The sequence below is a fragment of the Streptomyces sp. NPDC046870 genome, assembly GCF_040704595.1.
Lineage (GTDB): Bacteria > Actinomycetota > Actinomycetes > Streptomycetales > Streptomycetaceae > Streptomyces > Streptomyces argyrophylli.
The window spans coordinates 168,563-226,233 of record NZ_JBEYXM010000011.1 but is presented as its reverse complement, the minus strand read 5'-3'; the positions used below and the strand labels follow the sequence as shown (position 1 = coordinate 226,233).

Genomic DNA, 57,671 nt, shown 5'->3' with positions numbered 1-57,671 from the left:
GCCGATCAGGATCACGTTGCGCACCTCGTCCGGGACCTCGTTGAGCACGGCGATCAGCTCGCCGGGCGAGGCTTCGTAGACCCGCTCCTCGTAGACGGTCTTCGGCCGGTGCGACAGCTCGTGCACGGCGAGCTTCCAGGTCTCGCGGGTGCGGGTCGCCGTGGAGCACAGGGCCAGGTCGAAGGTGATGCCGGTGTCGGCCAGCTTGCGTCCGGCGACGGCGGCGTCCGTGCGGCCGCGCTCGGCGAGCGGGCGCTCGTGGTCGGGGACCTGGGGCCAGTCGGCCTTCGCGTGCCGGAAGAGGACGATCCTGCGGGGTTCTGCGACGCTCATGGGTCCCAGCTTCGCATGAAACAGGGCACCCGGCTCAGGGAGTTGACATGCGGATTCACCGCGCGAGGGAGCTTGCCGTCAGCGCGCGAGGAGCTGCTGGGCGTGCTCCAGGAGCCGCGTGATCGCCGGGTCGCCGGCCGCCGCCTGGGCGTCCGACGGGTTCAGTATCAGCGCGAGCAGTACGAGGAACGCCAGGGCGGGCAGGGCGAGCGCCCACCAGGGCAGCCTGATGTCGACGCCGCCCGTGGTCGCCGGGTGGGGCCGGGTGTGGGTGCGGGCCGCCATGGTCGCCTCCGTGAGTCCTCGAGCTGGTCCGTGACCGCCGCGTGCGGCCACTCCTCGAAGGTACGGAAGCGGGGGCGGCCAACCCATCCGGAGTTCCACCCAGTTGACCCTGACCCTTGCCCCCTAGGGGATGGGGGGGCCAGCCCCACCATCCGCGCGGCGGCCCTGGAGCACCGCGAGGGCCCCGAAAACAGGGAAGACCGGGCGTATCGGGCCGGTCGGGCGGACCGGTGGGGCAGGCCGCGGCTCGGACGAAGCCGGCAGTCCCTCAGGCACCGCCGTCACGGGGACGCGAGCGTCGCCACGATGGCGATGATCACGAAGATGGCGAAGAACGAGCCGAAGACGAGCAGCATCTTCTTCTGGCCGTTCTTCGGGTTCGGGTCGAGCACAGGCTGCATGCGCCCAGTCTCGCACCTCGCCCGCCGCGGCACGGCGCCGGGGGCACCCGGCCGGGTCAGCGCGCCGTCTCGTCCTCCACCGTCCGGTCGCGGCCCGCCAGGAAGCCCACCACCATCTGCGGCACCATGAGGGCCGCCATGAGGGCGAGCGGCAGTCCCCAGCCGCCGCTGTGCTGGTAGAGCACGCCGACCAGCAGGGGGCCGGGGATGGAGATCAGGTAGCCGGTGCTCTGGGCGAACGCGGACAGCTGGGCCACGCCCGGACCGCTGTGGGCCCGCATGCCGACCATGGTCAGCGCGAGCGGGAAGGCGCAGTTGGAGACGCCGAGCAGCAGCGCCCAGGCCCAGGCGCCGGCGGCCGGGGCGAGGTACAGCCCGGCGTATCCGGCGAGGCCGCAGGCGCCCAGGACCAGCACGATCGGGCCCTGGTGGGGCAGCCGGGTGGCGACCCTCGGAATGACGAAGGCCAGCGGTACGCCCATCACCATGGTGACGGCGAGCAGCACCCCCGCGGTGCCCGCGGGCACCCCGGCGTCCCGGAAGATCTGCGGCATCCAGCCCATGGTGATGTAGGCGGCGGTGGCCTGGAGGCCGAAGAAGACGGCGAGCGCCCAGGCGGTGCGGCTGCGGGTGATACGCAGGGGAGCGTGCTGCCGGTCCGCCCCGCGCGGGGACTCCTGCCGGGCTGCGGCGGTGCCCCGGTCGCGGACGAGCGGCAGCCAGGGCAGGACGGCGGCGGCGGCGAGGGCCGCCCAGACGGCGAGGCCGGACCGCCAGCCGCCGCCGAGGGCGTCGGTCAGCGGGACGGTCACCGCGGCGGCGGCGGAGGTGCCGAGCGCGAGGGCCATCGAGTACAGGCCGGTCATGGAACCGACCCGGTCGGGGAACCAGCGCTTGACGATGACCGGCATCAGGACGTTGCTGACGGCGATGCCCATGAGGGCGAGCGCGCTTGCGGCCAGGAATCCCGCGGTGCCGCCCACGTACGGCCGTATGAGCAGGCCGGCGGTGATGGCGGCCATGCCGGCGCACACCACGGCGGCCGGTCCGAAGCGGCGGGCCAGGCGGGGCGCGGCGACACCGAACACGGCGAAGCACAGCGGGGGCACGGAGGTGAGCAGTCCGGCCACGCCGCCGCTCATGCCGAGCCCGTCGCGGACCTCCTCCAGGAGGGCGCCGAGGCTGGTGATGGCCGGACGGAGGTTCAGCGCGGAGAGCACGATCCCGAGGACGACGAGCCGGACCGCCCACGCGCGCGTGCCGCCCGCGCCGGGCGTCGTCTCCTGGATGCGCGTCGCGGCCGTACCGCGTTCGGTCGATGACATCGCCGTACGGGTCTCCGCTGTCCGGGTTTCCTCACTCACCATGAGGCTCATCATAGAATCATGGGATGATTGGTTGTCCAACCCCGCGGTACCCGTGGCCCGTGCGCCCCGGCCCGTCGTGCGAAGGTGTGCCATGCCTTTGAGCCACCCGCGCCGTTCGGCGCTGTCCGAACAGGTGATCGCCGAACTGCGCAACCAGATCACGTCCGGTGAGTGGCCGGTCGGGTCGCGCATCCCGACGGAGCCGGAACTGGTCGAGCAGCTCGGTGTCGCCCGCAACACGGTCCGCGAGGCCGTCCGCGCGCTCGCCCACAACGGCCTGCTGGACATCCGCCAGGGCTCGGGCACGTACGTCGTGGCCACGAGCGAGCTGGCCGGGGTGATGCACCGCCGTTTCGCCGGCGCCGACCCGCGGCACATCGCCGAGCTGCGGTCCACGCTGGAGTCGGCGGCGGCGAGACTGGCCGCCGAGCGGCGCACCGAGAAGGACCTCCGGCAGCTGGAGACGCTGCTGGCCCGGCGCGAGGAGGTCTGGGAGGGCGGCGACACGGAGGCCTTCGTGACCGCCGACGCCACCTTCCACCTGGCCGTGGTGGCCGCGTCCCACAACGACGTGATGACCGCGATGTACGCCGACCTGGGCGAGGTGCTGCGGGACTGGCTGCGCGCGGACGTCGGGGCGGGACTGACACCGGAGACGTACATGGACCACACGCGCCTGGTGGACGCGATCCGCGCCGGGGACACGGAGGCCGCGGCGAAGGAGGCCGCGAGCTACCCGTTCCTGTGCAACCCGGGGCGGTTCACCGCACCTTCTGGTGACTGATCCACACCGAGCGCACCTCCTTCCAGCACCGGCCGGACAGCCGTACGGTCATCGCCGGCCCCGCGTCCACCGGGGCGCTGTCGGTGTCGATGTCCCACCAGCGGTCGCACTCGATGTGCAGCCGCACACGATCGGTGTCGACATAGGGGTTGTGGCAGTACGTCACCACGTGGGAGCCCCGCACCGCCGTGCGGCACGAGGCGCCGAACCGGCTCGGCGCGGGCGGCTTGCCGTCGCTCACGCGCGCGTGCGGCAGCGCGTCGTACGGCAGGGACAGGACGAGGGCGAGGGCCACGGTCACCGGGGCCAGGCTGCGGGACAGGCGCACAAGGGGACCTCCTCGGCCGGGCGGCGCGGGGGCGAGCGAGGGAAGGCGTAATCCAGGGTGCGCCGTCCGCGCGGCGGCGGCCCGGCCGGAGAGCCGAACGGGTGACGGCCCCGAACGGGCGACGCCCCGTTCCCCGCCGGCGGCGGGGAACGGGGCGTCGGTGCGGCCTCGCGGCGGTCAGGCGCCGATGGCGTGCAGACCGCCGTCGACGTGGATGATCTCGCCGGTGGTCTTCGGGAACCAGTCGCTCAGCAGGGCGACGACGCCGCGGCCGGCCGGCTCCGGGTCCTTCAGGTCCCACTCCAGCGGGGAGCGGCTGTCCCACACGGAGGCCAGCTCGCCGAAGCCCGGGATGGACTTGGCGGCCATGGAGCCGAGCGGGCCCGCCGAGATGAGGTTGCAGCGGATGTTCTGCTTGCCCAGGTCGCGGGCGATGTAGCGGCTGGTCGCCTCCAGGGCGGCCTTGGCCGGGCCCATCCAGTCGTACTGCGGCCAGGCGAACTGCGCGTCGAAGGTCAGGCCGACGACCGAGCCGCCGTTCTGCATCAGCGGCAGGCAGGCCATGGTGAGCGCCTTCAGGGAGTACGCCGAGACGTGCATGGCGGTGGCGACCGACTCGAACGGCGTGTTCAGGAAGTTGCCGCCGAGCGCGTCCTGCGGGGCGAAACCGATGGAGTGGACGACGCCGTCGAGGCCGCCCAACTCCTCGCCGACCACGTCGGCCAGGCGGGCGAGGTGCTCGTCGTTGGTGACGTCCAGCTCGATGACCTTGGTGGGCTTCGGCAGCTTCTTGGCGATGCGCTCGGTCAGGGTGGGCCGCGGGAACGCGGTCAGGATGATCTCGGCGCCCTGCTCCTGGGCCAGCTTGGCAGCGTGGAAGGCGATGGAGGCCTCCGTCAGCACACCCGTGATCAGGATGCGCTTGCCTTCGAGGATTCCGCTCATGGTGATCAGTGACCCATTCCCAGTCCGCCGTCAACCGGGATGACGGCTCCAGTGATGTACGAGGCGTCGTCCGAGGCGAGGAACCGCACGGCCGCGGCGATCTCCTCGGGCTGCGCGTAACGGCCGAGCGGCACCTGCGAGACGATGCTCTGGCGCTGCTCGTCGGTGAGCACCTTGGTCATGTCGGTGTCGACGAAGCCGGGCGCGACGACGTTGAAGGTGATGTTGCGCGAGCCCAGCTCCCGGGCGAGGGAACGCGCGAAGCCGACCAGGGCCGCCTTGGACGCGGCGTAGTTCGACTGGCCCGCGGAGCCGAGCAGACCGACCACGGACGAGATCAGGACGACGCGGCCCTTCTTGGCGCGCAGCATGGCGCGGTTGGCGCGCTTCACGACACGGAAGGTGCCGGTGAGGTTGGTGTCGATGACCGAGACGAAGTCCTCCTCGGACATGCGCATCAGGAGCTGGTCCTTGGTGATGCCGGCGTTGGCGATCAGGACCTCGACCGGACCGTGCTGGTCCTCGATCTCCTTGTAGGCCTGCTCCACCTGCTCGGGGTCGGTGATGTCGCACTTGACGGCCAGGCAGCCCAGTTCCGTCAGGGCGGCCGGCGGCTCACCCGAGCGGTACGTGATCGCGACCTTGTCGCCGGCGTCGGCGAACGCGCGGGCGATGGCGAGGCCGATGCCCCGGTTGCCTCCGGTGACGAGAACCGAGCGGCTCAACGGATCACCCTTTCGATAGCGGTTGCACACATCCGCCCGAACACCTGGATGACAGGCGGCTTCATCGAAAACCTATCGGTACCGGAACGCGCACGGGCAAGCGGGCACCGACAGTGGCTCGGGGGAGACCCTGTGGGGTTCCTACAGTCCGCCGCCCCGACGGTGCCTTACCGGCCCGCGGATCAGGTGTCGCGTCCCCAGCGCAGATCGGCGGTGGTCAGCTTCTCACAGAGGTCGTCGAGACGGTCGTCCGGCAGCACCTTGCGGTGGGCCAGCGTGTTGCGTGCCCTGACCACAGTCGCCAACAGGAGCCGCTCGTCCGCCGGGAGCGAGACGTGGCCCCTGAGACAGGCCCGTTCCAGTTCGGACGCCTCCGCGCACAGGAAGGTCCGCTCCGGGCGGGTGGCGTGGTCCTTGAGGCGGTTGCGCACGTGGAGTTCCACCAGTTCCCGGACCGGCCGGTTCGCGTACGACAGCGCCAGCTCCGCGAGCCGTCGGCGCGCGTCCTCGATCCAGGGCATGAGGACACGGGCCTGTGCCTGGCTGACCAGGACACTGAGCTGGTCCGGGCGTCCCTCCCCGCCGTCGGCGTGCCACAGGGCGGGGTGCAGCCTGGGTCTGCCCTCCCAGGCCTGCACGACGCCTCGCGCCCATGCCTCCCGGAGTGCCGACGGCGGCTTGTGGAGCAGGGCCGACCCGCCGCTCACCGGCGGGCAGCCGATGCCCTGGCCGGTGGTCCGGGCCGCCAGGCACACGCGCAGGCACTCGTCGAGGGACCGGTCGCTGCCGTCCCAGCGGTCGAACAGGTCCACCGCGAGGGCGAGGTCCGCGCCGCACAGCTCACCAACCACCTCGCTCCGCAACGCCCGCAGGACTCGGGTCCGCAGGAGCGTGCCGCCCATGGCCGCCCGGTGGCGGTCGGCGCCCCGGAGCCCGTCGAGGAGCGTCGCGCTGTCCAGCCGGCCCACGGTGCCCCACCACCAGTGGACCGAGGTCGTGGCCAGTTCCAGCTCCAGCTCGTCGGGGAGCTGCGGGGGCAGGTCCCGCAGCCGGCCGGTGACCAGCACCCGGGGCCGCTGTTCCGGGAGCAGACCGGCATCCTTGACGGCGGCGTCCAGGGCGCGCACCAGGCGGGCCACGTCGTGCCCGCGCTCACCCGCGGTTCCGTGCCGGGTGTCCGGCTCCAGCCACGCCCGTATGCCGATGACGGGCCGCCAGTGGGCGCCCGGGGCGGTCAGCTCGTCGACGGCGCGGCCGGGGTCGACGGAGAGCTCCTTGGCCAGCCGGGTCATCAGCTCCGACGGTCCGCCGGCGTGGGGCGCTGGCGGCGATTCCCGGCGGGGCCCGGGCAGGTCCCAGCCGATGTCGAAGCCGTCGTCGAACCCGTCGAGCAGCGGGACGTCCGCCGTGAGGTGGGCGTAAGGCACGGGCTCCACGGGCACCGGCTCGGCCCGCACGGCACCGGGCTCGGCCACCTGGAGGTGCTCCGGTGAGCCGGCCAGCACCGTGCGGTGCAGTTCCTCGGCGTACCCCGCCACGACCATGTCGTCCGGCAACAGCCACAGGCAGTTGCGGCCGGCGGCCAGATCGGCGGTGACGCGGTCGAGCTGGCCGCGTACGCCGGGGAGCGCGGCCAGCTCCTCGCCCGTGAGACCACGGACCTCACTCCCCCGCACGCGCCCGTACCGCCCGGAACGTCACGGGGTCGACCGTGATGCCGTCGGGTACGGCGTCGATGAGGCCGAGCCGGTCCAGCCGGGCGAGCCAGGTCTCGGTCTCCGGCTCGGACAGTTCCACGGCCTCGGCGACCTGGTCGACGGGAACGCCCTGGCCCTCGCTGACGTAGCCGTTCCACAGGGCGAGCAGATCGAGGTCGCGGTTCTCCAGGCCGGCGGCTTCGCAGTGCCGGTCGAGGTTGTCCGGCCGGCGGATGGCCCGCCCGATCTTGTCCAGGGCGCTGTCGAGCGTCGCGCCGTTGACGGTGACCTCGGCGATGGCGGGCTCCACCCAGGTGGCCCAGCCGCCGGTGGTCTGGATCAGCCGGGTGCGGTCGGCCTTGGACACGAAGGGGCATTCGGGCCAGGCCCGCAGGCTCTCCACGGACCAGCGTTCCGGCCGCAGGAAACGGACGGGCAGCGGCTCCGCCCCGCGCGCTTCCCGCAGCGCGCCGACGGTCAGCGCGTCGGCCACGACGAACACCGAGCGGTGGTTGGCGCGCTTGCGTCCCTCGGCCTGGTGCACGAGGGCGTCCGCGGCCGGTCCCGCGTGGTCCACGCACAGGCGGACGGCGGAAAGCAGCGCGTCGGCGTCGATGCCGCGCAGGTCGAGTGCGAGGACGTAGTTCCTGCGCAGCCGCGAGGCGTCGGTGAGGGCGGCGCGCAGGTCGTCCTGGGCGCCCGCCCCGCGCACCTCCACACCCCGCGCCTCGGCGAAGCGCTCGGTGGCCGTGATCATCAGCTCGGGGCGGTGCAGCCTGGTCGTGCCGATCACCGTGACGCCCGGCTGCGCCGCCTCGTGCAGCTGGCCCTCGGTGAGGGGGCTGTACCGGGTCACGTAGCGGTGCGGGTCGCTGCCCATGTAGCGGCCGAGGAGGCGGCGCGCCGCGCGAGGGTCGTACTCGTAGGGCTGGCTGAACTCGGTTTCCCGCAGCTCCAGGAGGAGGTCGTCGCGCGTGCCCAGCATGTTCACGACGTTGGGGCTGCGGACGGCGAACCGGGACCGGTCGCCGAGCTGCACCAGCAGGCCGAGGCCGACCATCTCCCTGAGGTAGATCTGCACTTGTTTGACGCCGAGCTCCTGGAAGCCCTCCTCCCACGCCTCCCGCGCCCACTGCAGCAGGTCCTCGGCGGAGTAGTCGCCGCGGTAGCCGTCCTGGAGGCTGCGCAGGGCGATGACGAGCGTCAGGACGCGGTAGCGGTCCTCCAGGTTGATGGTGAAGCGCAGCCGTTCGGCCAGCCTCGTCCGTACGGTCTCCGAGGCCGCGACCTCCTGGACGTCCGCCTCGGTGATCGGCGTCGGCCGGGCGTGGCCCCGCGGGGAGCGGCCCTGGAGGGTGCGCACGAGTTCGCTGCAGAAGATCTGCACCAGGTTGGCCTGGTAGTTGGTGATGGCGAGGATCCGCCAGACGAGTTCCGGCCGCTCGAAGACGAAGCCCAGGGCCGCCATGGGCTCGGTGACCAGCCGAACGGCGGCGGTCGGGTTCAGCGGGCCCACCAGGACGTCGGGGCCGCCGTGCGCGGTCGAGACGTTGGACAGCTCACCGAAGCGCTGCACCTGGTGCAGGCCGGCGAAAACCACCTTCAGTCGCCGGTCCGTCTGCTCCATCAGCTGCTGGAACCGCTTGACGTTCTGGAACGTCGACTCCCCTCCGGAACGGAACACCCGGCGGGAGTCGGCGGTGAGGAACGCGTCCGCCTCGTCGGCGAGGATCAGCATCCGGCGGGAGTCGTCGGCGTCCAGCCAGCCGCGGATGGCGTTGGCGACGTGCTCGGGCTGTGCCTGGTCGGACACCTTCTTCGGGTCGATGACCCGCTGCCGTTTCAGGTCGTCGGCGAGCAGTTTCCAGATGCGCTCGGGTGACTCCGCCTGCCCGATCTCGGCCTTGACCAGGTCCAGGTAGACGGCGACGTTGGCCTCGGAGCGGCGCGGGAACAGTTCCGCGACCCTGCGCAGCAGCGCGGACTTGCCGAGCTGCCGCCCGCCGTAGAGGAAGAGACCGCCGTCGGGGTTCATCACCTCCCGGAGCTCCTGGTCGCGGCCGTAGAAGACCTCCGGCGGCACGGCTCCGGCGACGAACGGCGTGTAGGGGTCGTACGACGTCCAGGGCAGCGTCACCCGCTGCAGCGCGCGGAACGCGCCGGGCGCCCGGGCGGCCATCCAGCCGGCGACGGCCGGGTCGACGACGAGCGCCTGCTGGGCCTTGCGGCGCGAGGCCTCGGCGAGGGCCCGCCGTCCCTCCAGGCCCAGCGGGTGCAGGTAGAGGACGATGTTGGCGTCGACGTCGGAGTCCTCGAGGTGCGCGAGGGGGCCGTCGGCGCGCTGTTCCTCCCAGATGAGCAGAACGGTGTACGAGGTGGCGCGCGATCCCAGTGCGGCCACGTACCCGGGCGCCTCGATGACGCTCGCGCGGCCCTTGAACCGGCGCACGCCCTGTCCCATGGGCTCGGCCTGGAAGTGCCCCAGCGGCTTCAGGCCGAGCAGCCGCAGCACGCGCGGCACATGCTGGCTCCAATCGCTGTTGCGGCCCCTCTTGGTGCACAGCGCCTTCCACGAGGCGACGCCCTGCTCCGCGTTGGCGGTGATCTTCGTGTCCGAGCCGTAGTGGTCGACCCACCACCCGGCCGAGACGCCGTCCCCGCCGGGCGAGGGGACCCCGGGGCCGGTCAGCCCGGCCAGGAACCCGCGGAGTTCGGCGCCCTCGTCGTCAGGGCGGTCCGGCAGGCGCGCGCCGCTCTCCACGAGCGCCAGGAACTCCTGCGCGGTGACCGTGTCGCCCTCGTCGATCAGCCGCAGGATGCGGTCGTGGTCGGGTTCGGCGAGCGGGCGCTCCGGGTCGAGCCTGAGGGAGTCGAGCCGCTGCCGCAGCCGCTCGGTGGACTCCGCGACCTTGTCCGTCAGCTCGGCGACCAGGTCCCGCAGCGCCTGAAGCGCGTACCGGTAACGGCCGGCCTCGTCACCGTCCGCGAACTCCTGCAGGCGGCCGGTGAACTCCCGTTCCATGTCGGAGGGCATCAGGTTGAGCGTCCTGATCTGGGCCAGGTGGGAGGCGGCCAGGTCGTGGTGTTCGACGATCCTGCGACGCCAGTCCTTCTCCGCCTCCCGGCAACGCCGTACCGCGTCCTCCAGCCAGTCGGCCTGCGCCGCCGGGTCCGCGGCGGGGCCGTCACCGACCACGCGCACCAGGGCACGGGCCAGGTGGAGGTCACCGCGGGCCACGTACCGCTCCAGCACGGACTCGGCGGACGCCGGGGACAGCAGACCGGCCAGGGCGGGAGCCGCGCGGGGGTCGTCGAAGTCGGGACGGCCGTCGGCGTTCCGGGGCAGGTCCGGCAGGAACAGCAGGCAGTCGTCCGAGGGGACGAGCTTGTCGTCCGCGTCGACCATCGTCGCCGAGTGGCCGACGGGCTCGGCGGACAGCCATCGGCGCAGCAGACCGAGCGCGGCGCCGCCGACGCCCGGCGGCTCCTCGCCGGGCGCGAGTTCCGCGAGCGCGGTCTCCCACTGGGGCGTCTTCGAGCCGGAGACGGCGTCCCTCGCCTGCGCGGCGGCGGCCACCGCGGCGGCCTTCGCCACCAGCTCCCCCACCGACCGGATCGTCGCGTGCAGCTGGCGCAGCGCGCCCGAGTGGATCGGTTCCCGCGCCTGTTTGGGGGTGCGGAAGCTGCTGTCGGCCTCCTCGATGAGCCGGTCGACGTACTCACCGCGCCCGAGGTTCTCGCTGAAGGTCCTGAGGGCGGAGGCGTCGCCGGTGCCGGAGGCCCAGTCGAGCACCGCGCGCAGTGCCTGGTGCAGTTGCCCGGAGGGGCCGGTCAGATACCGCAGGACACGGGACGCGCGCTGGTACTTGATCTTCCGGCGGGGGAGGTCCTCCAGCAGGACGCGGGCGGACCGCTCGAGGTCGCCGACCGTGAGGCGGTGTTCCTGCTCGGTGGAGTCCTCGACCGCGCCCGGCACGAAGACGTGGCACTCCCGTACCGCCTCCTTCAGCGCCATCAGCAGGTGCTGCCACGGCTGGGAAAGACCCGAGGGCATGGTGAAGTCGCTCAGGACGGCGTGCGGCCAGCCGGCCGTGAGGCCGGAGCGCATCGCGGCGGCCAGCGCCACGAGGTGGGCGTCCCGGTCCTCGACGAGGTCCAGGGAGGTGATGTCGTGCGCCATCTGCACCTGGGTGGCCCCGTCCGCGTCGGCGCAGGCGAAGGCGGTCGCGAGGAAGGAAAGGGCCTTGGCGCGGTGCGGGTGGTCGTCCGACACCGCGGACATCCAGTAGGCCTGCGGGAGGTCTCCCCGGGTGACCAGCCGTGCCACGGGGGACGGGCCGTCCGGGGCCGTCCAGGCGGAGGGGGTGGCGGCCGGGCTCGGGGGCGGGCCGGCGTGAGTGGCGGAGGAGGGGGCCGTGCCGGCCGGTGCGCTGTGCCGCTGGGGCGGCAGTACGGGGCTGTCTGCGGGGGATGCGGTGGACGCCCCGGCGGCCGGCTCCGGGTCGGGCACCGGGTCCGCCGGCGGTACGGGCTCCGGTTCGGGACCCGGTCGCGCCGGCGCCGCGGACTCCCCGACCGGCCGGGACACCGGTACGGCCTGCGGTATCGGCTCCCGCTGCGGGCCGGGCACCGGATCCGCCGGCGGTACGGGCTCCGGTTCGGGGCCCGATCGCGCCGGCGCCGCGGACTCCCCGACCGGCCGGGACACCGGTACGGCCTGCACCACCGGCTCCCGCTGCGGGCCGGGCACCGGGTCCGCCGCCTGCGGTACGGGGCCCGGTCGCGCCGGCGCCGCGGACTCCCGGACCGGCCGGGGCACCGGTACGGCCTGCGGTATCGGCTCCCGCTCCGACCGAGGCACTGGATCCGGTCGCGGCACGGGCTCCCGCTCCGGCTGAGGCACCCGTTCCGTCTGCGCCACCGGCGCCCGCTCCGGCTGAGGCACCGCCGGCGCGTGCGCCGCTCCAGGCGCCGGTGCCTGCCGGGCCACCGGGGTCCGGTCCCCCTCCCGCGGAGCCATGGCCGTCGGCTCGTGTTCTTCCTGGGGGTCGCGTGGGACGTCCTCGGGCCGTGAGGGGGGTTCCGCCGCCTGCCGCGGGGCCGGCGGCACGGCCGGTTTCACCGCCCGGCCGGTGGTCTCCCGTTCCGCCGCGGCGGCGCCGGTGCTGCCGGCCGCCGACGTCCTCACGCCGGACTCGCCGGGGCCGTCGGCATCCCCGCGCGCGCCCTCCCCCGGGTCCGTGTCCGTCGGCCCCGCGTCCTCCGCCGCGCCGGCCTGACCGACCAGGGCCGCCTGGTCACCGCCCAGCACGGACGCCAGCGCCGTCATCCGGTCACGGATGCCGTCCAGGGCCATCCGCAGACCTTCCGCCTCCGCATCCGCCTCCGCGTCCGCGATCAGCTGCTCGTACTGGGCGGCGCGGTGGCGCAGTTTCCGCAACTGCGCCCGGACCTCCCCGAGCCGGTCGAGCCGGTCGAGCTCCGCTTCGAGTCCGGCGTACCCGGTGTCGGGGGGCCACTCCCCCTCCCGCGCGGACAGCGTCCCCGCCAGCCGCGCGCGCTGGTGGATCCACGCGGTGAGGAGGACCTCGATCTGCTCGCGGGCCGCGGGCACCCTGCCGTCCCGCACCACGGCGGCGGCCTCGTCGAGGACGCCGGCCACTTCCGCGCCGGCCGCGCGCAGGTCCTCCACGGCCCGGCGGACGGCGTCGGCCCCCTGCTCCGGGCAGGAGCCTTCCGTACGCGCTGCGGCCCGTGCCCCCGCAGGGTCCTCGCCGCTCCGGCCACCGCTCACGTCCGCCCCCTCGCCACCGTCGTACCGCACCTGTGTCTCCCGCCCCTCCGCGGACTCCCGCCACTGCTCCGTCGTCCCTGGCGCGCGCGCCGGCGCCGGTCCTGTCCGCCGGGCGTCCGGCGGTGGTTCGCGATCGGCCGCGGCCAGGCAGCGTTCCAGGTGCGCCGCGGCCACCTCCGCCGCGGCCAGGCGCCCTCGTGCCTCCGGGGCCAGCAGCCCGTACAGCGCGCAGCGGGCCAGCGCCGGGTCCAGGACCTCCAGCATGGTGAGCAGGTCCGGTGCGGAGGGTCGCGCCACCACGTCCCGACGGAAGCCGTGGGTGCCGACGAGCGCGTGGCAGGCCCAGGCGACACCGCACGCGGCGACCGAGTGCAGCGTCGGTTCGGTCGCCGTGGTCAGCCAGACGCGGACGGACTGGGCCTCGCGGCGAGAGGCCGCCGGCGCGTCCCTCCCGACCTCCCTGGCGCGCCGATGGTGTCCGCACTGTCTACGGCGCAGGCACTGATGCTGTGTCAACAACCCCCGCATGCCGCGCTCGTCGAGCGACAGCAGCCATGCACGGAAGTCCCGCCCCCAACCTTGCATGGGGAGATACTGGCACCGCCGCCGACAGCCACACCGCGATACCGGGAAACTCCGCGGACGACGATCGGACCGTGCGGTGTTCGCCCCCGGTCCACCGCGGCGGGGGCATGATTCACTGCCTGGAAAGGTCTTCACAGGCGACAGCCCGAAGGGATGCCCACCCGTGCCCCATGACATCGATCAGTCGTTCCTGGCGCTGCCCCTGAGGGCCCTCGCCGACGCCGCGCTCGCGCGCGCGCGTGCGCTGGGGGCCGAGCACGCGGACTTCCGGTTCGAGCGGGTGCGCAGCGCGTCCTGGCGGCTGCGGGACGCCAAGCCCGCCGGGTCGTCGGACACCACCGACCTCGGGTACGCGGTCCGGGTGGTGCACGGCGGCACGTGGGGCTTCGCCTCCGGGGTGGACATGACCATGGACGCCGCCGCCCGGATCGCCTCGCAGGCGGTGGCCATGGCCAAGCTGTCCGCGCAGGTGATCAGGGCCGCCGGTTCCGACGAGAGGGTGGAGCTGGCCGACGAACCGGTGCACGCCGACAAGACGTGGGTCTCGGCGTACGAGATCGACCCCTTCTCGGTGCCGGACGAGGAGAAGTCGGCGCTGCTCGCGGAGTGGAGCAACCGGCTGCTGGCCGCGCCGGGCGTCGACCACGTGGACGCCTCGCTGCTCACCGTGCACGAGAACAAGTTCTACGCCGACACCGCGGGCACCGTGACCACCCAGCAGCGGGTGCGGCTGAACCCGCAGCTGACGGCCGTGTCGGTGGACGAGTCGAGCGGGGAGTTCGACTCCATGCGCACCATCGCGCCGCCGGTGGGTCGCGGCTGGGAGTACCTGACCGGCACCGGCTGGGACTGGGACGGCGAGCTGGAGCGGATCCCGGAGCTGCTCGCCGAGAAGATGCGGGCACCGAGCGTGGAGCCGGGCCCGTACGACCTGGTGGTCGACCCGTCCAACCTCTGGCTGACCATCCACGAGTCCATCGGCCACGCCACGGAGCTGGACCGCGCCCTCGGCTACGAGGCCGCCTACGCCGGCACCTCCTTCGCCACCTTCGACCAGCTGGGCAAGCTGAAGTACGGCTCCGAGCTGATGAACGTCACCGGCGACCGCACCGCCGAGCACGGCCTGGCGACCGTCGGCTACGACGACGAGGGCGTGGCGGCGCAGTCCTGGGACCTGGTGAAGGACGGCACGCTGGTCGGCTACCAGCTGGACCGGCGGATCGCGCGGCTGACCGGGTTCGAGCGGTCCAACGGGTGCGCGTTCGCCGACTCGCCGGCGCACGTGCCGGTGCAGCGCATGGCCAACGTGTCCCTGCGGCCGGACCCGGCCGGACTGTCCACCGAGGACCTGATCGGCGGTGTCGACCGGGGCATCTACGTCGTCGGCGACCGGTCCTGGTCGATCGACATGCAGCGCTACAACTTCCAGTTCACCGGCCAGCGCTTCTTCAAGATCGAGAACGGGCGGATCACGGGGCAGCTGAAGGACGTCGCCTACCAGGCCACGACCACGGAGTTCTGGGGCTCGATGGCCGCCGTGGGCGGGCCGCAGACGTACGTCCTCGGTGGTGCCTTCAACTGCGGCAAGGCCCAGCCGGGCCAGGTGGCGGCCGTGTCCCACGGGTGCCCGTCCGCCCTCTTCAAGGGCGTCAACATTCTGAACACCACGCAGGAGGCCGGTCGATGAGCGCCCCTACCCACAAGCCGCACGAGGTCGTCGAGCAGGCGCTGGCACTGTCCCGGGCCGACGGCTGTGTCGTCATCGCCGACGAGCACTCCACCGCCAACCTGCGCTGGGCGGGCAACGCGCTCACCACCAACGGCGTGACCCGGGGCCGTACGCTCACCGTGATCGCGACCGTGGACGGCGCGCAGGGCACCGCCTCCGGTGTGGTGTCCCGGTCCGCGGTCACCGCCGAGGAGCTGGAGCCGCTGGTGCGGGCCGCGGAGGCCGCCGCGCGCGGCGCCGGGCCCGCCGAGGACGCGCAGCCGCTGGTCGGCGGGGTGCCGCAGTCCCCGGACTTCACGGACGCGCCCGCCGAGACCTCCTCCGCCGTGTTCGCCGACTTCGCCCCGGCGCTCGGCGAGGCCTTCGCACGCGCGCGTGCCGGCGGCCGGGAGCTGTACGGCTTCGCCAACCACGAGCTGGTCTCGACGTACCTGGGGACGTCCACCGGGCTGCGCCTCAGGCACGACCAGCCCACCGGCACGCTGGAGCTGAACGCCAAGTCCCCGGACCGTGCGCGCTCGGCGTGGGCCGGCCAGTCCACGCGGGACTTCAAGGACGTCGACCCGGGGGCCATGGACGCCGAGCTGGCCGTACGGCTCGGCTGGGCGGAGCGGCGGGTGGAGCTGCCCGCCGGCCGCTACGAGACGCTGCTGCCGCCGACCGCCGTGGCGGACCTGCTGATCTACCAGCTGTGGTCGGCGTCGGGCCGGGACGCGGCCGAGGGCCGGACGGTGTTCTCCAAGCCCGGTGGGGGCACGCGGGTCGGTGAGAAGCTGAGCGGGCTGCCGCTGACCCTGCGCAGCGACCCGGACGAGCCGGGCCTTCAGTGCCCGCCCTTCGTGATCGCGCACTCCTCCGGCGGCGACCAGTCGGTGTTCGACAACGGGCTGCCCGCCCGTGCCACCGACTGGATCTCCGGGGGCGTGCTGAAGCACCTGACCACCACCCGGCACAGCGCGGGCCTGACCGGCCTGCCGGTCGCCCCGGTGCTCGGCAACCTGATCCTGGACGGCGGTGAGGACCGTTCCCTGGCGGAGATGGTCGCGGACACCGAGCGCGGGCTGCTGCTGACCTGCCTGTGGTACATCCGCGAGGTCGACCCGGCCACGCTGCTGCTGACGGGCCTGACCCGGGACGGGGTGTACCTCGTGGAGAACGGCGAGGTGACCGGGCAGGTGAACAATTTCCGGTTCAACGAGTCCCCGGTGAGCCTGCTGGGCCGGGCCACGGAGGCGGGGCGGACGGAGAAGACGCTGCCGCGCGAGTGGAGCGACTGGTTCACCCGGGCCGCGATGCCCGCGCTGCGCATCCCCGATTTCAACATGAGCTCTGTCAGTCAGGGCGTATAACCTCGTAGGCGTTCGTGGTCGGGTCCGCACCCGGCCGCCAGAAGATCATCAAGGAGACACGAGAACCGTGACGGACATCGTCGACGAGCTGAAGTGGCGGGGGCTCATCGCCCTCTCCACGGACGAGGACGCATTGCGCAAGGCGTTCGCGGACGGCCCCGTCACGTTCTATTGCGGCTTCGACCCGACCGCGCCCAGCCTGCACCTCGGCAACCTCGTGCAGATCCTGACGATGCGCCGCATCCAGGAGGCGGGCAACCGTCCGCTGGCGCTGGTCGGCGGTGCCACGGGGCTCATCGGCGACCCGAAGCCCACGGCCGAGCGCACGCTGAACGCGCCGGAGGTCGTGGCCGGCTGGGTGGAGCGGCTGCGCGCGCAGATCGAGCCGCTGCTGCACTTCGACGGGCCGAACGCCGCGGTGATGGTCAACAACCTGGACTGGACCCAGGGCCTGTCGGCCATCGAGTTCCTGCGGGACATCGGCAAGTACTTCCGGGTCAACAAGATGATCGCCAAGGAGGCCGTCTCCCGCCGGCTGAACTCCGACGCGGGCATCAGCTACACCGAGTTCAGCTACCAGATCCTGCAGGGCATGGACTTCCTGGAGCTGTACCGGCGGCACGGCTGCACGCTCCAGACCGGCGGCAGCGACCAGTGGGGCAACCTCACCTCGGGCACCGACCTGATCCACCGGGTCGAGCCGGAGGCCGTGGTGCACGCGCTGGGCACCCCGCTGATCACCAAGGCGGACGGCACCAAGTTCGGCAAGACCGAGTCCGGCACGGTGTGGCTCGACCCGGAGATGACCACGCCGTACGCGTTCTACCAGTTCTGGGTCAACGCCGACGACCGGGACGTCTCCAAGTTCCTGCGCATCTTCAGCTTCAGGTCGCGTGAGGAGATCGAGGAGCTGGAGCGGCAGACCGAGGAGCGGCCGCAGGCCCGGGCGGCGCAGCGGGCGCTCGCCGAGGAGCTGACGACGCTGGTGCACGGCGCCGACCAGACGGCCGCGGTGATCGCCGCGTCCCGCGCCCTGTTCGGGCAGGGCGAGCTGGCGGAGCTGGACGAGCGGACGCTGGCGGCGGCGCTGTCCGAGGTGCCGAACGCCCGGGTCACCGAGCTGGCTCCGGTGACCGACCTGTTCGCGGAGGTCGGCCTGGTCGCCAGCAAGTCCGCCGCGCGGCGGACCGTGAAGGAGGGCGGGGCCTACGTCAACAACGTCAAGGTCACGGCCGAGGACGCGGTGCCGTCCGCCGGGGATCTGATCCACGGACGGTGGCTGGTGCTGCGGCGCGGGAAGAGGAATCTGGCGGCCGTGGAGGTCACGGGCGCCTGAGCGTCAGGGGGGCGCGGGGCCCCCGCACGACTGCGGCCACGTAATGGCCGGTCGTGCGGGGCCCCGCGCCCCTTCCAGGTCACGCCCGCTGCTGCTTCCGTTTGCCCAGCGTCGCCATGTAGAGGGCGTCCACCGCGGCGACGATGATGATCGCGGCCACGAGCTGGAAGATGTGGCGGCTCCAGTCGATGCCGCGGGTCTCCGCCACGCCGACCGCGCGGGCCACCGCGTTGCCCACGATGGCGCCGAGCATGCCGCAGATGGTGGTCAGCCACAGGGGGCTGTGCTGCTTGCCCGGGATGATCGCCTTGGCGATGAGACCCAGTACGAATCCCACGATGATCGCCCACAACCAGCCCATGGCTGCCTCCTCGTACGGCTCGACGTGAGCATTACGGTCAGTGTGGTTCGGTCCGCCGTACGGCGCATGTCGGGTTCCCCCGTACGCGGCGGGCTCCCGGGCGTCGTCGCAGGCCGGGGGTGACCCGGTCTCGAAGGCGGCGCGGGCGCGGCGTACCGTGGGAGGTGTCCTGTCCGGTTCCCCGCCGGAGGTGGACGAGGGGTGCGGGCCGGGGAGAGTCCGATGCGGGCGGATGGTGGAATGTGATGCGGAAACAGCACGGCGGCAGCGTCCAGGTGTTCCGGATCACCGGTGCCCGGACCGGACTCGCCGAGGATGTCCGGGGCCGGCAGCGGCGGTACGTGATCTCGATGGCGATCCGTACCGTGTCGGTGATTCTGGCGGTCTCGTTGTGGAACGTCGAGCGGTACGTCGCGATCGTCGCGCTCGTGCTCGGTGCGGTCCTGCCCTACATCGCGGTGGTGATCGCCAACGCGGGACGGGAGAAGCCGCCGTCCCTGCCGTCCACGTTCGTCACCGCGCCGCTGCGGCCGATGATCGCGGCGTCGGGGACCGAGGACGGGCGGGCGGAATCCGGTTGGCGGTCCGTGCGGGAACCGGCGACGGAGGACGTGCCGACGAATCCGGCGCCCGGAACGGGCGGTGAGCGGGCCGATCCCGTCTGAGCACGCCGGACGCATGAGAAGCGGAATGCGACCGTGCGCCAAGCTCAAGAAAAGCTCAGATCAATCCTGTTGTTCCGGTGCCGGGCGGCGGGGTACCCGTGACATACTGCGTACGCGCTCCGCATCCCCCGTCGGAGCGATGGACCGACGCCGGGCAGCTCCCCCCGTGGCTGCCCGGCGTCGCCTTGTCTGAGCCCATGAGACGAACCACGAACCCGAGACGAACCGTGAGTGACGAGACCCCGATCTGCTCCGCCAAGGGCTGCCGCGCCGCCGCCGTGTGGGTGCTGGCGTGGAACAACCCGAAGGTGCACACGCCGGAGCGGCGCAAGACATGGCTGGCCTGCGAGGAGCACCGCGAGCATCTGTCGCAGTTCCTCGGGGTGCGGGGTTTCCTGAAGGACGTCGTGGCGTTCGACGAGTGGCGGGCGGCCGAGGGGGCCTAGGCCCTGACCGCCGATCGCTAGCCGCCGATCGCGGACATCGGGCGGTCCGGCTGGACGAACGACGGGTCGTCCAGGCCCGCTCCCGCCTTCTTGCCCCACATGGCGAGCTTCCAGATGCGGGCGATCTCCTCGTCCGGGGCACCCGAGCGCAGGGCGGCGCGCAGGTCGGTCTCCTCGGTGGCGAACAGGCAGGTGCGTATCTGGCCGTCGGCGGTGAGGCGGGTGCGGTCGCAGGCAGCGCAGAACGGCCGGGTGACCGAGGCGATCACGCCGACGCGGTGCGGGCCGCCGTCGACCAGCCAGCGCTCGGCCGGGGCCGAGCCGCGCTCGTCCGCACCCTCGGGGCTGAGGTCGAAGCGGGTGCGCAGGGAGGCCAGGATGTCCCCGGCGGTGACCATGCCCTCGCGCTTCCAGCCGTGCTGGGCGTCCAGGGGCATCTGCTCGATGAAGCGCAGTTCGTAGTCGTGCTCCACCGCCCAGGCGAGCAGGTCCGGGGCCTCGTCGTCGTTCAGCCCCGGCATCAGGACCGAGTTGACCTTGACGGGGTTCAGCCCGGCTTCGCGGGCGGCCTCCAGGCCCTCCAGCACGTCCTTGTGGCGGTCGCGGCGGGTGAGCGTCTTGAAGACGTCCGGGCGCAGGGTGTCCAGGGAGACGTTGACCCGGTCCAGGCCGGCCGCCTTCAGCGCGGTCGCGGTGCGCCTGAGACCGATGCCGTTGGTGGTGAGGGACATCTGGGGACGCGGCTCCAGCGCGGCGACGCGCTCGACGATGCCGACCAGGCCCGGGCGCAGCAGCGGTTCGCCGCCGGTGAAGCGGACCTCCTCGATGCCGAGCGTGCGGACGGCGATGTCGATGAGGCGGACGATCTCGTCGTCCGTGAGCAGGTCGGGCTTGGCCAGCCACTGCAGGCCCTCCTCGGGCATGCAGTAGGTGCAGCGCAGGTTGCACCGGTCGGTCAGCGAGACCCTCAGATCGGTGGCCACCCGGCCGTAGGTGTCGATGAGCACGTGGGGCCCCTCCCTCTCCCGGTCACTCATTCTCGGTCGCGCGTGCGTCGTCCGTCACCTGCGAGCCTACGTGACGCCGCTGACATCGACAGCGGCACGATCCCACGAGTACGGCGCGACCGCGTCGTAGGACCGTACAGTCCGTGACGACGCGGTCGCCGGTGCGTACTCTGCGTGGCTCGCGTCAGTGCGCTCCGGTGCCGGTCAGGGACCGCACCTCCAGTTCCGCGTACTTGTCCTGGTCCGGCGTCTCCTTCGACAGCAGGGTGCCCACGACACCGAGCAGGAAGCCGACCGGGATGGAGATGATCCCGGGGTTCTCCAGCGGGAACCAGTGGAAGTCGACGTCGGGGAACATCGAGGTCGGCTTGCCGGAGACCACCGGGGAGAACAGCACCAGGCCGACCGCGGTGACCAGGCCGCCGTAGATGGACCACAGGGCGCCCGTGGTCGTGAACCGCTTCCAGAACAGGCTGTAGAGGATGGTCGGCAGGTTGGCGGAGGCGGCGACCGCGAAGGCGAGGGCGACCAGGCCGGCGACGTTCAGGTCGCGGGCCAGGGCGCCGAGCACGATGGACACCGCGCCGATGCCGACGGTCGCCCAGCGGGCCGCGCCGATCTCCTGCTTCTCGGTGGCCTGGCCCTTCTTGATGACGTTCGCGTAGATGTCGTGCGCGAACGAGGACGACGAGGCCAGGGTCAGACCGGCGACGACCGCGAGGATCGTGGCGAAGGCGACGGCGGAGATGGTGGCGAGCAGGATGGCTCCCCAGTCGGAGTCGACGCCGCCCAGGTGCAGGGCCAGGAGCGGTGCCGCCGTGTTGCCCGCCTTGTTGGAGGCGATGATCTCGTCCGGTTTGATCAGCGCGGCGGCGCCGAAGCCGAGGGCGAGGGTCATCAGGTAGAAGGCGCCGATCAGGCCGATCGCCCAGATCACGGACTTGCGGGCGGCCTTGGCGGTGGGGACGGTGTAGAAGCGGATCAGGATGTGCGGGAGGCCGGCGGTGCCGAGGACCAGGGCGATGCCGAGCGAGAGGAAGTCCAGCTTGGTGGTGCCGGTGGCGCCGTACTTCAGGCCGGGCTCCAGGAAGGCGCTGCCCTTGCCGCTGTTGTCGGCGGCCTTGCCGAGCAGGTCGGAGACGTTGAAGTCGAACTTCAGCAGGACCAGGAAGGTCAGCAGCAGGGCGCCGATGATCAGCAGGACCGCCTTGACCATCTGCACCCAGGTGGTGCCCTTCATGCCGCCGATGGTCACGTACACGATCATCAGCACGCCGACCAGGGCGACGATGCCGATCTTGCCGCCGTCGCTGGTGATGCCGAGCAGGAGCGAGACGAGGACGCCGGCGCCGGCCATCTGGGCGAGCAGGTAGAAGATCGACACGACGATCGTGGAGGCGCCGGCGGCCGTGCGCACGGGGCGCTGGCGCATCCGGTAGGCCAGCACGTCGCCCATGGTGTAGCGGCCGGAGTTGCGCAGTGGCTCGGCGACCAGGAGCAGAGCGACGAGCCAGGCGACGAGGAAGCCGATGGAGTACAGGAAGCCGTCGTAGCCGAACAGGGCGATGGCGCCGGCGATGCCGAGGAAGGACGCGGCGGACATGTAGTCCCCGGAGACGGCCAGGCCGTTCTGGAAGCCGGTGAACTGCCGGCCGCCGGCGTAGAAGTCGGCGGCGTCCTTGGTCTGCCGGCCGGCCCAGACGGTGATCACGAGGGTCGCGGCGACGAACACCGCGAACAGGGTGATGATCAGCGTCCGGTGCTCGCTGGCCTCGCCGGCGGCGAGCAGGGTGTGCGAGGCGCGGCCGGTGGCCGTCAGAGTGTGCTGCGCGGGGCTCATGCGCCGCCCTCCATCCGGGACTTGATGGCCTCGGCCTTCGGGTCGAGCCTGGCCGCGGCGTGCCGGGCGTACCACCAGGCGATGAGGAACGTGGTGAGGAACTGGGCGAGGCCCAGGACGAGGGCCACGTTGACGTTGCCGGCGACCTTGGTGCCCATGAAGTCGCCCGCGTAGTTGGACAGCAGGACGTACAGCAGGTACCAGGCGATGAAGGCGATGGTCAGCGGGAAGGCGAAGGAGCGGTGGGCGCGGCGCAGTTCACCGAACTCCGCGCTCTGCTGCACCTCGGTGAACTCCTCGGTGGAGGGAAGGGAAGCTGGGTGTTTCGCGGGTGGCGGTGTCTCGGTGGCCACGGGCTCTCCTCGCGTGACGGACGTGCGCTGTCTGGCTTCACAGAACCGGGATTACGTTACCGGTAGTCGCCGTACGACTCCGCTTGGTGATCCCGGTGTGGGAGGCGCCGGTTTCGACGGGCCTCCCGATCACGGTCACGGCGCCCCGCCCGGGCCGGTTCACGTCCGCCGGCCTCTTTCGGAGATCGGGCACGGAAGATAGCTTCGGCCTGCACCACCCGTCATGCACCTGCCCGAACACGACCGTGTCCGGGCGGTTTCGTATCCGGATGATGTGGAGATCCCATGGCTCATCTGCGCTCCAGACGCCGGCTCGCGCTCGCCGTGCCCGTCGTGCTGTCGCTGACCGCCTCGCTCGGCTTCCTGCCGTCGGCGGCCTCGGCGGCGCCTGCCGCGGGCACGGTGGCGCGGGCGGCGGACGGCCCGAATCTCGCCTACGTGGTCAACACCCGTACGGACGACCGCACGATCGCGTCCGTACGGCGGGAGATCGCACGCAACGGCGGCACGGTGGTGGCCGGTTACGACCGGATCGGCGTCATCGTCGTCCATTCCGCGAACCCGGACTTCGCGGCGCGGATGCGGGCGGTGCGCGGGGTCGACTCCGCGGGCGCCACCCGGACCGCGCCGCTGAGCGCGGCCGGGACGACGGACGAGGGCGCGGTGCAAGTCCTGTCCCGGGCGGAGCAGGCACGGCTCGCGGCGAGCGCGACGGCGGGCGAGGAGCCGCTGGAGGCGGACCAGTGGGACCTGCGGGCGATCGGCGCCGACCGTGCCGCGAAGGTGGATCCGGGCAGCCGGAACGTCACGGTCGGGGTCATCGACACGGGCGTGGACGACACCCACCCGGACATAGCCCCGAACTTCTCCGCGTCCCAGTCGGCGAGCTGTGTGAGCGGCAAGGCGGACACGGCGTACGGCGCGTGGCGGCCGGCGGACGCGGATCACTACCACGGCACCCATGTGGCCGGTGAGATAGCCGCCGCCCGCAACGGCATAGGCGTGGCCGGTGTGGCGCCGGGCGTGAAGGTCGCGAGCATCACGGTGGCGCAGCCGGACGAGACGTCGCTGTTCTACCCGGAGAGCGTGGTCTGCGCGTTCGTGTTCGCCGCGGACCACGGCATCGAGATCACCAACAACAGCTACTACGTTGATCCGTGGCTGTACAACTGCATGGACGACCCCGATCAACGTGCCATCGTTGACGCGGTCAACAGGGCTCAGCTGTACGCCCAGCGCAAGGGCACGCTCAACGTCGCCTCGGCGGGCAACTCCAACGACGACCTGGACTCCGACGCCGTCGTGGACGACTCCAGCCCCGACGACTCCACGGCCCAGACCCGCACGATCGACCCGCACGCGTGCTTCGACGTGCCGACCCAGCTGCCCGGTGTGGTCACCGTGAGCGCGGTGGGCGTGAAGGGCACCAAGTCGTACTACTCCAGCTACGGCCGGGGCGTGGTCGACGTGGCGGGGCCGGGCGGGGACAAGTACCAGATCCCGGACACGCCGTCGAAGAACGGCCGCATCCTGTCCACCCTGCCGAACGGCCAGTACGGCTTCCTCCAGGGGACCTCGATGGCCTCCCCGCACGTGGCCGCGGTGGCGGCACTGCTCAAGTCGGCCCACCCGCACGCCAGTCCCGCCCAGCTGCGGGCGCTGCTGAAGGCCCAGGCGGACAACCCCGGCTGCCCGGCCGGGCCGTACGACGGTGACGGCGACGGGGTCGTGGACGCGACCTGCGCCGGCGGCGAGCGGGTCAACGGCTTCTACGGCTTCGGCGTCGTCAACGCGCTGCGCGCGGTCGAGTAGCCGGCCGGCGGCCCGTACACCGCCGTCGTCGTCCGACGGCGTCCCACCAGATTTCCCGCACGACGCGCTCGTACCGCGAACGAACTGGAGAGAACAGCCATGACAGCGCCCAAGCCGCGCTACCGCCGCGCCCTCGCCCTCCCCGCCGGGATGGCCCTGGCCACGGCCCTCGCGTTCCTGCCCGGCGTCAACGCGTCCGCCGCCACCGGCACCCCGGCGGCCTCCGCCGACGCGCCGACGCTCAGCTACGTCGTCAACGTCCGCCCCGGACACGCCGTTTCGGCGAGCGTCCAGAAGGCGATCGCCGAGGCCGGGGGCTCGGTGGTCGTCGCGTACGACCGGATCGGCGTGATCGTCGCCCACTCGGCGAACCCCGGCTTCGCCGAGCGGATCCGCTCCGTACGCGGAGTCGACTCGGCCGGGGCCACGCGCAACGCGCCGCTGCCCGCGCAGTCCACCACCGACATGGGCACGCCGAGGGCACTGAGCGCCGAGGAGGCCGCCCGGGTGACGGCGGCCGACGGACAGGACCCGCTGGAGCCGCTCCAGTGGGACCTGCCCGCCATCAAGGCCGACAAGGCGCACGAGAAGACGCTGGGCAGCCGGGACGTCACGGTCGCGGTCATCGACACGGGGGTCGACGACACCCACCCGGACATCGCGCCCAACTTCGACCGCGCCGCGTCCGCCAACTGCGTGTCAGGCAAGCCGGACACGGCGGACGGCGCCTGGCGGCCGAGCGCGTCGGAGAGCCCGCACGGCACGCACGTGGCGGGCGAGATCGCCGCCGCGAAGAACGGCGTGGGCGTCACCGGTGTGGCACCGGGCGTCAAGGTCGCCGGCATCAAGGTCGCCAACCCGGACGGCTACTTCTACACGGAGGCCGTGGTCTGCGGTTTCGTGTGGGCGGCCGAGCACCACGTCGACGTGACCAACAACAGCTACTACACCGACCCGTGGTACTTCAACTGCACCACCGACCCGGACCAGAAGGCGCTCGTGGACGCCATCACCCGGGCCTCGCGGTACGCGGAGCGCAAGGGCGCGGTCAACGTCGCGGCGGCGGGCAACGAGAGCTACGACCTCGCCTCCGACTCGATCACCGACCCGGTGTCCCCGAACGACGGCACGCCCTCGGACCGGGTGATCGACCCGCACGAGTGCTACGACATACCGACCCAGCTGCCGGGTGTCGTGACGGTGGCGGCCACGGGCGCCAAGGGCCTCAAGTCGTCCTTCTCCAACTACGGCCTCGGCGTCATCGACATCGCGGCGCCCGGCGGCGACTCGACCGCGTACCAGACGCCGAAGCCGCCGGCGACCAGCGGCCTCATCCTGGGGCCGCTGCCGGGCGGCAAGTGGGGCTACATGGCCGGTACGTCCATGGCGACCCCCCATGTCGCCGGTGTTGCCGCATTGATCAAGTCAACCCATCCGCACGCCTCCGCGGCCCTGGTCAAGGCGCTGCTGTACGCCGAGGCCAACGCCACCCCGTGCACGGACCCGTACGACATCAACGGTGACGGCAAGGTGGACGCGGTGTGCGAGGGGTCGAGGAACTACAACGGCTTCTACGGCCGGGGCACGGCGGACGCGCTGGCCGCGGTGACCCGGTAGCCCTCTCCCCGGAGGACCACGCGTCGGCGCCCTGCGTATATTGATTGAGTCAATACTGCATAGTGCAGTCATGACGACTATCACGTACGCGTGGGCCGCCCTGGGCGGCGATCCCGCCCGTCTCGCGCGGCTCACCACCGTCGCGCGGGAAGGCGCGCTCCCGGCGCGTCTTCCCGTACGGCGGCTCGCCCGGGCGTGCGTCGGCGCGTGCGCGCTGGCCGCGGCGGAACTGGCGGCCCGCCGGGCCGGACGCGCCGAGGTGCCCGGCGTCCTGGTCGACGACGGCGCGGTCGCCACCGCCTTCCACAGCGAGCGGGTCCTCCGGGTGGACGGCCGTGCGCCGACGGTCTTCGCACCGCTGTCGCGGTTCTGGCGCACGGCCGACGGCTGGGTGCGCACCCATGCCAACTACCCCCACCACCGGGCCCGGCTGCTCGGCGCGCTGGGCCTGCCCGCGGACGCCTCGGCCGAGGACGTCGCCGGACGGCTCGCCGAGCGGTCCGCCCGGGAGGCCGAGGAGGCCGTCCACGGCGCCGGCGGCCTCGCCGTGGCCCTGCGCACCCCGCGAGAGTGGCGGGCGCACCCGCAGGCCGCCGAGGTGGCCGCACGGCCCCTGGTCGAGCGCGCCCGGCTGGACTCGGCACCCGCGCGCGTGCTGCCGCCGCCGGACCCGGCCGCCGCCGTCCTGCTGCCCGCCGCCGGGCTGCGCGTCCTGGACCTGACCCGGGTGCTGGCGGGCCCGGTCGCCACCCGCACCCTGGCCCTGCTCGGCGCGGACGTGCTGCGCCTGGACGCCCCCTGGCTGCCGGAACTGCCGGACCAGCACGCCGACACGGGCTTCGGCAAGCGGTCCGCCACGCTCGACCTGACCGCCGGCCGGGACACCTTCGAGGAGCTGCTGCGCACCGCCGACGTCGTGGTGACCGGGTACCGGCCGGGCGCGCTCGACCGGTTCGGGCTCGCTCCGCGGGCGCTGGCCGAGCGGCACCCCGGCCTGGTCGTGGCCCAGGTGTCGGCGTGGGGCGCGTACGGGCCGTGGGGCGGCCGGCGGGGCTTCGACAGCCTGGTGCAGGTCGCGACCGGCATCGCGGTCACCGAGGGCTCGGCGGACCGGCCCGGCGCGCTGCCCGCGCAGGCGCTGGACCACGCCACCGGCTATCTGCTGGCGGCGGCCGTGCTGCGGGCGCTGACCGAGCAGTCGTACGACGGCGGGAGCCGGCTGGTCCGGCTGGCACTGGCCCGGACCGCCCACTGGCTCACCACCCCCTCCACGGCGGCCGAGGGGGCGCCGTGCGCGGCGTCCGAGGGGGCGCCGTACGCGGGCCCCGACGCCTGGCTGGCCGAGACGGACAGTCCCCTGGGCCGCCTCCGGCACGCCCGCCCGGCCGTGTCCTTCACCGGCGGCCCCACCGGCTGGGCGCGGCCCGCGGTGCCGTGGGGGTCGGACCCGGCCACGTGGGGCTGACGGGTCGGTTCAGCCGTTGGTCACCAGCACCTTGAGTGCGGTGCGTTCGTCCATGGCCTTGTAGCCGGCGGGCACGTCCTCGATACCGACGGTCATGTCGAACACCGGTGAGGGGTCGATCGTGCCGTCGAGCACGTCCGGCAGCAGGTCGGGGATGTAGGCGCGGACCGGCGCGACACCGCCGCGCAGGGCGAGGTTGCGGTCGAACATCACCCCGAGGTCCAGGCCGGTGCCGCTGCCGTGGGGCACGCCGACGAAGCCGATGGCGCCGCCGTCGCGGGTGATGTTGACGGCCGTCCGCATGGACTGCTCGGTGCCGACCGCCTCCACGACGGCGTGGGCGCCCTGCCCGCGGGTCAGCTCGCGGACGGCCTCGACGGCCGCGTCCCCGCGTTCGGCGACGACGTCGGTGGCACCGAACCGGCGCGCGATGTCGGTGCGCACCTCGTGCCGGCCGAGCGCGATGATCCGCTCGGCGCCGAGCCGCCTGGCGGCCAGGACGGCGCACAGGCCGACCGCGCCGTCACCGACGACGGCGACCGTGGCACCGGGCCGGGCACCCGCGCCGAGGGCCGCGTGGTGACCGGTGCCGAGGACGTCGGAGAGGGTCAGCAGGGCCGACAGCAGGTGGTCGTCGGAGGCTGCGTCCTTGGGGAGCCGGACGAGGGTGCCGTCCGCGAACGGCACACGGACGGCCTCGCCCTGGCCGCCGTCGTAGCCGACGGAACCCCAGAAGCCGCCGTGCTCGCAGGACGTCGTCAGGCCCTCGCGGCAGTAGTCGCAGACGCCGTCGGACCACATGAAGGGCGCGACCACCAGGTCACCGCGCCGGACGGTGCCCACCTCGGAGCCGGTCTCCTCCACGACGCCGAGGAACTCGTGCCCGATGCGCTGCCCCGGCTGCCGGGCCGCCTCGCCCCGGTAGGCCCACAGGTCGCTGCCGCAGATGCAGGCCCGCAGCACCCGCACCACGGCGTCGGTGGGCAACTGCACCACGGGCTCGGGCACGTCCTCCACGCGCAGTTCGAACGGGGCGTGGATGGTGGTGGCGCGCATGGCGGGGATCCTTCTCGTGCGGGTCGTACCGGGGCGTGCGGGGTCGCACGGGGTCGTACGGTCGTCGGGCCCGGGGTGCCGGGCCCACTTCACCGTACGCCGGGGCCACCGCCGGCCGCGCGGCCAGGGGTGACCCGCCCGGTCACGCCCCCACCGCCCCCACCGCCCCCAGCAGGCTTCCCGCCACGTACGTCACCGCCATCGCCAGGGCGCCGCCCGCCGCGTTCCGCAGGACCGCGCGTCGCGGGGCCGCCGCGCCGAGGCGGGCACTGCTCCAGCCGGTGAGGGTCAGGGCGGCCAGGACCGAGACGACGGTGACGGCGAGCCGCCAGCCGGCCGGGGGCAGGACGATGGCCAGCAGGGGCAGCAGCGCGCCCACGGTGAACGACAGGAAGCTCGCCCAGGCCGCGTGCCAGGGGTTGGTCAGCGCGTCCGGGTCGATGCCCAGCTCCACGCGCGCGTGGGCCCGCAACGCGTCCCGCGCGGTGAGCTGTTCGGCGGCCTCGCGGGCCACCTCGCGGGACAGGCCGCGCTGCTCCAGCAGCTCGGTCAGCTCCCGCAGTTCGGCCTCCGGCTGCTCGCGCAGCTCCCGTTTCTCCACGGCCAGCGCCGCCATCTCGGAGTCGCGCTGGGTGGAGACGGAGACGTACTCGCCCGCCGCCATGGACATCGAGCCGGCGAGCAGGCCGGCCAGCCCGGCGGTGAGCAGGGCGCTGCGGCTGCCGGTCGCGCCGGCCACCCCGACGACCAGTCCTGCGGTAGACACGATGCCGTCGTTCGCGCCGAGCACGGCGGCCCGGAGCCAGTTCAGCCGGACACCGAGCGTGCCGCCGTGGGGCTCGTCATGGGTGGGTTCCGTCACAGCAGGGAGGATCGCATCCCGGGGTCACGCCCGCCGCGCCGACGCCCCGCGCGCGGGCCGCGGGCCGCTCGCGCCGGCCGCCGGTGTCCGCCGGTGCCGCCCGGAAATTCGCTGGCGCCCGAACTGCCGTACGCCTACTGTTCCTCAGCGCGGGGGCGGCTCCGCCGGCGTGCTTCCTTCTCTTCCCACCCTTGGAATCCACAGCGCGCCCACTCTCCGCCCCCGCCCGCCTTCTTTTCCGCACCGGGGGTTTCCGCTTGTCCGAACTGGCGTCCGTGCTGCTCCGCCGTCTCCGTACCGTCTACGTCGACCAGGCCGGGCCACGCCCGGGCGACCCGTCCACGACGGAGGGGCTCACCGCCCTGGAGGGCGAGCTGCTCGACCGGGGCTTCGCGCCGACGGCACAGCTGCGCGCGGCCCTCGCCTGGCTCGGCCCCGCCGGGCTCGCGGACGCCGGCCGGCAGCTGATCCGGCACCTGGACGCCGAACTGGGCGCGGACCGCACCCACATGCCGCTGTTCCGCTCCTTCCCCGCCTCCGTGCCGGACGACACGTCCGGGCTCTACGTCGACCGGGTCTTCGCCCTGCTGCTCCAGTGGCCCGCCCAGCCGTGCGTGCTGTGCGGCACGGTGGGCGCCGTGCACCCGGTGGCGCCGTGCGCCCATCTGGTGTGCCGCGCGTGCTGGGACGGCGCGGACTACACCGGCTGCCCGCTGTGCCACCGCCGGATCGACCCCAGCGACCCGTTCCTGGTGCCGGGCGAGCCGCGCCGCCCCCGAAAGGTGCCGGCCGGCCCGCTGAAGCTGCTCGCGCTCGGCACGGACGTCCGCGCGGACACGGTCCACGCGCTGCGCACGCTGCTGGCCCGGCGCACTCCCCTGCCCGCGCAGGACCGCGCCGACCTGACGGTGCTGCTGGCGCACGCGCCGGCGGACCTCGGCTGGTTCCCGGCGGACATCCCGGTCCGGGAGACGAAGGCGCTCGTGCTCGGCACCCTGCTGCGCGACCGGCACACGCGCGTGGCGGCCACCGGACTGCTCGGCACGCACCTGACGACCGCGACGGACGTGCTGCGGCTGCTGTGCGTGTGGTCCGGCGGCGCCGCGGACCTCCTGGCGCCGCCCAGGCTGCGCTCGCTGCCCCGCGCGCTGCGCCGCCGGCTGCTCGGCCTGCTCGACTCGTTCGCCGTGCCCTCGCTGGTGGAGGACGTCCTGCGGCACCCGGCCGCGTGGAAGCGGGCCGCCGAGACCCTGCACCCCTTCGAGCACCACGCCCGGCATCCCGGGGCCGCCCTCGTCTTCGCCGTGCTGCGCGGCACGGCCGTCGTGCCCGGCAGCGCCCTGGGCGAGGCCCTGCTGCGCACGGCAGCAGCGCACCCGGAGGCCGTCCGGGTCGCGGACGGCCGGATCCGGGCGGCCACCTGGCGCGCGCGTACGGAACAGGCACTGGCCGGGCGGGACACTGGCGCCGCGCTCGCCCTCCTGGGACAGCGGCCGGGCGAACTGCTGCGCCGCCTGGACCACCTGCTGCGCCTGCGCGAACTCGACGTACTGCCGGAGGAGTTCGACGAGGTGCTGCGACGGGCACTGCCCGGGGCCGGTCCCGGTCCGCTGCTGGCCGCGCTGGGCCGGCTGCGCGTCCGTCATCTGCCCGGCGACCGGCGGGTGTTCCTGCCGCGTGGTCAGGTCACGCACGCGTACACGGCCGACGACACGCGCCCGCCGTTCGCCGAGGCGGTCACCACGCGCGTGTGCGCGCTGCTGGAGGCGGAGGCGCTGCGCCGTCTGGCCTCCGGGCCCCGGTTCGACCTGGCGGTGCTGGACTCGGCTCTCGCGGGGCTCGCGGTGCCGTCCGCCGAGCGTGCCGCCGCCAAGGCCCTGGTGTCGGTGCCGCGCGGCAGCACCCAGCCGCTGCCCGCCGGTGAGGTGCTGCGCCTGTTCCTGCACTGGACGGAACCGGAGAGGACCCGGGTGGACCTGGACCTGTCGGTGGCGCTGTACGACGAGGACTGGGAGTTCGCCGGCCTGTGCGACTACACGAACCTCGTGTACGGCGACCGGTGGGCCGTCCACTCCGGCGACCTGACGTCGGCTCCGGCTCCGGACGGCGCCACCGAGTACGTCGACCTGGACCTCGGCGCGCTCGGCGGGCGGGGCGTGCGGTACGCGGTGCCGGTCGTCTTCAGCTTCAACGACATCCCGTTCGAGGAACTGCTCGACGCCTTCGCCGGTTTCATGGCGCTGCCGTCGGCGGCGGAGGAGGCGCGCGGCGCCGGGTACCATCCGCGCGCGGTACGGCAGCGCTACGACCTGGAGGGCGACTCGCGCATCCACGTCCCGATGCTGGTCGACCTGCGCCGGCGCACGTTCCTGTGGACGGACCTGCATCTGCCGTCGGCCGCGGGCTACCACGACGTGACCCGGCACCGGGAGGACCTGGGCCGGATCGCCCGGGACCTGTTCCGGTACTTCGCGCACGGCCGTACGACGCTGTGGGACCTCGCGGTGTGGCACGCGGCGGCGCGGGGCGACGAGGTGCTGGTCGTGCGGCGCGCGCCCGTCGCGGGCACCGTGGACGAGCTGTGGCACCACCGGCGCCGGGACGGGGAGGCGGACACCGCGTTCGCCGCGCGGATACGGGCGCTCGAGGCGCCGGAGCGGCGGGAGCCGGCGGGCAGCGCCGCGGACGCCGACGCACGTGCGGGTGAAGCGGCTGCGAGGAAGCGCGTGTTGCTGGCCCTGGTGCACGGCGGGGTGGCACCGCGGGGCGCGACCGGGGAGGTGTACCGGCTCCTGCCCGGCCCGGCCGACGGCTGCGGGCTCGCGCCGCTGACCGCGGGGGACCTGGTCGCGGCGCTGGGCTGAGCGCCGGGGCGGCGGCGAACTCGCCGCCGCCCGGGCACGGGTGTGCGGGGGCCGAGCGGGAGGGCGAGCCCGGGGTGTGCGGGCGGGACCTGAGGGACCGTGCTGTCAGTCGTGGCCCGTATCCTCAATGACCATGCTCGAAGACCGTGCGACCGCAGTGTCCTCCGCCACCCAGTGGCCGGCCGCGTATCCGCTGGGATACGCGGTCGTTGACGTGGAGACCACCGGCCTGGCCCGGGACGACCGGATCATCTCCGCGGCCGTCTACCGGCTGGACGCGCGCGGTGAGGTCGAGGACCACTGGTACACGCTGGTCAACCCGGAGCGGGACCCGGGCCCCGTGTGGATACACGGTCTGACGAGCGAGACGCTGGCCGGCGCGCCGCTGTTCGCGGACATCGCCGAGGAGTTCGCCGCCCGGCTGGAGGGCCGGGTGCTCGTCGCGCACAACGCCGTCTTCGACTGGCAGATGATCGCGCGGGAGTACGCGCGCGTGCGGCGCGAGGCGCCGGTGCGGCAGCGGCTGTGCACCATCGCCCTGTCGAAGGAGCTGGGGCTGCCGCTGCCCAACCACAAGCTGGAGTCCCTGGCGGCGCACTTCGGGGTGGTGCAGCAGCGGGCGCACCACGCGCTGGACGACGCGCGCGTGCTGGCGGAGGCGTTCCGGCCCAGCCTGCGGGCCGCGGCGGCGGGCGGCGTACGGCTGCCGCTGCTGGAGTGCCGGCCGCTGACGGAGTGGTCGGACCGGCCCGTGCCCCGGCAGGCGTCGGGCGGCTACGGCGGCTACCGGACCGGTGGTTGGCGCCCCTCGCGCAAAAGGCCCGCATGCCCCCATCCCAACCCGGGTCGCTATGAAGACGGCAAACGCCTCAAACAGGGCATGCGGGTGGCGTTCTCCGGTGACACCTCGACCGAGCGCGAGCTGCTGGAGGACCGGGCCGTGGAGGCCGGACTGCACGTCGCCACCAGCATCTCCCGGCTGACCAGCCTGCTGGTGACCAACGACCCCGACTCGGGCACGTCGAAGACGGTGAAGGCCCGGCAGTACGGCACGCCGATCGTGGACGAGGCCGCGTTCGGGCAGTTGCTGGGGGATGTGGAGCCCGCCGACGGGTGAACGCGCCGCGTGTCGGGTCGTCGTACGATCGGGTGATTGCCGAACGACTCACCCGGCGCCCGCTCGCCGGGCGATCGGCGACGGATCACCCTGTGGCGCATGGCGACATGTGAAGTGTGCGGCAACGACTACGGCATGACCTTCGAGGTGCACGCGCAGGGCGCGGTGCACGTCTTCGACTGCTTCTCCTGTGCGATCCACCGCATGGCCCCGATCTGCGAGCACTGCCGGGTGCAGATCATCGGCCAGGGCGTGGAGGTGGAGGGCCACTGGTACTGCGGCGCGCACTGCGCCCGCCAGGAGGGGAGGACCGGGATCGTCGACCGGGTCTGACCCGGTACCCGACTGAATGCGCCCCACGGCTCGGAGGTACCGTCGTGGGGTGCACCGCTACCGCTTCCTGTTGTCCCGCCAGTGGGTGATCCTCACCCTCGTCGCGATCGCGCTGATCCCGACGATGATAAGGCTGGGCTTCTGGCAGCAGCACCGCTACGAGGAGCGCACCGCCCGCAACGACCTGGTCTCCGCCGCGCTGCACGCCGAGCCGGTCCCGGTCGAGCGGCTGACCTCCCCCGGCCACGCCGTGACCCGCGCCGACAAGTACCGCACGGTCACCGCGACCGGCACCTTCGAGACCGCGAAGGAGGTCGTGGTCCGGCGCCGGACGAACGCCGACGGCGAGGTGGGCTTCCACGTCCTCACCCCGTTCGTCCTCGACGACGGCAAGGTGCTGCTCGTCAACCGCGGCTGGATCCCGGCGAACGGCGCGCAGACCGCGTTCCCGAAGATCCCCGCCCCGCCGGCCGGCCGGACCACCGTCTCCGGGCGGCTGATGGCCGACGAGACGACCTCGGCGAGCGGCATCAAGAACGTCGAGGGCCTTCCCGACCGGCAGATCATGCTGATCAACAGCGCGGAGGAGGCCCGGCGGCTCGGCGCGCGGGTGCTCGGCGGCTACATCCAGCAGACGGCGCCCGAGCCCAAGGGCGGCTCCCCGGAGCAGATCTCCGACCCGGGCAGCGAGGACGCGCCGCTGAACTACGCGTACATGATCCAGTGGTGGCTGTTCGCGGCGGCCGTGCCGGTCGGCTGGTGGTTCCTGGTCCGACGGGAGATCCGCGACCAGGAGGAGGCCGCGGCCCAGCGGCAGCCGGAGGAGCCCGAACCGGCCACGGTGTGAACGGGGGCCTCCCGGCGATCGGCCGGGGTCCCGAGCGGCCGGCGCCTCCCGGCCGACCGGCCAGGGTGTGAGCGGGGTGCCTCCCGGCAACCCCGCCCCAGCCCCGCGGTGGCGTTCGGTCACGTCGGCCTGGTGAACACCGCGCTGATCCTCTACGGGGACGCTCGGGCAGGATAGGACCATGGATCTTGGACTGAAGGACCGGGTGTACGTCGTCACCGGAGCGACGCGCGGGCTGGGCAACGCCACCGCGCGGGAACTCGTCGCCGACGGGGCGAAGGTGGTCGTCACCGGCCGGGACGAGCAGCGGGTGGCCGAGGCGGCCGCCGAACTGGGCCCGAACGCGGTGGGCGTTGCCGTGGACAACGCCGACCCTGAGGCTCCCGAGCGGCTGATCGCCGCCGCCCGGGAGAACTTCGGCGGCTTCCACGGCGTGCTGGTGAGCGTGGGCGGGCCGCCGCCGGGGTTCGTCGCCGACAACACCGACGAGCAGTGGCGCGCCGCGTTCGAGTCGGTGTTCCTCGGCGCGGTACGGGTCGCCCGCGCGGCGGCGGCCGAACTGGAGGAGGGCGGTGTCATCGGGTTCGTGCTGTCGGGCTCGGTGTACGAGCCGATCCCGGGGCTGACCGTGTCCAACGGGCTGCGGCCCGGACTCGCCGGGTTCGCCAAGTCGATCGCCGACGAGCTGGGGCCGCGCGGGATCCGGGTGGTGGGCCTGCTGCCGGGACGCATCGCCACCGATCGCATGCGGGAGCTGGACGGGCTGTCCGCGGACCCGGAGGCCACCCGGGCCGCGAACGAGTCCCGCATCCCGTTGCGCAGGTACGGGACGCCCGAGGAGTTCGGACGGACGGCGGCGTTCCTGCTGTCCCCGGCGGCCTCCTACGTGACGGGCGTCATGGTGCCGGTGGACGGCGGGACGCGGCACGGGTTCTAGGACCGCGGCCGTCACGTCACCCTCTCCGCGCGGTGTCCGACCTCGCCCAGCCGGACCTCCGCCGGAAGTGCCGCCAGACCCGCCGACTCGCGCGCGTGGGCCAGCGTCCCGGTGGTGAACGTGGTCAGGGCCACGGCCGGGGCCGCGTCCGCTTCCAGCCGGAGCCAGGCCCGCACCAGCGGAGCCGTGCGACGGCCCCCCAGGAGGACGCGCGCCCGGGCCACGCCCGGCTGGGCCGCCGCTTCGGCTGTCATGGCGCTCTGCAGCGCCGTGCCCCGCAGGTACGCGTCCCCGCCGTCGCCGGTGTCGACCAGCAGCCCGGCCGGCCGGCGGCGGCGCAGCGCCGCCGTGAGCCACGCCAGGGCGAGCAGGACGAGGACGCTCAGGGCGGCGATGACCGCCGGCCACCACCAGGGCGCGTCCCGGTAGTGGGTGCGTTCGGCCCTGCTGAGCAGGACGTCGTGCGGGCCGGTGTGCGGCCACCAGGAGGGAGGCCGCACACCCAGCCCGACGGCGAGGACCGCCCCGCCGAGCGCGAGCAGCAGCAGACCGGCGAGGGCCAGCAGGACGCGGTGGAGGCCGCCGCGCACCGCGCTCACCCCTTCCGTCCGGGCCGGGCCACCCGCACGGCCGCTCTGGGCGGGCGGGCCAGGGCGAGGTCCCGGATCGCCTCGGCGAGCACGGTGTCCAGGTCGGCGCGTACGTCGTCCAGGTCCCGGAAGTGCGAGACCACCCGGACGTCGGCCCTCCGGCGGCCCATCCGCACGCGTACCGCGCGCACGCCGGACACCTGCATGACCCGGTCGCGCAGGAACAGTGCCGCCGCACCGCGCCGGATCGCGGCCCGGACACCGGGGTGCGGGCGCCGCATCGGCAGCAGGTCGCGCAGGCCGGGGGTGACCGCGAGGACGATGAGCCACAGGCCGAGCGCGGCGGCGACACCCGCGCCGACGCGTACCCAGACGTCGTCCAGGGGGCGTTCGGCGAGCTGCCGGGCGAGGGCGCGGCGCCAGTGCATCGCGGGGCGGTGGGCGCGTACGGCGGCGATGTCGTACAGCAGGAGTCCGGCACTGGCCGCCAGCAGGGCGGCGACGAGTGCGGCGGGGGCGCGGCGCGGCGACCAGAACCGGCCGCTGCCCTTCCCGGCGGGCGGTGCGGCACCGGGCGGCTCGGCGACGGCCGGGATGCCCGGTGTCCCGCTCACCGGTCCGTCGCCTGACGCGTCGTGCTCCGCGGCCGGTCCCTGTCCCGTCGTGCTCATCGGCCGGCCCCCTGACCCGTCGTCGGATGCAGTCGTTCCACCTCTACGGCCACCTCCGGCACCTTCAGGTCCGTCAGGGCGCCGACACGCGAGGTGACATGACTGCGTACGGCGGCGCACCGGGCGCCGATGTCACCGGGGTAGCCGAGTTCCACACGCACGCGGACCCGGGCCGTCTGCCGGGCCACGACGACCGTGGCGTGCGGCGCGGCGGCGGCACCGGGCAGCGGTGCGAGGGCCTCGCGTGCGGCCTGCGCGGCGATCTTGGCCACGACCCGGTCGGCGATGCGGGTGGCGCCGCGCTCGGCCGGCGGCACGGAGGGCGGCGAGGCGTGCGGTGTGCCGGTGCCGGGTGTGCCGGTGCCGGCGCTCACCGGGGTCACCGCCGCCGGTCCCGCCGCTCGTCGCGGGTGCGGAAGACGTCACCGAGTTCCAGGTCGCCGTCGGCGAGCCGGCCGGCGAGGAAGCCGACGGCGCCCAGCGCGGCGACCAGGAGGAAGGCGCCGAAGCCGCCGAAGTAACCGGCGAACCCCAGCGCCATTCCGGCGATCATGCCGGCCACGGCCATGCTCATGCGGCGCTCCTCAGCTGGTCGGGCGTACGGTCTCGGGTGCCGGGTGTCACTGGATCCGGAGCTCCTCTTCCTCTTCCTCCTCCTCGGGCAGCTTGACGTCGCTGACCGCGATGTTGACCTCGACCACTTCCAGTCCGGTCATGCGTTCCACGGCGGCGACCACGTTCTCCCGCACCGCGCGGGCGACGTCGGCGATCGCGACGCCGTAGTCCACGACGATCTCCAGGTCGAGCGCGGTCTGCACCTCGCCGACCTCGGCCTTGACGCCCCGGGTCACCGACTTGCCGCCACCGGGCACCCGGTCCCGTACGGCGCCGAAGGTGCGGGCGAGGCCGCTGCCCATGGCGTGGACGCCGACCACGTCCCGGGCGGCGAGGCCGGCGATCTTCTCCACGACGCCGTCGGCGATGGTGGTGCGGCCCCGGGTCGCCGGGTCGCCGCCGCCGCGCCGGGTGGCCTTGCGGGCCGGCGCCTGCGGTTCGTGGCCGCCTTCAGGGGTCATCGTCGTGTCGGTCATGGCCGTACGTCCCTTTCGGTCATCGCCCGCTCGGTCGTCTCCCTCCGACCACGGTATGCAAGGTTGCGCCGTCGCGCGCCGTGGATGCGGCAGGCTGGTGGAATGACGGTGGACCGGTGGGCACAGGTGGTGCGGCATCAGGTGGGGCTGGGCAGGCTGTTGCCGCTCGGCGGCCCGCGCGACGGCGCGTGGATCACGGAGGAGGCGGCCCGGGCGGTGCTGTGGCGCGCGGCGGCGGACGGGGCGCCGGGGGTACGCCTGGGCGCGCTGCGGATCGCGCTCGCCGATCCGCGGGACCTGCCGGAGCCCGTCGTGCCGGCGCCGCCGAGCGCGCTGCCGCCGGGCCCGCTGCGGGTGACGGCGGACTTCGCCGCGACGGCCGCCGAGCCGTTGCCGACGGCGGCGTCCCGGCTGCGGCTCGTCCTGGCGGGGGCCGCGACGGAACGGCTCGGCCTCGCGGTGACGGAGATCGACCTGCGGGCGACGGAGCTGCTGGAGCCGGACGCACCGCCCGCCCCGGCGGCCGGCGTCCCGCAACCGCCGCCGGCCCAGGAGCCGGTGGGCACCGACGCGACCACGGTGGCGGAGGCGGCCCTGGCCGTTCCCGGGGTGCTCCGGCTGACGGGGTCCCTCGGCGGCCCGGGCCGGGCGGTGCGCATCGAGGAGCACGCCGACGAAACGGCCCTGCCGCGCCGCCACGTCCGCGTGGAACTGGCCACCGGCGCGAACCACCGAGCCGTGGACGTGGCCCGTCAGGTCCGCGCGGCCGTACGGGAGGCCCTGCCGGACCGCCCGACGGTGGCCGTGCTGGTCACCGCGGTGGGCTGACCGGCTCCGGGCGCCCGGAGCCGGTGCCGGCTCATTCGCCGAGGCCGGCCAGGTCCCGCAGCCGTCGTGCCTGGGCGGCCCGCTCGGCCGCGCGCTGCTCCTCGTACGTCCGGTCGAGGGCACCGCGGAGCAGCGCCTTGGTCTCCACCACCGCGTCCCGGGGCGCGGCCATGATCGCCGCCGCAAGGTCCCGCACGGCCCCGTCCAGTTCCCCGGCGGGCACGGCGAGACTCGCCAGCCCGCTCGACACCGCTTCCTCGGCGCCGACGAACCGCCCGGTCACGCAGATCTCCAGCGCGCGGGCGTATCCGACGAGGCCGACCAGCGGGTGGGTGCCGGTCAGATCGGGGACGAGGCCGAGGCTGGTCTCGCGCATGGCGAACTGCACGTCGTCGGCGACGACGCGGAGGTCGCAGCCGAGCGCGAGCTGGAAGCCGGCCCCGATGGCATGCCCCTGGACGGCGGCGATGGACACGATGTCGGTCCGCCGCCACCAGGTGAACGCCTCCTGGTACTCGGCGATGATCGCGTCGATCCCGGCGTCGTCACGGCGCGCGAGGTCGATGAAGGTCGGCTCGCCCGGGATCCCCTCCGGGGTGAACATCTGACGGTCCAGCCCGGCGGAGAAGGACTTGCCCTCGCCACGCAGCACGACGACCCGGACGGAGCCCGGCAGCAGCCGCCCGGCCTCGGCGAGCGCCCGCCACAGGGCGGGGCTCTGCGCGTTGCGCTTGGCCGGGTTGGTCAGCGTCACCGTGGCGAGCGCGTCGTCGACGGTGAGCCGTACGCCGTCCTTGTCGAGTGCGGGAGCGAGGTCCTGCTCGGGCGAAGCCATGGGGCGCCTCCGATGGGTGCGGTCAGCAGAGCGAAGCTAAGTGACTGCACAGTAACCACCCGGCCGGTCGGTCTGCCGACCGGGTGGCCACCATCGAAGCCGATGGGCCGCCCGGAGTCAGGACGAAGCGGCCTTCTTGCCCCGGGTCGCTCCGCCACGCCCACGGAGCGTGACGCCCGACTCGCTGAGCATCCGGTGCACGAAGCCATACGAGCGGCCGGTCTCCTCGGCCAGCGCCCGGATGCTCGCACCGGAGTCGTACTTCTTCTTCAGGTCTGCCGCGAGCTTGTCGCGCGCGGCGCCGGTCACCCGGCTGCCCTTCTTCAGAGTCTCGGCCACCCGTGCCTCCTCATGGGAAGTGCGCTCTGGTCTCCTCATGATCACCCCTCTTGGGCGTGATGGCCACCCATTCGGCAAGGTCCGTGAGACATCGTTGTGACGACAGGAGCCGGTCCCCACAAGCGGAATAGGGGATTCCATGGGGTGCGGCCCATAGGGCCGTCCGGGTGGATTCATGAAGTGCCAGGTCAGGAACGCGCGGCGGCCGATCCCCCGACAGCCGGGGGATCGGCCGGAAAATGCGTGTACGACACACCGCGGTACGAGGAGATCTCACACAGATGGTGGATCACCGATGGGCCGAATGATCCAGAGCCGGTGGATCAGTCCTTCGATCAGGCCAGGGCGACGAGATCCGCGTAGTCGGAGCCCCACAGGTCCTCGACGCCGTCGGGCAGCAGGATGATCCGCTCCGGCTGGAGCGCCTCGACGGCGCCCTCGTCGTGGGTGACGAGGACGACCGCGCCCTTGTAGGTGCGCAGGGCGCCGAGGATCTCCTCGCGGCTGGCCGGGTCCAGGTTGTTGGTCGGCTCGTCCAGGAGCAGCACGTTCGCCGAGGAGACGACGAGCGTGGCGAGGGCGAGCCGGGTCTTCTCGCCGCCGGAGAGGACACCGGCCGGCTTGTCGACGTCGTCGCCGGAGAACAGGAAGGAGCCGAGCACCTTGCGGACCTCGACCAGGTCCATGTCGGGGGCGGCCGAGCGCATGTTCTCCAGGACCGTGCGGTCGGCGTCCAGGGTCTCGTGTTCCTGCGCGTAGTAGCCGAGCTTGAGCCCGTGACCGGGGACGACCCGGCCGGTGTCCGGAGTCTCCACGCCCGCGAGCAGCCGCAGCAGGGTGGTCTTGCCGGCGCCGTTGAGGCCCAGGATGACCACCCGGGACCCCTTGTCGATGGCCAGGTCGACGTCGGTGAAGATCTCCAGCGAGCCGTACGACTTCGACAGGCCCTCGGCCATCAGCGGGGTCTTGCCGCAGGGCGCGGGCTCCGGGAAGCGGAGCTTGGCGACCTTGTCGGACATCCGGACGTCCTCGAGGCCGGAGAGCAGCTTCTCGGCACGGCGGGCCATGTTCTGCGCGGCGACCGTCTTGGTGGCCTTGGCGCGCATCTTGTCGGCCTGGGCGTTGAGCGCAGCGGCCTTCTTCTCGGCGTTGGCGCGCTCGCGCCTGCGGCGCTTCTCGTCGGCCTCGCGCTGCTGCTGGTAGAGCTTCCAGCCCATGTTGTAGATGTCGATCACGGACCGGTTCGCGTCCAGGTAGAACACCTTGTTGACGACGGTCTCGACCAGGTCGACGTCGTGGGAGATCACGATGAAGCCGCCGCGGTAGGTCTTCAGGTAGTCGCGCAGCCAGATGATCGAGTCGGCGTCGAGGTGGTTGGTCGGCTCGTCCAGGAGCAGGGTGTCCGCGTCGGAGAACAGGATGCGGGCCAGCTCGATACGGCGGCGCTGACCGCCGGAGAGCGTGTGCAGCGGCTGGCCGAGCACCCGGTCGGGCAGGTTCAGGGCGGCGGCGATCGTGGCGGCCTCGGCCTCGGCGGCGTACCCGCCCTTGGTGAGGAACTCCGTCTCCTGGCGCTCGTACTGCTTCAGCGCCTTCTCGCGGGTGGACCCCTTGCCGTTGGCGATGCGCTCCTCGTTCTCGCGCATCTTGCGGATCAGTACGTCGAGTCCGCGCGCGGACAGGATGCGGTCGCGGGCGAGGACGTCCAGGTCGCCGGTGCGGGGGTCCTGCGGGAGGTAGCCGACCTCGCCGGAGCGGGTGATCGTGCCGCCGGCGGGGATGCCCTCACCGGCCAGGCACTTGGTGAGAGTGGTCTTGCCTGCGCCGTTGCGGCCGACGAGGCCGATGCGGTCGCCCTTGGCGACACGGAAGGTGGCGTTCTCGATGAGGACGCGCGCACCGGCGCGCAGCTCGATACCGGAGGCGGAGATCACGGACAGACTCCAGGGCGTACAGGGGTTGGCGGGTGGGCGGCTGAGGACGTTCCCGCCGTCTAATGCGCGAGGAGAAAGGCCATGGGGGAAAGTCTAACGGGGTCGTGCAAGCGGTTTACCGCGTCCGGTCCGCCGGGGCGCGGGCGCCGGGGATCCGTTGCCCAGCGGGGTGCGGCCGGGCGCGATCCGGCCCAGGTCGTCCAGGGCCACGAGCTGGCCGGTCCACGCGGCGTCCGCGCAGGGCTGGGCGAGGAGCAGGGCCGCGCCCCGGCGCACGGCGCCCTCGGGGAGGAAGGCGCAGCCGTCCCGGGCGGGCAGCACCCAGCGCAGGTCGCCGTCGGCGGTGCGGTACGCGGCGACGCGGCGGGGGGTGACCACGGCGAGGATGCCGCGGCCGAGGGGGCGCAGCACGCCGGTGCCGCCCTGGGCCGGGAGCCACTCGGCCGCGTCGGGCAGGGCCCGGTGCCAGCGCACGGACCGGCCGTCGGTGTCGGTGAGCAGACCGTCGTCCCAGAGCGCGATCGCCTCCCCGCGCGCGTGCACCACGTCGACGGGCCGGTGCCCCGCGCGCGCGTAGCGCCACCGGAGCGCTCCGGTACGGCTGTCGTGGCCGGCCACGGCTCCGTCCCGCACCCGCGCCGCCCAGGCCCCGGTGACCGGCCCGGCGGTCAGCAGCCGGTCGCCGTAGGGAACCGGCCGCAGCTGCCGGGCCGCGCCGAGGAGGCCGAGGGTGACGACGGCCAGGAGGAGGGCGACGGCGAGGCGGCCCACGGGTGGAAGTGCCACCTCACCCCCTTCGGGTACCACCGTCCCAGGATCAGCCGCCGAGCGTAGTCACCGCGGGCCGGGCCGGCGCGGTGGCCGGGCGGGCGGGGGCGGGAAGTCCCCCCGTTCGGCGGGGCGGGGTCGCCCGCCGGGGCGCCCGCCGCCGGACCCGGCCGGCGCCCCGGCGCGCCGTACCCGTCGCGAGGGGGCGTTGTCAGTGGCGGCTGCGAGACTCGCGGCACAGGGCGCAACCGATGCACGAAGGGGTGATCGGCATGGCAGGCACGGGTGGCGGCACGCGGCCGGGCGTCTGTCCCACGCTGCTGTACGCGGACGCCGGGGCGGCGATCCGGCAGCTCACGGAGGCCCTGGGCTTCACCGAGCTGTCGGTGTACGAGACGCAGGACGGCAAGGTGGTGCACGCCGAGCTGGTCCAGGGCGGCGGCGTGGTGATGATCGGCTCCAAGGGGCGCGGCGGCCTCTTCGACACGGCGATGAGGGACGCGGGACCCGCCGGGGTGTACGTCGTGGTGGACGACGTGGACGCCCACCACCGGCGGGCCGTGGAGCACGGCGTGGAGATCCTGATGCCGCCGACGGACCAGGACTACGGCTCGCGGGACTACATGGCCAGGGACGCCGAGGGCAACATCTGGAGCTTCGGGACGTACGCCCCCGAGACCGGCGTCTGAGCCGCTCCCCCGCCGCACCGCGCCTCGGCCTCCCGCTCAGCCTCCGGTGTGCACCTGGAACGCGGCCCGGCGGACGGCCTTGGCCAGGGCCGGGTCGGGATGGGCGGCGGCGAGGGCGACCAGGACCTGCACGGTGCGCGGGTGGCCGACGGCGCGGACCTCGTCGAGCAGCTGGGGCACGGTGGGCTGCACCGCGGACTCCAGGTGCCGGACCAGCATCGGCGCCTCGCCGTGGTCGGCGACGGCGGCGGCGGTGTCCACCCACAGCCAGGTGGCCTCGTCCCGGGTGAGCACCTCGTGGGCGTCCTCCGGGTCGACGCCGTCGTGCTCGGCCAGCCACAGCAGGGCGTACGGCCGCAGGGCCGGCTCGTCCACGACGGACCGTACGTCGGGCTCGGCGGGGGCGCCGACGACGCGCAGCGCCTCGAAGGCCAGGCCGCGCAGCAGGGCGTCGTCGCCCCGGGCGGCTGCGATCAGCTCGGTGACGGCGCTGCCGACGGGGCGGGCGGCGAGCCAGGCGCGGTACTCGGCGCGGGCCGCGTTGGGGCGGAGCTGGGCGCAGCCGCGCAGCATGTCCTCGGCGGACTGCTCGATGTTGCCGGCGGGGCTCTGCGCGGCCACGCAGATCTGCTCCAGCTTGACCCAGACCGCCCAGTTGCCGAGCGGGGTGAGCGTGGCCTGGCCGTCGCCGTAGGTGAGGGCGCCGACGGAGGCCAGGGCGCGCAGTGCCCAGTCCAGCAGGGGGGCGAGCGGGGCGTCGGCTGCGGGGGCGGGGTCCGCCGGGTCCGGGGCCCCGGCGGGCTGTCCGGTGCCGGGTTCGTAGGCGACCTCGCAGCGTTCGGTGCGCAGTTCGGTGACCCGCTGCTGGAGCAGGTCGAGCAGCTGCTCGACGGGGACCGGCCCGGCGGACAGCTGGAGGAAGGAGAGCACCTGGGGCATGGCCGAGACGACCTCGGCGACGGCGGCCGGCTCGTGTCCGTCGGGTTCGGGGCAGGCGAGCGACCAGGCGTCGAAGAGGGCGACCCAGCCGCGCAGCACGGCGCTGTCGTCGCGGTCCCAGGCGCGCAGCCGCCAGCCGGGGCGCGCGCTGTCGCCGTGCACCTCGACGAGTCCGGCGAGGCGGGCGGTGTCCCAGTGGGCGCGGACCTGAGCGTCGCTCAGCCCGAGGTCGGCGGCGGCGCGTTCGGCGGTGGCGTCGGAGAGGGTGGCCTTGCCGTCGGCGGTGGCACCGGCGCGGCCGGGGCCGAGCGCGGTGTCGGCCCAGCGGGCGAGGCGGACCGCGCCGGCCAGACCGGCGCGGGCCATTCCGGCCAGTTCGGCCGGTGCGGGGGTGCCCTCCGGCGGCCGGGGTGCGGGGCGGCGTGGGCGCCGCTGGTTCACAGCTCTGGGGGCGGCGGCCAGGGGTCGCGGTCGGACGAGTCGAAGCCTGGAGTCGCGCGGGATACGGGACGTCACGGGTGCAGTCTTCCGGTTGACGGTCCGAAAACCCAAACGGAATGTCACGGCGGGCGACGGGGATGGCCAACGCACCGGGTCCGCAGGGGCCGGAAAGGCAGGATCGCGCCAGTCGTACGCCCTTAAACGGAATGTTTCGCGCCGGTGCCGGAGGCACGGGTTCCCGGGCGTCCCGCCGGCCGGTGAGGCAGCGGTGTCACAGCAGTCCCTTCTGTCACATGAGCGGGGTCAGGAACCGCCGCAGCCGCTCCTCGTACTCCTCGGGGTCCGCGTTCCACATCGCCGCGTGCGGGGCGTCCGCGACGGTGTGCAGGGAGACCAGGTCGGAGCGGCGCCGGGCGAGCCCGCGGGAGAACTCCCAGGGGGCGACCCGGTCGTCGGGTCCGTGGATGATCAGGGTGGGGACCCGGAGCCGGCCGGGGTCGGCGATCTCGGCGACCCGGTCGGCGTGCAGTCCGGCCCGGCCCTGCGCGGCCCGCACCGCGAGCGGCAGCAGCGGTCGCGGGGTGTGGCGGGCTCTGGCCAGGGCCCGCAGGGTGGCCTCCCAGCTGAGCACCGGGGAGTCCAGGACGAGGCCGGCGATGCGGTCGCGGACCGCGGAGTGCTCGGCGGCGCGCAGGGCCATGGTGGCGCCGGTGGACCAGCCGAGCAGGACGACCCGGCGGGCGCCGTGGCGGACGGCGTGGCGGATCGCCGCGTCGACGTCCCGCCACTCGGTGTCGCCGAGGTGGTTCAGGCCGTCCGGCGGGCGCGGGGCGCCGAGGTCGCCGCGGTAGGCGAGGGCGAGGACGGGCAGCCGACGGCCGTGCAGGAAGCCCATCACGTTCATGGCGTGTTCGCGGGTGGTGCCGAGACCGTGCACGGCGATCACCCAGGTGTCCCGTCCGCCGGGCACGTACCAGGCGGGCAGGGCGCCCAGCTCGCCCGGCACGTCGACGTCGGTGTGGTCCAGGCCGAGGGCGGCGCCGGGGTCGCCGACGTACACGTGGGGGGTCAGCCACGCCGCGTCGCCGGGGGCGAAGGTGCCGTGGGTGACGCGTTCCAGACGCCGTACGACCGTGTCGGCGGTGTGCTGGGCCCCCTCCAGGACGGGGCCGACGACCGCGTGGGAGCCGTCGCCCGCGAGGCCGTAGGTGCCAGGGCGCAGGGCCGCCAGGTCGCGGGTGAGCGTGATCTGGCCGGCGGCCGTGCCGTGCACGGTGAGGCGGGGCTCGGTGGGCAGCGGGCGGCCCGCCGGGGCCTTCAGCGCGACGTCGCTGGCGAGCCGGCCGGCGGCGACGGACGCCATCGCGGCGGCCAGGACCGCGGTGACCCCGGCGGCGGTGGCTTTGACGGTGCGCACGGCTCCAGTGTCGGCGGGGCCGCGGCCACCGGCCAGCGGAGGCGGGGGCCGTCGCGGTGCGGGCGGGTGGGGCACCGCCTGGCGCGGACGTCGTGGCTGGGCGCCGTCGTGACGCGTCGAGGACAGCAAGGGGTCACCTCCGTTGGCCGTACCCCTTCAAGCGTTCCCCGGCTTCGGCCAGTTGTGCCTCCGTCAGCAGGGAGGGGGTCAGGCCCGGCACGGAGGACGCCGTGAGCCACAGCCGGCACATCCACTCCAGCTGGGCGGTGCGGTCGTAGGCCTGGCCGAGGGTGGCGCCGTAGGTGATCGTGCCGTGGTTCTGCAGGAGGCAGCCGGAGCGGCCGGCGAGGGCGCGGAGCATGTTCCCGGCCAGTTCGCCGGTGCCGTAGGCGGCGTAGGGGGCGACGCGCACGGGGCCGCCCAGAGCGGCGGCCATGTAGTGGACCGGCGGCAGCTCGGGCACCAGGGTGGACACCGCGGTGGCGTGCACGGCGTGCGTGTGGACGACGGCGCGGGCGTCGGTGGTGCGGTAGACGGCGAGGTGCATGGGCAGCTCGCTGGTCGGCGTGAGCGTGCCGAGCACCTGGTGCCCGGTGAGGTCGACGCCGGTGATGTCCTCCGGGGTGAGCCGGTCGTAGGGGACTCCCGACGGCGTGACCAGGACGAGGTCCCCGACGCGGGCGGAGACGTTGCCGGAGGTGCCGACCACCAGTCCGTCGGCGACGGTCCGGCGTGCGGTCGCGACCAGTTCCGCCCAGAGCCGCGCCTCGTCCTCACGCGCCCGCCCCTGCCGCACGTCCGGTCGCCCGCCGTCCTGCCGCCCGCTCTGGTGCCCGTCGTCCGTGTTCCGCAGCGTTTCAGCCATGCCGTGATCCTGTCAGCCCGACCGGAGCGGAGCGGGCGGGGCGGCCGGTGCCGCGCGGAAACGATACGGCCGAACGGGCGGACATCGCGCCGAAACGCCATGAACCGGCGCGGACGCGGTGATCAGCGGGCCTTCAATGATCCCTCTTGCCGACTGGACGTCCACCCCGGGGGAGACACATGGCCCGTGAACGCACCCCTGTCCGCCGCCGCACCGGTGTCCTCGCGGCGGCCACGGCGGTCCTCGCCCTCGCGACCGCCACGACCGCCTCCGCCGGGCCCCTGGTGCCGCCCGGCGGCCCGCGGGCCGCCGCGCCCCCGGCCCCGGGCGCGCTGTCGGGGCTGCCGGGGCTGTCCGGGCTGCCGTTCCTGTCCGGGTCCCCGCCCAGGGGCCACGACGTGTCGTCCCACCAGAGGGGGGTCGACTGGGCGGCCGCCCGGGCGAGGGGCGCGCGGTTCGTGTACGTCAAGGCGACCGAGTCCACGGGCTACCGCAACCCCTACTTCTCCGGGCAGTACTCGGGCGCCCGCGCGGCCGGCCTGATCCGGGGCGCGTACCACTTCGCCCGGCCGGACCGGTCCTCCGGCGCCGAGCAGGCCGCGTACTTCGTGCGGCACGGCGGCGGCTGGCGGGCGGACGGCTGGACGCTGCCGCCCGCGCTGGACATCGAGTACAACCCCTACGACGCGAAGCACAAGTGCTACCGGGTGGGCAAGGCCCGGATGGTCCGCTGGATCCGGTCGTTCAGCGACGAGGTCAAGAAGCGGACCGGCCGCCGTCCGGTGATCTACACCACCACCCAGTGGTGGAAGATGTGCACCGGGAACAGCCGCGCCTTCTCCTCCTCGCACGCCCTGTGGATCGCGCGCCACGGCACCTCACGGCCGGGCGCGCTGCCGGGCGGCTGGCGGTACTGGACGTTCTGGCAGCACGCCGTCAAGGGCAGGCTGCCGGGTGACCAGGATCTCTTCAACGGCTCCCTGAGCAGGCTGCGGATCTTCGCGCGCGGCCACTAGCCAAGGCGCGCTTGGCCCGACGGCGCGAAGCGGAACCTCGTACGCGCGTTACCGACACCCTCACGCCCGCCTCAGTTCATCTTCCGTTCACCCAGGTTGCCTACGTTCATCCAGCCAATGACCTCGAACGATTGCCTGGGTAAATGGAAAGCTTCTCGCTGATCCTCGCGATTGTGGTGGTAACCGCACTCGCGTTCGATTTCACGAACGGTTTCCACGACACCGCGAACGCGATGGCCACCACCATCTCCACAGGCGCCCTGAAGCCGAAGATCGCGGTCGCCATGTCCGCCGTCCTCAACCTCGTGGGCGCCTTCCTCTCCGTGGAGGTCGCGAACACGATCTCCAAGGGTCTCGTCGACGAGACCGGCATCCGTCCCGAGGTCATCTTCGCCGCCCTGGTCGGCGCGATCCTCTGGAACCTGCTGACCTGGCTGGTGGGCCTGCCCTCCAGTTCCTCGCACGCCCTGATGGGCGGCCTGGTCGGCGCCACCGTCGCCTCGGCCGGCTTCGGCGCCGTCCACGGTGACGTACTGGTCACGAAGGTGCTGCTCCCGGCCGTCGCCGCGCCGATCGTCGCGGGCCTCGCCTCGCTGCTGGCCACCCGGTTCTCCTACGGCGTCGGCGGCACCGCCGACGGCGAGGCCACCCGCAAGGGCTACCGCGCCGGCCAGATCGCCTCCGCCGGCCTGGTCTCCCTCGCGCACGGCACCAACGACGCCCAGAAGACGATGGGCATCATCACCCTCGCCCTCGTCGCGGGCGGCTCCATCTCCCCCGGCTCCAACCCTCCCACCTGGGTGATCCTCTCCGCGGGCATGGCCATCGCGCTCGGCACCTACATCGGCGGCTGGCGCATCATCCGCACCATGGGCAAGGGCCTGACCGACCTGGAGCCGCGCCAGGGCTTCGCCGCCCAGACCAGCGCCGCCACCGCCATCCTGGCCTCCTCCCACCTCGGCTTCTCCCTCTCCACCACGCACGTCGTCTCCGGCTCGGTGATGGGCGCGGGTCTCGGCCGCAAGGGCGGTGTGGTCCGCTGGTCCACCGCGACCCGCATGTTCGTCGCCTGGGCGCTGACCCTGCCCGCCGCCGCGCTGGTCGGCGCGGGCGCCGAGTCCGTGACCGACCTGGGCGACTGGGGCACCGCCGTCGTCGCCGTCTTCCTGGTCGCCGCGAGCGCCGCGATCTGGAGGATCTCCCGCCGCGAGGTCGTCGACCACACCAACGTGGTCGAGGAGACCGAACCGGCCGGTGTGGTCACCACCGCCATCGCCGCGGTGACCCCGCCCCCGGTGGGCATGGTCGCCGAGGACCTGACGGCCACCATCCCCGCCCCGGCCACCGAGCCCGCCCCCGCCCCGGCCGCCCCGCCGGCCGCCGCGGTCTGACCCCGCGCACACGGTTACTGAAGGAAGCATCCCCATGAAGATCGACTGGGCGGCCCTCGGCTCCGTCTTCGGCGTCAGCCTCGCGTCCACGGTGGGCCTGGTGGTCCTGTTCACCCTCGGCATCAACGGCCTGTCGCGCCGTGAGAAGGCCGCGGCCCGGGGCGGGTCCGCCGCCCTCGCCGTCACCGGCGCCTACGTGTGCTTCGCGGCCTGCGCGGCGGCGGTGGCGTACGGGATCTACCTGATCGTCGTCAAGCCCTGACGGTCCGGAACCTGACGGCCCCGCCGGGCCACCGCCTCAGCGGGGCCGGCGGGGCCTTCGCATGTCGTCGCACCGGCCTCCCGGCCGCCGTCCGGCGGACCGGCGGTGTGGGCCTCAGCACAGTCCGGCGTCCCAGGTCAAAGGCAAGTTGACGGCCGTTCCGGGCGCGTGGTGGACTGCCCAGGCCATGTACGGCGGCAAGAGAGGAAGCCGGTGCGAATCCGGCGCGGTCCCGCCACTGTCACCGGGGAAGAACCCCCGGGAGCCAGGAACTCTCACCGCCGATTCACGTCGAACCAGGGCGCGGACACCCTGAGTGAGGACACATATCGCCATGCTCGGCTGCCGATCGAGGACCCGTACCAGGACCGTTCCTGTTCCCACCGCCGGCTGAGCCGATGGGTGCCGATCGCACATACGCGTACGGTGCCGCCGCCGGCGTCCTCGGTGACCTGCTCCTCGGCGACCCGCGCCGCGGGCACCCGGTCGCCGTGTTCGGGCGGGCGGCCGGGGCCGTGGAACGCGCCCTGTGGCACGACCACCGTGGCTGGGGCGCCCTGCACACCGCCGTGTGCGCCGGCGGCGCCGTCGCCCTCGGCGCGCTGGCCGCACGCGCCGCACGCCACCGCCCTGCCGCTTCCGCCGCGCTGACCGCCGCCGCCACCTGGGCCGTCGTCGGCGGCACCTCGCTCGCCCGGGAGGCCCGCACCATCGGGCGCGCCCTGGAGGCCGGGGACGTCGAGGCGGCCCGGGCCCGGCTGCCGCACCTGTGCGGCCGGGACCCGCAGGCCCTGGACGCCGACGGCATCGCGCGGGCCGTGGTCGAGTCGGTCGCCGAGAACACCTCCGACGCCGTGGTCGGCGCGCTCGTCTGGGGCGCCGTGGCCGGCGTCCCGGGCCTGCTCGGCTTCCGGGCGGTCAACACCCTGGACGCGATGGTGGGTCACAGGTCGCCCCGCCACCGGCGCTACGGCTGGGCCTCCGCCCGCCTCGACGACGTCGCCGGCTGGCCGGGGGCCCGGCTGACCGCCGTGCTCGCCGCCGCGGCCGGACCCGATCCACGCGGCGCCCTGCGCGCCTGGAGGGCCGACGCGCACAGGCACCCGAGCCCCAACGCCGGGCCCGTGGAGGCCTCCTTCGCGGGCGCCCTCGGCGTCCGCCTGGGCGGCACGCTCTCCTACGGCGGCCGGGTCGAACACCGCCCGGTGCTGAACGGCGCCACCGGACGGCCGGTCCGCGTCACCGACATCGACCGGGCCGTGCGGCTCTCCCGCCGCGTGGGCCTGCTCGCGCTCGGCACCACGCTGGCCGCGCGCGCCCTGCTGAAGGGACGTGGCAAGTGAACGGTGGTCTCCTCGTCGCCGGCACCACCTCCGACGCGGGCAAGAGCGTCGTGACGGCGGGCATCTGCCGCTGGCTGGTGCGCCAGGGCGTGAAGGTCGCGCCGTTCAAGGCGCAGAACATGTCCCTGAACTCGTTCGTCACGCGCGAGGGCGCGGAGATCGGCCGGGCGCAGGCCATGCAGGCCCAGGCCTGCCGGATCGAGCCGACCGCGCTGATGAACCCGGTGCTGCTCAAGCCCGGCGGCGAGCAGAGCAGCCAGGTGGTGCTGCTGGGCAGGCCGGTGGGCGAGCTGAGCGCGCGCGGGTACCACGGCGGGCGCCAGCAGCGGCTGCTGGGCACGGTGCTGGACTGCCTGGCCGAACTGCGGGGCACGTATGACGCGGTGATCTGTGAGGGGGCGGGAAGTCCTGCCGAGATCAACCTGCGGCGGACCGACATCGTCAACATGGGGATCGCGCGGAACGCGCGGCTGCCCGTGCTCGTCGTCGGCGACATCGACCGCGGGGGCGTGTTCGCCTCCTTCTTCGGCACCGTCGCCCTGCTCTCCCCCGAGGACCAGGAGCTGGTCGCCGGGTTCCTGGTGAACAAGTTCCGGGGCGATGTCGGCCTGCTGGAGCCCGGGCTGGACATGCTGCGGGACCTCACCGGGCGGCGGACGTACGGCGTGCTGCCGTTCCGGCACGGGCTCGGCATCGACGAGGAGGACGGGCTGAGGGTGTCCCTGCGGGGCACGGTCCGGGAGTCCGCCGTGGCTCCCCCGGTCGGCGAGGACGTGCTGCGGGTCGCCGTGTGCGCGGTCCCGCTGATGTCCAACTTCACCGACGTCGACGCGCTGGCCGCCGAACCGGGTGTGGTCGTACGGTTCGTGGACCGCCCGGAGGAGCTGGCCGACGCCGATCTCGTCGTCGTCCCGGGCACGCGCGGGACCGTGCGGGCGCTGGAGTGGCTGCGCGAGCGGAGGCTGGCGGACGCGCTCGTCCGCCGGGCCGCCGAGGGGCGCCCGGTCCTCGGCGTCTGCGGCGGCTTCCAGATCCTCGGCGCGCGCATCGAGGACGACGTGGAGAGCCGGCGCGGTCGGGTCGACGGGCTCGGCGTCCTGCCCGTCCGGGTGCGGTTCGCCCGCGAGAAGACCCTCACCCGGCCCAGCGGCGTAGCCCTCGGCGAGCGGGTCGACGGGTACGAGATCCACCACGGGGTGGCCACCGTCGAGGGCGGCGAACCCTTCCTGGACGGCTGCCGGGTCGGCCAGACCTGGGGCACCCACTGGCACGGCTCGCTGGAGTCGGACGGCTTCCGGCGGGCCTTCCTGCGCGAGGTGGCCGCCGCCGCGGGCCGCCGCTTCGTGCCCGCGCCGGACACCTCCTTCGCCGCGCTGCGCGAGGAGCAGCTCGACCGGCTCGGCGACCTGATCGAACAGCACGCGGACACGGACGCGCTGTGGCGGCTCATCGAGTCCGGCGCGCCGCAAGGACTGCCTTTCATTCCACCGGGAGCGCCCGCATGAGCACAGTGTTGTTGTTGTCGACCGCCGACACGGACCTGCTGGCCGCCCGGGCGTCCGGCGCCGGCTACCGCATCGGCAACCCGACCCGCGTCGACGTCGCCGGGGAGCTGCCCGGTCTGATCGAGGGCGCGGACCTCGCCGTCGTCCGGCTGCTGGGCGGCAAACGGGCGTGGGAGGACGGGCTGGCCGCGCTGAAGGCGTCCGGCGTCCCGACCGTGCTGCTGGGCGGCGAGGCCGTGCCGGACGCCGAGCTGATGGCGGAGTCGTCGGTGCCGGCCGGTGTGGTCGCGGAGGCGCTGAGGTACCTGGTCGAGGGCGGCCCGGAGAACCTGCTGGAGCTGTCCCGGTTCCTGTCGGACACCGTGCTGCTGACCGGCGAGGGCTTCGAGGAGCCGCGCCGGATGCCGGAGTTCGGCGTGCACGGCGCGTACGAGCTCCGGGACGGCCGGCCGACCGTGGGCGTGCTCTTCTACCGGGCGCACGAACTGAGCGGCAACACCGCCTTCGTGGACACCCTGTGCGAGGCGATCGAGGCGCGCGGCGCCAACGCCCTCCCGGTGTACTGCGGTTCGCTGCGCGGCGCGGATGCGGCCCTGTACGAGCTGCTGGGGCGGGCCGACGCACTGGTCGCCACGGTGCTCGCGGCCGGCGGCACGCACGCCTCCGACGCGTCGGCGGGCGGTGACGAGGAGTCCTGGGACATCGGCGCGCTCGCCGACCTGAACGTGCCGGTGCTCCAGGGGCTGTGCCTCACCTCCTCGCGGACCGCGTGGGAGGAGTCCGACGCGGCCCTGTCCCCGATGGACGCGGCGATGCAGGTCGCGATCCCGGAGTTCGACGGCCGGCTGGTCACCGTGCCGTTCTCGTTCAAGGAGCAGGGCCCCGACGAGGTCCCGGTGTACGTCGCCGACCCCGAGCGGGCCTCCCGCGTGGCCGGCATCGCCCTCAGGCACGCCCGGCTGAAGCACAAGCCGAACGCGGAGAAGAGGATCGCGCTGGTCTTCACGGCGTACCCGACCAAGCACTCCCGGGTCGGCAACGCGGTCGGACTGGACACGCCGGCGTCGGCGGTCCGGGTGCTGGACGCGCTGCGGGACGCCGGGTACGGGGTCACGGAGTACCCCTCCGGCGGCGACGAGCTGATCCACCGGCTCATCGAGGCCGGCGGGCACGACGTGGAGTGGCTGACCGAGGAGCAGCTGGCCGCCGCGCCCGCGCGGGTGCCGCTGGCCGACTACCGGGCGTGGTTCGAGACGCTGGACCCCAGGCTGCGGGACGCGATGACCGAGGCCTGGGGCGAGCCGCCGGGCGGCCTCTACGTCGACGGCGACGACATCGTGCTCGCCTCCCTCCGGTTCGGCAACGTCGTCGTCATGATCCAGCCGCCGCGCGGCTTCGGCGAGAATCCGATCGCGATCTACCACGACCCCGACATGCCGCCGTCGCACCACTACATGGCGGCGTACCGGTGGCTCGAGAACTCGTTCGGCGCGGACGCGATCGTGCACATGGGCAAGCACGGCACGATGGAGTGGCTGCCGGGCAAGGGCCTGGGGCTGAGCGCCGGCTGCGCCCCGGACGCCGTCCTCGGCGACCTGCCGCTGATCTACCCGTTCATCGTGAACGACCCCGGCGAGGGCACTCAGGCCAAGCGGCGCGGGCACGCCACGGTGGTCGACCACCTGGTGCCGCCGATGGCCCGCGCGGACACCTACGGCGACCTGGCCAAGCTGGAGCAGCTGCTGGACGAGTACGCGCTCGTCTCCGACCTGGACCCGGCGAAGGCGCCGGCCGTCCGCGCGCAGATCTGGACCCTGGTCAAGGCGGCGGAGCTGCACCACGACCTGCACGTCGACGAGCAGCCCGACGACGAGGCGTTCGACGAGTTCGTCATGCACATCGACGGCTACCTGTGCGAGATCAAGGACGTCCAGATCCGCGACGGCCTGCACATCCTCGGTGGCGGCCCGGTCGGCGAACCTCGGGTGAACCTCGTGCTCGCCGTGCTGCGCGCCTCCCAGGTGTGGGGCGGCAGGGCGAACGCGCTGCCCGGTCTGCGGGCCGCGCTGGCGGCGCACTTCGGGCTGGCGGAGAAGGAGCTGCTGGCCGAGCCGGGCGCCCCGGCGAAGGTGCCGGTGGAGCTGACGGACCTGGTGGAGGGCCCCTCCCGGACCGCCGCCGACGCCATCGACCTGCTGGAGCAGCTGTGCCGGCGGATCGCGGAGGGCATGGAGGCGCGGGCGTGGGACCGTACGGTCGTCCCCGCCGTCCTGCGGGGCGTGCTCGGCGCCGAAGTCCCCGACGCGGTCGCCGTGCTGGAGTTCGCGTGCGACGAGGTCGTCCCCCGGCTGGCGCGGACCACCGACGAGATCGGGCACATCCTGCGGGCCCTGGACGGCGGTTACGTCCCGGCCGGCCCGTCGGGCTCCCCGACCCGCGGCCTGGTCAACGTCCTGCCGACGGGCCGCAACTTCTACTCGGTCGACCCCAAGGCGATCCCGTCCCGGCTGAGCTGGGAGGTCGGCCAGTCCCTGGCGGACTCGCTGGTGCAGCGGTACCTGAGCGACACCGGGGAGTACCCCCGGTCGGTGGGCCTCACGGTGTGGGGCACGTCCGCGATGCGCACCCAGGGCGACGACATCGCCGAGATCCTGGCGCTGCTGGGCTGCCGACCGGTGTGGGACGACGCCTCGCGCCGGGTGACCGGCTTCGAGGTGGTGCCGCTCGCCGAGCTGGGGCGTCCGCGCATCGACGTCACGGTCCGCATCTCCGGGTTCTTCCGGGACGCGTTCCCGCACGTGGTCGGGCTGATCGACGACGCCGTGCGGGCGGTGGCGGAGCTGGCGGAGCCGGCCGAGTCCAACTACGTGCGGGCGCACGTGGAGGAGGACACCGCCGGGCACGGCGACCGGCGCCGGGCCACGGCCCGGATCTTCGGCTCGAAGCCAGGGGCGTACGGCGCCGGTCTGCTGCCGCTGATCGACGCCCGGAACTGGCGCAGCGACGCCGACCTGGCCGAGGTGTACGCCGTCTGGGGCGGCTACGCCTACGGGCGCGGGCTCGACGGGCGGGCGGCGCGCGGGGACATGGAGACGGCGTTCCGGCGGATCGCGGTCGCGGCGAAGAACGTCGACACGCGTGAGCACGACCTGGTCGACGCCGACGACTACTTCCAGTACCACGGCGGCATGGTCGCCATGGTCCGGCACCTGACGGGCGCCAACCCCGAGGCGTACGTGGGCGATTCGGCCGTACCGGACCAGGTGAGGACGCGGACGCTGGGCGAGGAGACGCACCGGGTGTTCCGGGCGCGGGTGGTCAACCCGCGCTGGATGGCGGCCATGCGCCGGCACGGCTACAAGGGCGCCTTCGAGATGGCGGCGACCGTGGACTACCTCTTCGGCTACGACGCGACGGCGGGCGTGGTCGACGACTGGATGTACGAGAAGCTCAGCGCCGAGTACGTCTTCGACCCGGAGAACCGGGACTTCATGAAGAAGTCCAACCCGTGGGCGCTGCGCGGGATCACCGAGCGGCTGCTGGAGGCGGCGGACCGCGGCCTGTGGGCGGAGCCGGACGCGGACACGCTGGAGCGGCTGCGCGCCACCTATCTGGAGCTGGAAGGCGACTTGGAGGGCGACCAGTGACCACCCCGTTCCCCTTTACGGCCGTCGTCGGCCAGGACGACCTGCGGCTCGCGCTGCTGCTGAACGCCGTGTCGCCGGCGGTCGGCGGTGTGCTGGTGCGCGGCGAGAAGGGCACCGCGAAGTCCACGGCGGTACGGGCGCTGTCGGCGCTGCTGCCGCAGGTGGCCGTCGTCCCCGGATGCCGGTTCTCGTGCGATCCGGCCTCCCCCGACCCCGGCTGCCCGGACGGACCGCACGAGTCGGGCGAGGGCGCCGAGCGTCCCGCGCGAATGGTCGAGCTGCCCGTCGGCGCCTCCGAGGACCGGCTCGTCGGCGCCCTCGACATCGAGCGGGCGCTGGCCGAGGGCGTGAAGGCCTTCGAGCCGGGCCTGCTGGCCGAGGCGCACCGGGGCATCCTCTACGTCGACGAGGTGAACCTGCTCCACGACCACCTGGTCGACCTGCTGCTGGACGCGGCGGCGATGGGTGCCTCGTACGTGGAGCGCGAGGGTGTGTCCGTGCGGCACGCGGCCCGGTTCCTGCTCGTCGGCACCATGAACCCCGAAGAGGGCGAGCTGCGTCCGCAGTTGCTGGACCGGTTCGGGCTGACCGTGGAGGTGGCCGCCTCACGGGAGCCGGAGCAGCGGGTGGAGGTCGTCCGGCGCCGGCTGGCGTACGACGACGATCCGGCCGCCTTCGCCGCGCGCTGGGCCGGCGAGGAGGCCGCCGTACGGCAGCGGATCGTGGCGGCGCGGGAACTGCTGCCCCAGGTGCGGCTGGGCGACGGGGCACTGCGGCAGATCGCGGCGACCTGCGCGGCCTTCGAGGTGGACGGCATGCGCGCCGACATCGTGATGGCCCGTACGGCGACCGCGCTGGCCGCGTGGGCCGGGCGGACCGATGTGCTCGCGGAGGACGTGCGGCAGGCCGCGCTGCTGGCGCTCCCGCACCGCAGGCGGCGGAACCCGTTCGACGCGCCGGGTCTGGACGAGGAGAAGCTGGACGAGACGCTGGAGCAGTTCTCCGGCGAGTCCCCCGACGACGATCCGGGCCCCGACGGCCCCGGTGGGGGCGGCGGGCAGCCGGCGCCCGACAGCGGTCCGCAGGGCGACGGCACCGGCGACGCGCGGCCCGAGGCCGGTGAGGGCGGGCAGCCGCAGGCGTCCGGCGGGCGGGAGCAGTCGGCCGTACGGGCCGCGGAACCCTTCCGGGCCAAGGCGCTGACCGTCCCCGGCGTCGGCGAGGGTGCCGCCGGGCGGCGGTCGCGGGCGCGGACCGAGCACGGGCGGACCACCGGGGCCCGGCGGCCCCGGGGGGCACTGACCAAGCTGCACCTGGCGGCGACCGTGCAGGCCGCCGCGCCGCACCAGCGGGCGCGGGGCAGGTCCGGGCCGGGGCTGGTCGTACGGCGGGACGATCTGCGGCAGGCGGTCCGTGAGGGGCGCGAGGGCAATCTCGTGCTGTTCGTCGTGGACGCCTCGGGGTCGATGGCGGCGCGGCAGCGGATGAGCGCCGTGAAGGGTGCCGTGCTGTCGCTGCTGCTCGACGCCTACCAGCGGCGGGACAAGGTGGGCCTGGTGACGTTCCGGGGCTCGGGCGCCGAGGTCGCGCTGCCGCCGACGTCGTCCGTCGACGCCGCCGCCGCACGGCTGGAGTCGCTGCCGACCGGGGGGCGTACGCCGCTCGCCGCGGGGCTGCTCAAGGCGCACGAGGTGTTGCGGGTGGAACGGCTGCGGGACCCCGCGCGCCGGGCGCTGGTGGTCGTGGTGACCGACGGGCGGGCCACCGGCGGCCCCGAGCCGGTCGCCCTCGCGGGGCGGGCGGCCCGGCTGTTCGCGGCCGAGCAGCTCGCCTCCGTGGTCGTGGACTGCGAGTCGGGGC

General features: G+C 73.8%; 50 protein-coding genes and 1 riboswitch (2 of these 51 running past the window's edge). Of the genes, 23 read left to right on the top strand and 27 right to left on the bottom strand.

The features are described 5' to 3' along the window. From AB0946_RS24345 to AB0946_RS24330, 4 genes are all read right to left on the bottom strand, one after another. Positions 1–333 carry the 5' portion of a histidine phosphatase family protein gene (locus AB0946_RS24345; RefSeq protein ID WP_366762755.1) on the bottom strand. It extends 186 nt beyond the left edge of the window, so 333 of the gene's 519 nt are visible here — the first part of the coding sequence; the start codon lies at positions 331–333; its stop codon lies off the left edge, out of view. Between the two features lie 78 nt (positions 334–411). Then, the gene (locus AB0946_RS24340; RefSeq protein ID WP_366762754.1) at positions 412–618 is read right to left on the bottom strand and encodes a hypothetical protein; all 207 of its coding nucleotides are present in this window, start codon (positions 616–618) and stop codon (positions 412–414) included. A gap of 281 nt (positions 619–899) precedes the next feature. After that, the gene (locus AB0946_RS24335; protein WP_366762753.1) at positions 900–1,019 is read right to left on the bottom strand and encodes an SGM_5486 family transporter-associated protein; all 120 of its coding nucleotides are present in this window, start codon (positions 1,017–1,019) and stop codon (positions 900–902) included. 56 nt (positions 1,020–1,075) lie between these two features. Then, a complete protein-coding gene (locus tag AB0946_RS24330; RefSeq protein ID WP_366762752.1) occupies positions 1,076–2,395 on the bottom strand; it encodes an MFS transporter in 1,320 nt (439 codons plus the stop codon). Positions 2,396–2,477: 82 nt separating this feature from the next. Between AB0946_RS24330 and AB0946_RS24325 the strand changes: the two genes are divergently transcribed. Continuing rightward, a complete protein-coding gene (locus AB0946_RS24325) occupies positions 2,478–3,170 on the top strand; it encodes a FadR/GntR family transcriptional regulator (RefSeq protein ID WP_366762751.1) in 693 nt (230 codons plus the stop codon). Here AB0946_RS24325 and AB0946_RS24320 read toward each other — a convergent pair. From AB0946_RS24320 to AB0946_RS24300, 5 genes are all read right to left on the bottom strand, one after another. Further along, a complete protein-coding gene (locus AB0946_RS24320) occupies positions 3,148–3,498 on the bottom strand; it encodes a hypothetical protein (protein ID WP_366762750.1) in 351 nt (116 codons plus the stop codon). The genes AB0946_RS24325 and AB0946_RS24320 overlap by 23 nt on opposite strands. A 177-nt stretch (positions 3,499–3,675) precedes the next feature. Further along, a complete protein-coding gene (fabI, locus tag AB0946_RS24315) occupies positions 3,676–4,443 on the bottom strand; it encodes an enoyl-ACP reductase FabI (protein WP_366762749.1) in 768 nt (255 codons plus the stop codon). Positions 4,444–4,448: 5 nt separating this feature from the next. After that, on the bottom strand, positions 4,449–5,168 hold the full coding sequence (gene fabG / locus AB0946_RS24310; protein WP_366762748.1) for a 3-oxoacyl-[acyl-carrier-protein] reductase: 720 nt from the start codon (positions 5,166–5,168) through the stop codon (positions 4,449–4,451). A gap of 182 nt (positions 5,169–5,350) precedes the next feature. Continuing rightward, entirely contained in the window at positions 5,351–6,844 is a 1,494-nt protein-coding gene (locus AB0946_RS24305; protein ID WP_366762747.1) for a hypothetical protein, read from the bottom strand. After that, positions 6,831–13,244 (bottom strand): hypothetical protein, encoded by a 6,414-nt coding sequence (locus AB0946_RS24300; protein WP_366762746.1) that lies wholly within the window; start codon positions 13,242–13,244, stop codon positions 6,831–6,833. The genes AB0946_RS24305 and AB0946_RS24300 overlap by 14 nt, the downstream gene beginning before the upstream one ends. 163 nt (positions 13,245–13,407) lie before the next feature. On the opposite strand from AB0946_RS24300, the gene AB0946_RS24295 reads away from it, so the two are divergent. The 3 genes from AB0946_RS24295 (at position 13,408) to tyrS (ending at position 17,658) form a co-directional block, all read left to right on the top strand. Beyond that, positions 13,408–14,931 (top strand): TldD/PmbA family protein, encoded by a 1,524-nt coding sequence (locus AB0946_RS24295; protein WP_366762745.1) that lies wholly within the window; start codon positions 13,408–13,410, stop codon positions 14,929–14,931. Beyond that, positions 14,928–16,322 (top strand): TldD/PmbA family protein, encoded by a 1,395-nt coding sequence (locus AB0946_RS24290; RefSeq protein WP_366762744.1) that lies wholly within the window; start codon positions 14,928–14,930, stop codon positions 16,320–16,322. Before AB0946_RS24295 ends, AB0946_RS24290 begins: the two co-directional genes overlap by 4 nt. 67 nt (positions 16,323–16,389) lie before the next feature. Further along, positions 16,390–17,658 (top strand): tyrosine--tRNA ligase, encoded by a 1,269-nt coding sequence (gene tyrS / locus AB0946_RS24285; RefSeq protein WP_171157624.1) that lies wholly within the window; start codon positions 16,390–16,392, stop codon positions 17,656–17,658. Positions 17,659–17,737: 79 nt separating this feature from the next. On the opposite strand, the gene AB0946_RS24280 is transcribed toward tyrS, so the two are convergent. Then, positions 17,738–18,019 carry a GlsB/YeaQ/YmgE family stress response membrane protein gene (locus AB0946_RS24280; RefSeq protein WP_171157622.1) on the bottom strand — a complete coding sequence of 94 codons (282 nt, stop codon included), beginning with the start codon at positions 18,017–18,019 and terminating at the stop codon, positions 17,738–17,740. 245 nt (positions 18,020–18,264) lie between these two features. Between AB0946_RS24280 and AB0946_RS24275 the strand changes: the two genes are divergently transcribed. Next, on the top strand, positions 18,265–18,684 hold the full coding sequence (locus AB0946_RS24275; RefSeq protein ID WP_366762743.1) for a DUF3099 domain-containing protein: 420 nt from the start codon (positions 18,265–18,267) through the stop codon (positions 18,682–18,684). 227 nt (positions 18,685–18,911) lie between these two features. Next, positions 18,912–19,130, top strand: a complete 219-nt coding sequence (locus tag AB0946_RS24270) for a hypothetical protein (protein WP_014671880.1) — start codon at positions 18,912–18,914, stop codon at positions 19,128–19,130. A 17-nt stretch (positions 19,131–19,147) separates the two neighbouring features. Here the strand turns inward: AB0946_RS24270 and moaA are convergent, their stop codons facing one another. The 3 genes from moaA to AB0946_RS24255 form a co-directional block, all read right to left on the bottom strand. Beyond that, positions 19,148–20,137 carry a GTP 3',8-cyclase MoaA gene (gene moaA, locus AB0946_RS24265; RefSeq protein WP_366762741.1) on the bottom strand — a complete coding sequence of 330 codons (990 nt, stop codon included), beginning with the start codon at positions 20,135–20,137 and terminating at the stop codon, positions 19,148–19,150. A 184-nt stretch (positions 20,138–20,321) separates the two neighbouring features. Then, positions 20,322–21,977, bottom strand: a complete 1,656-nt coding sequence (locus tag AB0946_RS24260; RefSeq protein ID WP_366762740.1) for a cation acetate symporter — start codon at positions 21,975–21,977, stop codon at positions 20,322–20,324. Next, positions 21,974–22,330 (bottom strand): DUF485 domain-containing protein, encoded by a 357-nt coding sequence (locus AB0946_RS24255; RefSeq protein WP_366762739.1) that lies wholly within the window; start codon positions 22,328–22,330, stop codon positions 21,974–21,976. Before AB0946_RS24255 ends, AB0946_RS24260 begins: the two co-directional genes overlap by 4 nt. Positions 22,331–22,615: 285 nt before the next feature. On the opposite strand from AB0946_RS24255, the gene AB0946_RS24250 reads away from it, so the two are divergent. The 3 genes from AB0946_RS24250 (at position 22,616) to AB0946_RS24240 (ending at position 27,224) form a co-directional block, all read left to right on the top strand. Further along, positions 22,616–24,142: a S8 family serine peptidase gene (locus AB0946_RS24250; protein WP_366762737.1), complete on the top strand. Its 1,527-nt coding sequence runs from the start codon at positions 22,616–22,618 to the stop codon at positions 24,140–24,142. 99 nt (positions 24,143–24,241) lie between these two features. After that, positions 24,242–25,759, top strand: coding sequence for a S8 family serine peptidase (locus AB0946_RS24245; protein WP_366762736.1), 1,518 nt, complete (start codon positions 24,242–24,244; stop codon positions 25,757–25,759). A gap of 70 nt (positions 25,760–25,829) precedes the next feature. Then, positions 25,830–27,224, top strand: a complete 1,395-nt coding sequence (locus AB0946_RS24240; RefSeq protein ID WP_366762735.1) for a CoA transferase — start codon at positions 25,830–25,832, stop codon at positions 27,222–27,224. Between the two features lie 9 nt (positions 27,225–27,233). On the opposite strand, the gene AB0946_RS24235 is transcribed toward AB0946_RS24240, so the two are convergent. Next, on the bottom strand, positions 27,234–28,280 hold the full coding sequence (locus AB0946_RS24235) for a zinc-dependent alcohol dehydrogenase family protein (protein WP_366762734.1): 1,047 nt from the start codon (positions 28,278–28,280) through the stop codon (positions 27,234–27,236). A gap of 142 nt (positions 28,281–28,422) precedes the next feature. Next, on the bottom strand, positions 28,423–29,142 hold the full coding sequence (locus AB0946_RS24230) for a VIT family protein (protein ID WP_366762733.1): 720 nt from the start codon (positions 29,140–29,142) through the stop codon (positions 28,423–28,425). Between the two features lie 257 nt (positions 29,143–29,399). Between AB0946_RS24230 and AB0946_RS24225 the strand changes: the two genes are divergently transcribed. The 5 genes from AB0946_RS24225 (at position 29,400) to AB0946_RS24205 (ending at position 35,240) form a co-directional block, all read left to right on the top strand. Then, complete coding sequence (locus tag AB0946_RS24225) at positions 29,400–32,006, top strand: MXAN_6230/SCO0854 family RING domain-containing protein (RefSeq protein WP_366762732.1); 2,607 nt, start codon at positions 29,400–29,402, stop codon at positions 32,004–32,006. A gap of 133 nt (positions 32,007–32,139) precedes the next feature. Then, positions 32,140–33,123, top strand: coding sequence for a DEDDh family exonuclease (locus AB0946_RS24220; RefSeq protein WP_366762731.1), 984 nt, complete (start codon positions 32,140–32,142; stop codon positions 33,121–33,123). A gap of 99 nt (positions 33,124–33,222) precedes the next feature. Next, the gene (locus AB0946_RS24215) at positions 33,223–33,456 is read left to right on the top strand and encodes a hypothetical protein (protein WP_059248576.1); all 234 of its coding nucleotides are present in this window, start codon (positions 33,223–33,225) and stop codon (positions 33,454–33,456) included. Between the two features lie 16 nt (positions 33,457–33,472). Beyond that, a complete protein-coding gene (locus tag AB0946_RS24210) occupies positions 33,473–34,303 on the top strand; it encodes an SURF1 family protein (protein WP_366762730.1) in 831 nt (276 codons plus the stop codon). Positions 34,304–34,484: 181 nt separating this feature from the next. Further along, positions 34,485–35,240 carry an SDR family oxidoreductase gene (locus AB0946_RS24205; RefSeq protein ID WP_366762729.1) on the top strand — a complete coding sequence of 252 codons (756 nt, stop codon included), beginning with the start codon at positions 34,485–34,487 and terminating at the stop codon, positions 35,238–35,240. A gap of 11 nt (positions 35,241–35,251) precedes the next feature. Here the strand turns inward: AB0946_RS24205 and amaP are convergent, their stop codons facing one another. The 5 genes from amaP to AB0946_RS24180 are packed head-to-tail and all read right to left on the bottom strand — an operon-like array spanning position 35,252 to position 37,592. Next, positions 35,252–35,830, bottom strand: coding sequence for an alkaline shock response membrane anchor protein AmaP (gene amaP / locus AB0946_RS24200; protein ID WP_366762728.1), 579 nt, complete (start codon positions 35,828–35,830; stop codon positions 35,252–35,254). 5 nt (positions 35,831–35,835) lie between these two features. Then, positions 35,836–36,501 (bottom strand): DUF6286 domain-containing protein, encoded by a 666-nt coding sequence (locus AB0946_RS24195; RefSeq protein ID WP_366762726.1) that lies wholly within the window; start codon positions 36,499–36,501, stop codon positions 35,836–35,838. Next, entirely contained in the window at positions 36,498–36,875 is a 378-nt protein-coding gene (locus AB0946_RS24190) for a hypothetical protein (RefSeq protein ID WP_366762724.1), read from the bottom strand. The genes AB0946_RS24195 and AB0946_RS24190 overlap by 4 nt, the downstream gene beginning before the upstream one ends. A gap of 5 nt (positions 36,876–36,880) precedes the next feature. Continuing rightward, positions 36,881–37,075: a hypothetical protein gene (locus AB0946_RS24185; protein ID WP_366762722.1), complete on the bottom strand. Its 195-nt coding sequence runs from the start codon at positions 37,073–37,075 to the stop codon at positions 36,881–36,883. A gap of 46 nt (positions 37,076–37,121) precedes the next feature. Further along, positions 37,122–37,592: an Asp23/Gls24 family envelope stress response protein gene (locus AB0946_RS24180; RefSeq protein WP_366762721.1), complete on the bottom strand. Its 471-nt coding sequence runs from the start codon at positions 37,590–37,592 to the stop codon at positions 37,122–37,124. A 102-nt stretch (positions 37,593–37,694) separates the two neighbouring features. On the opposite strand from AB0946_RS24180, the gene AB0946_RS24175 reads away from it, so the two are divergent. Next, positions 37,695–38,420, top strand: coding sequence for a nucleopolyhedrovirus P10 family protein (locus tag AB0946_RS24175; protein ID WP_366762720.1), 726 nt, complete (start codon positions 37,695–37,697; stop codon positions 38,418–38,420). Positions 38,421–38,451: 31 nt separating this feature from the next. Here the strand turns inward: AB0946_RS24175 and AB0946_RS24170 are convergent, their stop codons facing one another. The 4 genes from AB0946_RS24170 to AB0946_RS24155 form a co-directional block, all read right to left on the bottom strand. Further along, positions 38,452–39,255 carry an enoyl-CoA hydratase/isomerase family protein gene (locus AB0946_RS24170; protein ID WP_366762719.1) on the bottom strand — a complete coding sequence of 268 codons (804 nt, stop codon included), beginning with the start codon at positions 39,253–39,255 and terminating at the stop codon, positions 38,452–38,454. A gap of 117 nt (positions 39,256–39,372) precedes the next feature. Next, positions 39,373–39,594, bottom strand: a complete 222-nt coding sequence (locus AB0946_RS24165) for a helix-turn-helix domain-containing protein (protein WP_004002281.1) — start codon at positions 39,592–39,594, stop codon at positions 39,373–39,375. 335 nt (positions 39,595–39,929) lie between these two features. Further along, positions 39,930–41,528, bottom strand: coding sequence for an ABC-F family ATP-binding cassette domain-containing protein (locus AB0946_RS24160; RefSeq protein WP_103813044.1), 1,599 nt, complete (start codon positions 41,526–41,528; stop codon positions 39,930–39,932). A gap of 93 nt (positions 41,529–41,621) precedes the next feature. Continuing rightward, complete coding sequence (locus AB0946_RS24155) at positions 41,622–42,314, bottom strand: hypothetical protein (RefSeq protein ID WP_366762718.1); 693 nt, start codon at positions 42,312–42,314, stop codon at positions 41,622–41,624. A gap of 254 nt (positions 42,315–42,568) precedes the next feature. On the opposite strand from AB0946_RS24155, the gene AB0946_RS24150 reads away from it, so the two are divergent. Further along, positions 42,569–42,985 carry a VOC family protein gene (locus AB0946_RS24150; protein ID WP_366762717.1) on the top strand — a complete coding sequence of 139 codons (417 nt, stop codon included), beginning with the start codon at positions 42,569–42,571 and terminating at the stop codon, positions 42,983–42,985. A 36-nt stretch (positions 42,986–43,021) separates the two neighbouring features. Here the strand turns inward: AB0946_RS24150 and AB0946_RS24145 are convergent, their stop codons facing one another. From AB0946_RS24145 to AB0946_RS24135, 3 genes are all read right to left on the bottom strand, one after another. Further along, a complete protein-coding gene (locus AB0946_RS24145; protein ID WP_366762716.1) occupies positions 43,022–44,290 on the bottom strand; it encodes a hypothetical protein in 1,269 nt (422 codons plus the stop codon). Between the two features lie 364 nt (positions 44,291–44,654). After that, positions 44,655–45,782 carry an alpha/beta fold hydrolase gene (locus AB0946_RS24140; RefSeq protein ID WP_366762715.1) on the bottom strand — a complete coding sequence of 376 codons (1,128 nt, stop codon included), beginning with the start codon at positions 45,780–45,782 and terminating at the stop codon, positions 44,655–44,657. A 133-nt stretch (positions 45,783–45,915) separates the two neighbouring features. Further along, positions 45,916–46,647 (bottom strand): class II aldolase/adducin family protein, encoded by a 732-nt coding sequence (locus AB0946_RS24135; RefSeq protein WP_366762714.1) that lies wholly within the window; start codon positions 46,645–46,647, stop codon positions 45,916–45,918. 179 nt (positions 46,648–46,826) lie between these two features. Between AB0946_RS24135 and AB0946_RS24130 the strand changes: the two genes are divergently transcribed. The 7 genes from AB0946_RS24130 to AB0946_RS24100 form a co-directional block, all read left to right on the top strand. Continuing rightward, complete coding sequence (locus tag AB0946_RS24130; RefSeq protein ID WP_366762713.1) at positions 46,827–47,663, top strand: lysozyme; 837 nt, start codon at positions 46,827–46,829, stop codon at positions 47,661–47,663. A 143-nt stretch (positions 47,664–47,806) separates the two neighbouring features. Beyond that, complete coding sequence (locus AB0946_RS24125) at positions 47,807–49,054, top strand: inorganic phosphate transporter (protein WP_366762712.1); 1,248 nt, start codon at positions 47,807–47,809, stop codon at positions 49,052–49,054. Between the two features lie 34 nt (positions 49,055–49,088). Then, positions 49,089–49,316 (top strand): hypothetical protein, encoded by a 228-nt coding sequence (locus tag AB0946_RS24120; RefSeq protein WP_366762711.1) that lies wholly within the window; start codon positions 49,089–49,091, stop codon positions 49,314–49,316. Positions 49,317–49,471: 155 nt separating this feature from the next. After that, positions 49,472–49,614: riboswitch (cobalamin riboswitch) on the top strand. 100 nt (positions 49,615–49,714) lie between these two features. Further along, a complete protein-coding gene (locus AB0946_RS24115; protein ID WP_366762710.1) occupies positions 49,715–50,659 on the top strand; it encodes a cobalamin biosynthesis protein in 945 nt (314 codons plus the stop codon). Beyond that, complete coding sequence (locus AB0946_RS24110) at positions 50,656–52,164, top strand: cobyric acid synthase (protein ID WP_366762709.1); 1,509 nt, start codon at positions 50,656–50,658, stop codon at positions 52,162–52,164. Before AB0946_RS24115 ends, AB0946_RS24110 begins: the two co-directional genes overlap by 4 nt. Further along, the gene (gene cobN, locus AB0946_RS24105; protein WP_366762708.1) at positions 52,161–55,811 is read left to right on the top strand and encodes a cobaltochelatase subunit CobN; all 3,651 of its coding nucleotides are present in this window, start codon (positions 52,161–52,163) and stop codon (positions 55,809–55,811) included. Before AB0946_RS24110 ends, cobN begins: the two co-directional genes overlap by 4 nt. Beyond that, positions 55,808–57,671, top strand: the 5' portion of a protein-coding gene (locus AB0946_RS24100) for a putative cobaltochelatase (RefSeq protein ID WP_366762707.1). Its footprint extends 134 nt past the window's final position; 1,864 of the gene's 1,998 nt are visible here — the first part of the coding sequence; its start codon is at positions 55,808–55,810; the stop codon falls past the right edge of the window. The genes cobN and AB0946_RS24100 overlap by 4 nt, the downstream gene beginning before the upstream one ends.

Coding starts and splice junctions, on each gene's coding strand:
- AB0946_RS24120 (WP_366762711.1), top strand. CDS start 49,089: ATGAAGATCGACTGGGCGGCCCTCGGCTCCGTCTTCGGCGTCAGCCTC.
- AB0946_RS24145 (WP_366762716.1), bottom strand. CDS start 44,290: ATGGCCCGCGCCGGTCTGGCCGGCGCGGTCCGCCTCGCCCGCTGGGCC.
- AB0946_RS24300 (WP_366762746.1), bottom strand. CDS start 13,244: ATGCAAGGTTGGGGGCGGGACTTCCGTGCATGGCTGCTGTCGCTCGAC.
- AB0946_RS24275 (WP_366762743.1), top strand. CDS start 18,265: ATGCGGAAACAGCACGGCGGCAGCGTCCAGGTGTTCCGGATCACCGGT.
- AB0946_RS24245 (WP_366762736.1), top strand. CDS start 24,242: ATGACAGCGCCCAAGCCGCGCTACCGCCGCGCCCTCGCCCTCCCCGCC.
- AB0946_RS24290 (WP_366762744.1), top strand. CDS start 14,928: ATGAGCGCCCCTACCCACAAGCCGCACGAGGTCGTCGAGCAGGCGCTG.
- AB0946_RS24150 (WP_366762717.1), top strand. CDS start 42,569: ATGGCAGGCACGGGTGGCGGCACGCGGCCGGGCGTCTGTCCCACGCTG.
- AB0946_RS24240 (WP_366762735.1), top strand. CDS start 25,830: ATGACGACTATCACGTACGCGTGGGCCGCCCTGGGCGGCGATCCCGCC.
- AB0946_RS24260 (WP_366762740.1), bottom strand. CDS start 21,977: ATGAGCCCCGCGCAGCACACTCTGACGGCCACCGGCCGCGCCTCGCAC.
- AB0946_RS24185 (WP_366762722.1), bottom strand. CDS start 37,075: ATGAGCATGGCCGTGGCCGGCATGATCGCCGGAATGGCGCTGGGGTTC.
- AB0946_RS24130 (WP_366762713.1), top strand. CDS start 46,827: ATGGCCCGTGAACGCACCCCTGTCCGCCGCCGCACCGGTGTCCTCGCG.
- AB0946_RS24325 (WP_366762751.1), top strand. CDS start 2,478: ATGCCTTTGAGCCACCCGCGCCGTTCGGCGCTGTCCGAACAGGTGATC.
- AB0946_RS24215 (WP_059248576.1), top strand. CDS start 33,223: ATGGCGACATGTGAAGTGTGCGGCAACGACTACGGCATGACCTTCGAG.
- AB0946_RS24125 (WP_366762712.1), top strand. CDS start 47,807: ATGGAAAGCTTCTCGCTGATCCTCGCGATTGTGGTGGTAACCGCACTC.
- AB0946_RS24220 (WP_366762731.1), top strand. CDS start 32,140: ATGCTCGAAGACCGTGCGACCGCAGTGTCCTCCGCCACCCAGTGGCCG.
- AB0946_RS24115 (WP_366762710.1), top strand. CDS start 49,715: ATGGGTGCCGATCGCACATACGCGTACGGTGCCGCCGCCGGCGTCCTC.
- fabI (WP_366762749.1), bottom strand. CDS start 4,443: ATGAGCGGAATCCTCGAAGGCAAGCGCATCCTGATCACGGGTGTGCTG.
- AB0946_RS24205 (WP_366762729.1), top strand. CDS start 34,485: ATGGATCTTGGACTGAAGGACCGGGTGTACGTCGTCACCGGAGCGACG.
- AB0946_RS24170 (WP_366762719.1), bottom strand. CDS start 39,255: ATGGCTTCGCCCGAGCAGGACCTCGCTCCCGCACTCGACAAGGACGGC.
- AB0946_RS24175 (WP_366762720.1), top strand. CDS start 37,695: ATGACGGTGGACCGGTGGGCACAGGTGGTGCGGCATCAGGTGGGGCTG.
- AB0946_RS24180 (WP_366762721.1), bottom strand. CDS start 37,592: ATGACCGACACGACGATGACCCCTGAAGGCGGCCACGAACCGCAGGCG.
- AB0946_RS24210 (WP_366762730.1), top strand. CDS start 33,473: ATGCGCCCCACGGCTCGGAGGTACCGTCGTGGGGTGCACCGCTACCGC.
- AB0946_RS24335 (WP_366762753.1), bottom strand. CDS start 1,019: ATGCAGCCTGTGCTCGACCCGAACCCGAAGAACGGCCAGAAGAAGATG.
- AB0946_RS24135 (WP_366762714.1), bottom strand. CDS start 46,647: ATGGCTGAAACGCTGCGGAACACGGACGACGGGCACCAGAGCGGGCGG.
- AB0946_RS24340 (WP_366762754.1), bottom strand. CDS start 618: ATGGCGGCCCGCACCCACACCCGGCCCCACCCGGCGACCACGGGCGGC.
- AB0946_RS24250 (WP_366762737.1), top strand. CDS start 22,616: ATGGCTCATCTGCGCTCCAGACGCCGGCTCGCGCTCGCCGTGCCCGTC.
- cobN (WP_366762708.1), top strand. CDS start 52,161: ATGAGCACAGTGTTGTTGTTGTCGACCGCCGACACGGACCTGCTGGCC.
- AB0946_RS24235 (WP_366762734.1), bottom strand. CDS start 28,280: ATGCGCGCCACCACCATCCACGCCCCGTTCGAACTGCGCGTGGAGGAC.
- AB0946_RS24195 (WP_366762726.1), bottom strand. CDS start 36,501: ATGAGCACGACGGGACAGGGACCGGCCGCGGAGCACGACGCGTCAGGC.
- AB0946_RS24280 (WP_171157622.1), bottom strand. CDS start 18,019: ATGGGCTGGTTGTGGGCGATCATCGTGGGATTCGTACTGGGTCTCATC.
- AB0946_RS24330 (WP_366762752.1), bottom strand. CDS start 2,395: ATGAGCCTCATGGTGAGTGAGGAAACCCGGACAGCGGAGACCCGTACG.